A 57,671-nucleotide genomic window follows, 5' to 3' on the forward strand; every position below is an offset into this window, starting at 1 on the left:
GGGGGAATATCCGGGTCTCTTGTTCATAGGCTAATTCTCTCAAGAAAGTTAGCCTCCGACAAAACCGGTACGATTCATATAGTCATCTTGATTTATCGTTCTAACTTTTCTCATTGCTCTTCCGTGTTGCATAACGCCCGCATTTGCGGCTGGTTTGGAGCGCAGCGAAAAACCAGTCCGATAACATGCGCTTGTTAGCACTAGAATGGCACATCACTATCAAGACCTTTTGGAGGTTCAGGAGGTTTTGGTTGGAGAGCATCCTCGTTCTGCAACAGAATATCTATTCCCATCTCAGTAATTGAATAAGCGTAAAAGTCATAACCATCATGTTCGTTGGTTTCTACGGTTTTGCTCAAATACCCCATTCTTTCTAGTTTTATTAGTGATATTTGTAATGCTGCTTCATTCGTGCCGCGGAAATTGTTTGAAATTCTATGAAACGGTAAACCCACAGGGTCTGCTGTATGGCTTTGTAGGCAAGCCGCTAAAAATTTGTAGTCTTGTTCTTTGAGTTCATAGCTCGTTGGGTTTGCGATAATCTTTTTAGATTCAGAGAGGCTTTCGTGATTTATTAGGCCTAGCCTTTCAACCTCTGATTTAATCAATGAACATGCTCGATTAGTCGCTGACACCAAATCTCCGTCAGATCGATTTGGATCGTAATCAGCAGGGGTTACGCCTAGCAAATCAGTTGGAAGGTGCATTTCTACATCGCGGGGCTTCAATATGAATGAACGAGATTTACCAATTGCACCGACAAATAACCCCATCTCAAAGATTACGTTATCTCTGACTATATGCTCACTTCTGCTTCGGATAGTAGATATATCGTCTGGAGCAAAAATAAAGAGCGCAAAATCTACAAAGGATGATTTCTCTACAAGATCATCAATTGCTGATGATGAAAGCTTGAAAGTACCATCTTTCCAAAGAGTAACTTCAAATTCATGGTCCAAATTAACATTCACAGCTTCGGCAATAGCTAGGCTCTCAACAGATGAAGCTATAAACAATCTTGGTTTTCTCAACTTATTATCTCCATGCTCGATTGAGTGCTAACAGTTTATTAATAGGAATTTTCCTTTTACCCACCACCAACTCTACCCTAATGTTTTGATTATTCCAATAAAAACAAACACTTAGCCCCAGCATCTATTATATACGCAGCATATACACTTTACGTTTTCCTCCTACCCCACCAAACAAAACAAAAAACCATATAAAACAAATAGATAGAGACATTGATTTGAAGTTAAGCGAAATTAACTCTTAGTAAAATCTAGTGAAGCAGATTCCAAACTTTAAACAGCTACTCTGAGTCAGAGGCGCCAAGCAATCAGGCCCCAACTTTACCAATTGCCGCACTCTGTTGAATCCTCCACCTATGAAGGTGTTCTTGTAATTGTTTGCCTATAAATTGCTGAGGCAAAGAATGGTTGTCGATATCGTTGTCGAGCTCCATTTTTTTAACATCCTGTTGTATCTCTGCAAACGCATCAAAAAACAAAACGCCTCGTGTCATTGCGGATGAGAGGGTCCGGCCGAAGTAGGTCATATCTGCATTGTAACTACAGCCAAACGAAGCTTTATCTTGCCTTGCCGAAGTAAGCACCATGGTGTATTCATCTTGTAGATTTTTTATATGGCCGCCCGAATAACATGAGGATATCAGTGCAGCTTTCCATTTAATACCAGATTCAGCCAGGGCCTGTTTTAACTCATCTGCTGTTAAGCTCTGTAAATTTACGCGCACGTCGTTTAAATAAAAACTGTGATCTTCACCGCCGTGACTGGTCATATACAAGATCAGCACATCGTTTTCGACATCCATCTTTTGTTTTATGCTATTTAAAGCCATTGCCAAGCTTTTTTTGGTGGCGAGCGCGTAGTTATTCTCAGTGTCGACATGGTTGATCAGCAGAACGGATTTACCCTCGGTTTGATATTGTTCGGCAAACTGCTTGTTTAGGCTAAGAATCTCGTTTTTAAATACGTTCTGGCTTCCATCGCCGGCCAGGCCAAGAAAGTAGAAGTCTATTTTTTCTGGGTCGTTGTTAATCAAGGCCTGCTCTGATTTCGATAACAAGTCGCGCTGCTGATAAATCAGTTCGTCGGCGTAGTGCGGCTGATACGGCTGTTCACCGGAAGATTCCGTGAAAAAATCGTACTCCCAGAGGCCTTCTTGAACTTCTTCTTCGCCGTCGCTGTTAATCTGTACCAGCTTGCCCTGGCCATGCATCATGCCGTACTCAAAGGCGCCCTCGTAATAGCTGTTATCAACATAATTTAGCTTACCCTGGCCATGAAATGCGTTGTGCTCAAATTCACCTTCGTAACTGCGCCCGTCTGCACCACTTAGTTTGCCGTGGCCGCTTAATACACCATCGACAAACTGGCCTTCGTATATATCACCGCTTTCATAACTTAGCTTGCCCTGGCCGTGGTAAACAAAGGCTTTAAAGTCACCTTGGTAGTGATTATTTTCACCGTCTTGGTATTCACCATAAACAATGTTGCCTTTTTCAAAACGACCGCTATATCGTTCACCGCCCGGATAACTGAGCGTACCCTCGCCGTGAAAATAGTTGTGTTTAAATTCGCCTTTGTATTCAGCGCCGTCGTCAAATGTGTAAAAGCCAGGCCCCGAGGCATAGCCCCTTTCAAACCGGGCTTTGAGCACATCCCCATTAATATAAGTCGCCAGCGCCTGGCCGTGCACATAACCATCAACAAATTCACCGCTTAGCGTATCGCCCGAGGCATAGACAAGTTTACCCTGGCCGTGAAACTTAGCATCGACAATATCACCGCTGTAAACAGAGCCGTCCGGCAGCGTTGCATCGGGCCCAAAGATAAGAAGGTCGGCGCTATGTTTATTTGCTGCGTAAAGCGCAATAAGCACGATAAAAATAAGATTCAACAAATAAGATAATGTGTGCATTCTTCCCTCAGATTCGGCACTCAAGTTAGGCATACAGGCGTATTGTTCACACGCTATAAAAGCGTCTGAAGCAGCCTACTGACACAGGCTGACAAAAAACTGGCCCGCGCCGCAAAACGCCTTTAAAAGCAATACAGATTTTTGCAACAGACCTTTGCAAAAACGCGCTACGGGCTTTTACAACAGGCGAGTTTTTACAGTTCAAGGCCTAGCATGCCACATGATGATAGGCGGCGACAATATAAAGCTAAGGGTGCCAGGCTTATGTAAACCGCAGCTGCTTATAGCACTAACACAAGAATAAACAGAACAAATAACTATAAAAATGATTCAGCAATAAACGAATAAAAATCGGTGCAATCGTTTATTCATATTGCCGACGTATGGTCGTAAATCCTGCAAACATGTTTATCAACGTTAATTATAAGGATGGAATCGAATGCAGATTTACTTGTTTTGTCGTTCAGCTCTTAAACAAGCTGGCAAACTGGCCCTTCACAGCCCGCTAAAGCTAAGCCCAAACCTTAAAAACCTAAAACCAGGAAAAAATAAGGCCTTTTACGCCACTGCGGCCACCCTGGCTTCGCTGGCATTTCAGCACGCAGCGGCTGAGCCCTTTATTAAAAACATTAATCAAAGTGCCAACCAGGTTGAAATCATTGTTGAAGACCCCGAAGGTTTTTATGTTGGCGCGCAACCCTACTTATTAAGCATTGGTGACACCGTACTGACAAAAAGTTACCCACCGGAATCTGGCGACCCCAATGTATTGATTTTTCCACTTAGCCCAGAGGCCTTTGCCAAGCTCGATAAAAATGCCATTACCACGATGAGCTACGGAAAGCCCAAAAAAGAAATAAGCAATAAACAGATATCAGCAACAAAAAGAGCAGCCGTTAGTACAGCCACAGCTCAAGGCTCGGTGCAAACGCTTAGCGATGACAACAAAGCCGAGTTTTCTCAACAGAAAACCCAGTGGTCAATGAAACGAATTCAAGATGTGAACTAATTAAGGACAGTGGAGTGTTATCAATGAAAAGCATCATAAAAAATAGCTACTTGTTGCTTGCTGCCGTCAGTATATTTTTATTCAACTCAGCGGTTTCAGCACAGCCCCACCTCGATGGCCCCTACGCTGTCAGCACAACACAGTACAACCTCGGCGATCAGGCTTTTCGGCCGTCGCAATTTAACTCCAGTGTTGAAGTGGTCGGCGAAGTTTATCACCCAACAGATCTCAGCGATGGCCCCTACCCGCTTGTTTTATTTATGCACGGCAATCACAGCCCCTGTTACGATTCCAGGAATCGTTCCGCGAGCACCTGGCCCTGCCCCAGCGGTTACAACACCGTAGAGAGCTACCGCGGTTACGCTTATATGGGCCGCTTTCTCGCCAGCCACGGTTTTATTGTTGTTTCAATCGGCGCAAACGGCGTCAACATGATAGGCGCCAGAGAAAGTGATGATCTTGGCATGGTGGCCCGCGCTGAATTAATTGATCACCACCTTGAGCTGTGGCAAAACTACAGCAAGAGCTCCTCGGCGCAGTTTGGAACAAAGTTTGTCGGCGCTATTGATATGAACCGCGTTGGCACCATGGGTCACAGCCGCGGCGGCGAAGGTGTTGCCGAGCACTTTTTATTTGCCGAAGACAACAGCACAAATTACGACGTAAAAGCGGTATTGATGCTGGCGCCAACAAACTTTAAACGCAACCTTGTCGACGATGTTAACGCACAAACCATCTTGCCCTATTGTGACGGCGATGTTTCCGATCTGCAGGGTGTGCACTATTACGACGACGCCCGCTATGAACTCGCACCGAGCTCACCGGATCACTACTACACCATCTTAAGGGGTGCCAACCACAACTTCTTTAACACCTATTGGACACCGGCCCAGTTTGAGTGGGTTTCTTCCGATGACGCGGCGCGGCTCTGGAGCAACAACGACGTTGAATGTGGTTTAAATCGTTCGGTCAGAATGCCGTATTCCGAGCAGCAAGATGCAGCAAAGACGCTGGTCGCTACGTTTTTCCGCAGCTATTTAAACGAAGAGCTCGGTTTGCGCCCCTATTTAAAAGGCGACCTGTTTGCCGCCCCCGGTACCAGCGCCAGTATACGTCACGCCTATCACGCTCCACTTGAGCGCCGCCTGACGATTAACAGTACCGAGCAAGAAGGCAGTGAGACACAAAACGATCTCGGCGGTTCGGTATCGCGCAGCAATACCAATATTTACGATGTCTGCGGCGATGACTCAAGTGAGCATTTCTGCTTAAGCACCGCGCAAAACCGCCAGCCGCACAATGTACGCAGCGCTTTTGCAAACACTAAGCTGGGCCTTGCACAATTAAAGATACGCTGGAATGGTGTTGGCAGCTGGGTAAATAACATCCCAGCGCAATACGACGATTTCAGTCAGTACGACACACTGAGTGTGCGTGCAGCCATTGATCAAAGCGCCGATACATTCTCGCCAAGTATGTATATAGAACTTGAAGATGCCAATGGCGTAAAACAAAGCCTGCAATTATCACCGTTTGGCGATGGCCTGGATATTTTTCACGACAGCAACTTCAAGACCCTGCTTTCGGACTACCGCGTACCACTGAGCAAGTTTAACCAGCTGCAGTTAACGCAAATACGAAAAGTTACTTTAAAACAAAACGACAGCGCCAGCTCGCTGGCGCGCAGGGGCATGTTTATCAGCGACCTGGCTCTCATACGCGAGCGGCCCTTTGATTTAAACAACCCTGTGGCCCTGCCATTTAGTCAAAGTTTTGAAAGTGGCCTGGCAAACTGGCGCAACAGCGGTGAATACAACATGCTGCGCCGAAGCGGCTCAACTCCATCGTCAAATACCGGCCCAAGTACTGCACAAAACGGCACGTACTACATGTTTCTTGAAACATCGTCAGGCAGTGCGTTTGATGCCGGCGACACCGCTTTATTGGAAAGCCCGGTATTTGATGCATCGTCGGCCTCGGTGAGTTTTGCCTACAGTATGTACGGCTCTGACACAGGCAAACTCGCCGTAGACGTGCTCGCCGCAGGCCAGTGGCAGGAGCTTTGGTCGCGCGAAGGCCAGCAACACAGCTCTGGCAGTTGGTCTAGCGCAACCGTGCCAATTAATGTCGCCGGCAATGTAAAAATTCGCTTCCGTGCAAGCGGTGCTGGTGGTTACCGGGGTGACATCGCAATCGACAACGTACGTGTCGAAAACGCAGAGCCCCAGGGCCCGTTAATTGGCTCAATGGCTATTTTCCACGACGGCGATCACCAGGGTGATATGTTGCTGGCGCTGGCGCAAAACGCTGGTCAAGCCCAGTTGCGTATGAACCTCGACGACGGTCACCGCGCCACTTTAAGCTGGAGCGAACCCCAAAACGTACAAGTTCGCATTGAATACCAGCACCCGGGTACATCGTCGGCTTGGCGCGCCTTTAAAGTTGTGCCCAGTGGCGTTTTATCTACAAGTATTTGTCTTGAAGGCTCGTCGTCGGGCGAATGTGCAGCACTACCTGATCGCGTGCGCGGCAACTTGTTTTACCGCTTCCGGGTAGAGAGCGGTGGTAACACCAGCCCGTGGCAATATTCCCGGCCACTTAACCTGTATTTTTCCAGCTAAAGCATCAACAAGGCTGGAGCGATATAAAATCGATTGAAAATCAATTTAAGCTTACGTTAAATTGAAGCAATATACGGGGCCACTGTGGCCCCGTTTTACTATTGAGGGCCAACACTTGCAAAGCAAACACGAATGGCGAAAGCACGAAAAACACCTTTACCTGCCAAAAACCAAGGCAGAACAAATAGAGATAGATAGTTTTAACTTCATCAGTATCGACGGGCAAGGCCACCCTCAAAATGCCGAATTTGTTGCTTGTGTCGAGGCACTTTATTCACTCGCTTACACCATAAAAATGGGCCTAAAAAAACGCCAAGACAGCCCGCCAGGCTATACAGACTTTACCGTCTACCCTTTAGAGGGCCTGTGGGACATTAACGATGAAGCCAAAAAACACTTTGACGGCACAGTAAACAAAAACGACTTTGTTTACACTCTGATGATACGCCAACCAGATTTTGTTAGCGCTGAGCTTTTCAATGAATTTGTAGAAATAGCCCAGAATAAAACACACAACACCGCACTTGAGAAAATACGTTTTGATCAGCTTAGAGAAGGCCCATGTGTGCAAATGCTACATATTGGCCCCTACGACAATGAAGCCGCCAGCTTTGAAAAGATGGAGCAGTTCTGCCAAGAACATAATCTGCGGCGCCTATCGAAGCGGCACCGGGAAATTTATTTATCAGATGCAAGAAAAGTAAGTGCAGACAAACTCAAAACGGTGTTGCGCTTTCAGGTTGAAAAACAAGGATTATAACAAATAAGATAACGGCACTTTTGTGTGCCGCATATCCTTTTTTATGTAAGCTCTTGCATTCTACAGATTTTGCTTTCTACAATCCCTTGTTTACCTTAAGTCTAAAAAGCTGTTAGAGGCCTTCAACAAACTGTTTTATCGCCTTGTGCAGCTCATCTACCACCTTGGCATCAAGATTGTTGTCGCTGTAGTGCTCGTAAAAACTTCCCAGGCTATAGCTGCCTTTAATATCCGCGCCCCAATACGGCATAATTTCCAGCAGGTGCTTGAGGTTAGAAGAGCCTCCACGCTTACCCGGCGAGGTAGACACCAAAAACACGGCTTTATTTGCAAAGACGGTGCTGTCGTTCGGCACACGTGAAAGCCAGTCTATAAAGTTCTTAAAAACTGCAGGCATAGAGCTATTGTGCTCGGGGCAGGCGATAATAAAAGCGTCTTGCTCGGCAAATATCGCGGCGATTTGCTCAACCGTATGTGGCAGGCCTAAGTTTTTCTCAATGTCCTCACTGAAAATAGGCAGCGCGTAATCGCCAACGCCAAGCTCCGTCAGCTGCTGCTCGCCAATATTTTCACAGGCGTGCTTTAACAGAATGCCATTAATAGAGGTGCTGCTATTACTAGCTAAAAGTGCAAGTATTTTTTTCATAGTCGTAGCTCGGTAGTTAGAGTGTTATAGATAAAAATAAACTCAGTTTACTGCATAGAGGTTAACAGTAAATAAAGGCTGTCGCTTGTTACCTTAAGATGCAAATCCCACCTGTGAAGTTGAAGCCGTTGTTGAAGCCATTGTTGACGCCAACGTACTGGGCCCGTCAGTAAAACCGAGATCTACCAACAACTCCAGCGCCGCGAACTAGTGCCCATACTCGAAGATTAGCAACTCGACCCTGTCGGCATCTATGCGGTGTATCCCCACCGAAAAAACCTGGCGGCAAAAGTCAAAGTCTTTATTGATTTGCTCGAGCAGCGCTGCCAGCAGGCTGTCTGGGCCGAGCACTAAGCTTCTTTGCAAGAAACATATGTCAGTAGCTTTAAGCGCAGAACTTATGTAGGTCGCCTATATATTTGGCCTACTTCCTTTTTGTCATAAGTATTTAGCAGCAACAGGTCGGCCTTGCCAACTAAAAGACTCAATTCATCTCTGTCAGCAGTGTTACGCCCACAACAATAAAATCGTAAAATAAACGGGACAATAAACAAAAATCTAAGATAAGCTGTTGCCTCCCGTTTGATTGATTGTCTGCGCATCGTGAAAAACACGGCGCCGCATTTAGATAAAAGTGCTAAGCAGCATTGCAGGAAAAGAAATGAACACTACATTCGGAAGCTGCGCATGTAAAAATATCGAATACTGTTTTACCGGCGCGCCTATTAATTCTGCCTATTGTTATTGTACTCAGTGTCAGCTCTATACAAACTCTGATAAATGGTATGGGCTTTGGGTGCCCCAAGAAAATTTCAGTTTTACCAAAGGCCAAACTAAAACCTTTATACGCAAAGGTGATTCGGGCATGGATATGTGCCACCATTTTTGTGACAACTGCGGTGTCAATTTAGCAGTGAAGGTTGAGATCGGTGGTTTTTTCAGTGTCGCAGCCAATACCGTTACCAAAGGCGAGGTGCCGGCACCGAATATGCTTATCTATACTAAAAATGCGGCTCGCTGGGCACACTTCCCCAGCGGCGTGCCCAAGTTTGATATTCTGCCGGCAGAAATGATGGGCGAGTGACGCTTCTGGCGCCTAACGCTTTTAGTCAACAACAAGCTTGTTCACAAACGGATCCGCCATGCATAAGTTGGGCAAACTGATCATCAGCCAGGAACAAATTCGTCGCGGAGTTGAAAGTGTTGCGCGCGAACTAGAGCAAGATTTTGCAGGCCTGCAGCCGGTGTTTATCAGCGTGGTACCGGGGGGGATTTTTTTCACCGCCGATTTGCTGCGCCAACTAAACTTTGCGTTGGCCATGGATACGATTTCTTGCCCCCACGTTCCTGGCAGCCAAAACAACACGTCCACCATTGTTTATCAGCAGAATATAAATATAAAACAACGCCACGTTATTCTGCTGGATGATGCCATTGAATCAGGTGGCACTATGTCTCGCCTTTGCAGTCATATAAGTGAAACATTTCAGCCCGCGTCACTTTCAATCGCAACCTTATTTGTTAAACAACGCCGCAAAGCTATCGCATTTAAGCAGTATTTTGCCTATGAAATCGATAACAACGAGATCTTAGTTGGCTATGGCTTGCCGTGGCAAGATCACTGGCGCAACTTGCCAACGATCGCCGAGCTAAAGCGCTGAACAAATAAAAGAAGCAATTTTAGCCAAAGCTTGATCTGCCTGCTTATTAAACACGACAAATACTTGACAGCTAAAGCCTCGCCACGAAATAATTCGCCTGGGCTTGATTGGGCGCCCCTCTCGCAAAAGCGTTGGCACCATGTTTTCTCAATACTCTTCGCAAGTCTTTACTTGTATATCATCTCTGGTTCGCAGCGAGGCGTCCCAACCCCAGGAGGCGATATGCACAGCAGTAATACTGACAACCCTGTTTGCACACAAGAGGCTGCGCTTGATTTATTCTCTCGCGAAGCTAAAAAACTTCACAAGGCCAGCCAGTCAAAGCTTTCATCAAAAGCGCTACCGGTTTTGCGCCGCTTAATTAAAAGCCAAACGTTTCGCGAAATATCACTGGTTCAACTATTTCAGCGCCAGGCCATTGTTCAGCGCAAGCATATCTTTCAGATGCTGGCACTTGAAGCGGGTTATAAAAATTGGGCGGAGTTTAAATATGCTCTTAGTGCGCTGCCGGCACATGAGCTTACGCACTACTGCCATTATTTGCTAAATGCAGGCTACCCCAACCACTGGTTTTCGTCGCTACCGGAAGCACAAGCCTTTGCTTCTGAGCACGGTGGCAGCGCCCTGAGCTTTGGCACACAAGCGCTTGTTATTCCTGCAGATTACGCTGTGGGCAATCTATCAAGCTGCTAAAAAACGGGGCCGGTTTCAACAGGGCCCGGCCCTCGCCTTATGCAAAACACTGACGCATATAAACGATAAAGCGCCCCAAGTTTTATACAACACCAGAACCAGCATCTGCACCAAGCACACAACACCAGAACCAACAACAGGCACACAATAACAGGGGCTTAGTTTTTTAAGAGCACAAACTATGATTGGCTATGTATGTTTAGGTACAAATGATTACGATCGCGCGCTTGAGTTTTACGATCAGTTGGCCCCGGCCCTGGGCGCCCGTAAACTCTGGAGCACAGAGACCATGACGGCCTGGGGCCAATCGCGTGAACAGGCCGCACTTTGTGTGGTTAAACCCTGGAACAAAGAGCCGGCCAGCGCCGGCAACGGTACAATGTTTGCGCTCAAGCTGGACAGCAAAAATCGCGTCGACGCCGCCCACAAAAAGGCGCTGCTGCTTGGCGCTTGCGACGAAGGCGGCCCGGGCCCAAGAGGCGGGCACGGATTCTACGGCGCCTATGTGCGCGATCTTGATGGCAATAAGCTCTGTTTTTACCTTGCCGCGCCATCGTCTTAGAGCCAAAGCTCAAGCGCACTTACCGGCAAGCACAAACACCATTTATCTAAACCTTGGCCAAATCAACTAAAGCAAACTAATCCATGACAAGCCAAGCCAAGCCCGCAACAGTTAAAGGCGGCGCCGTTTAAAACAGCAACAACAAATAAAAACTAAGCACACTCTAGAGAAAGGAAGCCATTATGAGAGCCAGCATTGCGATCGATATGGACGATACGGTCGCCGATACACTAAGCCGCCATATAAGCTGGTATAAACAGCGCTTTGGCATAGTGCTAGCTAAAGAACAACTCGCCGGTAAAAGTTTTTACGACGCAGTACAAAAAGAACATCGCAGCGCCGTTCAACAGCACCCCCATGAAGCGGATTTTTTTGATCAGCTTGACGTGATCGACAACGCTGTTGAAGTGATACAGCACTTAAGCCAAAGCTACGATATTTTTTTCGCCAGCGCGGCGATGGAATACCCAAGTTCATTTCCAGCTAAGTACCGCTGGTTGCGCCAGCATTTTCCTTTTATCAGCCCAATGAACTATATCTTCTGTGGGTATAAAGGCATGCTTAACTGTGACTACCTGATTGACGATAGCCCGCGACATTTAGACAATTTTAAGCAAACAGGCTTATTGTTTTCTGCCCCGCACAACAGCCAATATTCAAATTATCAACGAGTGCAGAACTGGCAAGCAGTGAAAAGCTATTTTGCTAAACTCAGCACCTAGCACCCGCACCCAGCCGGCGCCATCAGCGGCAACAGAAAAAAGCTGCAGGCTACCGTTTTCAGCCGGCCTGCAGCGCGCTTACTGTGATTTAACGATGCAGATAAACGAGCCCCTAGCTGTGCATGCTCAGCTTGTTTTCACCAAGCTTGACGCTCAGCCGCTTGGTACTTGCCTCTTTTAACTGGTAGTTTGCCTCTTCAATGGTGTCGACAAACAACCATTCACACTGAGCCTGCTCTTTGCTAAAGCTGAGCACGGCCAAACCGCGATCGTGCAAATTGGCCCACTGCAGATCGTCAATTAATAAGCTCAAACCCTGGGCAAGGCTGGCTGCACCGGGCTCGTCCAGATCCAAATACTGCTCCATACCGGGCGAGCTGACGGCGGCAACCGCAAACTCAACACCGACGGCATCGCCGTGTCGATCAACTAAGTTATTGGCCCAGGCATTGTGGGTATCGCCGGCCAGCACAACCAGGTTTTTACCGAGTTGCTTGGCGCTTGCGTACAGCACTTCGCGCTCGTATTGATAGCCGTCCCAGGCATCGAGGTTATAAGGCGCAACACTGTTCACCCGCGCCAGCTCCTGTTCGCTCAGGCTTGTATCTCCCTGCAGCTGACGCTGCTTAATCTGCGCCAGCTCAGCCAGGCTCGCCGCAGGGTCTGCAGCCGCACCAAGCTGAACCAATACCTCGAGCGGAATATTCATTTTGCCCATTAGCACCTGCTGGCCAAGCAACTGCCAAGTTGCATTGGAAGCACTCAGTTGCTGCTGCAGCCACTGCAGTTGCCCGCTGCCCAACAGCGCGCGCTGCTCGTCGCTAACGGCGGCAACAAAAGCCGCGGCGTTAAAGCTGCCATCGCTGTTGTAAAAACGCGCATCACTTAGGCTCAAAGCCTCCGTTCGTGCAATTAAACGCGTATCGAGCATCATCAGGTTCACCAGCTCGCCCCACTGAAAGCGCCGGTACAAGGTATCTAAGTCACCTTCGCTGGCCGGGCGTATTGGCAGCCACTCAAAATACGCTTTAAGCGCATTGTATTTGCGGCGAGTAAAATCGCCTTCGCTGGCCTCAGTGTGATTTTCTGCGCCACCAATATGGGCATCGTTGGCGACTTCGTGATCGTCGGGTACAACAATCATCGGCACCACGGCATGCAAGGCGGCAAGGCCTAAGTCACTGCGATATAGCGCGTAGCGCTTGCGGTAGTCGTCGAGCTCTATCAATTCAACGTCGTTGTCCGCCGGCAGCTCGCGGCCGATCATCTCGGCTTTTTCGGTGGCGTACTCACCCATGCGGTACTCGTAGATATAGTCGCCAAGGTGCAGCGCCGCATCGAGATCGGTCATTTTTGCAGCCTCGCTATAGGCGTTAAAAAAACCGCGCGGATAATTAGAGCACGAGAACATCGCCAGTTTTACCTGGCTGACATCGGCGCCCTCGGCCGGCAGGGTTTTGGTGCGGCCAACCGCAGATTTTTTACCGTTTGAAAGGAAGCGATAGTAGTACTCCGTGGCCGGGCTGAGCTCAATGGCATCAACTTTTATGGTGTAGTCATTTTCCGCCAGCGCTTCGGCTTCACCGCGGCGCAAGACCTTATTAAAGTCCGGGTCACTGGCCAGTTCGTAAACAACCGTAAGGCTTGAATGGCTGTCGACATCCTCTGGCAGCGCCCTTGTCCATAAAATAACCCTATCCGCCTGCGGGTCACCACTGGCAACACCGTGGCTAAACGACATCGCTATGCTTGCGCCGGGCTCTGTTGGGCCAGCGCCATCATCGTCGCCACCACAGGCAACTAGACCGCTGGATACCACTACAGAGCCTAATCCCATGGCTGAAAACTTAATTAAATCGCGACGCTGAATACTACTCACTGCTTACTCCAAGAAAAATCAAACATAAGTTTGAAAGCTTAAAGCCGGCATATGAAAAGTAAGTGACTAAAAGGCGACAAAAATATAATTTTTACACAGCAGTTATACGTGGCGTACAATATTTAAACTCATCAAAACAAGTTAGTGCACCCGGTCAAGGCTCACCAGCCCCAGCCCAATTTAGCCCCCAAGGAAGATATGCGACTCTTATTTGTGCTACTCATCTACAGCGCTTTTTTTAGTTTGAGCGCGTGCGGAACCTATACCAGCCTATCGAATAGTGACAACAGCATTGAGCGCAAGCTCAGCCGCAGCGGTACCTACTGCAACAGTACCTCTCGCGTATACGGAGGCCTGTCTTACAACTTTTGCAAGCTCAACGCCAACCCCCAAAAAAGTGCCTATTTTGCGCCGATGCTGCCTCTGTATCTGATTGACAGCGCCGTGTGTTTAGTTAGCGACACTCTAGTCCTGCCGTACACAATTGCCGAACAGGCTCAACACGGTAATATAGAGCTTTAATGCTCAAGTACCCCGCTGCCCATGCACATTAGACCAGCCAGAATCAGCGACAAAGACGCCATTGAACAACTGTACCTCGCCGCGTTTGACCAGAGCGAGGCCGCTGCGGTGGCAGAGCTTGCGCTTGAGTTTCTCGGTGAAAACAGCCAACCGGCCTGCCTTAATTTGGTCGCGCTTGTTAACGACAATAACAACGACAATAACCACAACAGCGAAGCTGGCGAGCCCGGAGGCCCATCGATTGTCGGCCATATCAGCCTCAGCCCGTGCTTTGAGCCTGGCAGCAACAAGCTTGTGGCCTATATACTCGCGCCTTTGGCCGTCGCCCCGGGCGAGCAAAAACAAGGGCTCGGCTCGGCACTTGTTAAGCAAGCTCTAGTGCAAATAAAGCAACACTGTGACTACATTTTGGTCTACGGCGACCCGGCTTATTATGGCCGCTTCGGTTTTAATACTGAGCTAGGCCAAAGTTTTATCCCGCCCTACCCGCTACAATTTGCCGAGGGCTGGCAGGCCTTAGCGCTCAAGCCACACGCAAGCAGCCCAGAGCAAGCGCGTAAATTTCACTGCCTTGGCCCCCTAAGTCACGCTGCACTGTGGTAGTCTCGCGCGGCGCAGCAAAGGCCGGCAATGTACCGGGGCACTTTTTATTAACAGCCTTTTAGGTGAACGGTGCTTTTTGTGGCGTATTTTTGGTGGCATATTTTTGATGGCAGAGAAACCGCCAATCTAACAATCGCGCTTATATCCGCGCAGCTCAAAAACAATTAAGCGGCAAAAACACCCGCTAGCAAGCAATAGCAATAGCAATAGCAATAGCAATAAGTATTAAGCAACAAACAAGGCCCCAGACATGACTTCCCCAAAGCCTTCCGTGCTCGCCCTCTCGGCTTTATTTATCAGTGCAAGCCTGCTTGGCGCCTGCAGCGAAGATAAAAGCAGCAAGCAAAGTTTTATTCTTGCCCCCGCCGACCCGGTAACGATTAACACCCAAGTTCAAACTTCGACCTTACAGCGCCTGAATGTAGACTTAGATAACCCCCAGAGCTATGCCAGCCTCAGCGTTTATGCAGGCGATCGCCTGCTTGCCGAAAGCCTGGATATCGCCGTGCACGGGCGCCAACAACTTAACACCTTGTTGCAATTTAACAGCCTTGGGGAAAAACAACTGCGCTTTGTCAGTAACAACGCCAAGCTGACGATTTACAGTTACGAACTCGAGCCCGTCGCAGGCCTTGAGCAACCACAGTTTAAAGATATCAGTGAGCGGGCCGGCATCGACAAGGCCAATTCCTTAAAATATGCCGGCCCAACCATCGCCGATATCGATATGGACGGCGACTACGATTTTATCGTCAACAACCACAACGACGTCAGCAGCAAGCTTTACTGGAACAACGGCGACGGCACGGTTAGCAAACACAGTGTCGATCTGGCGCGCTGGTACATGCACGACCTGCACGGCACCGCAGCTGGCGACTACGATAACGACGGCGACCTCGACCTGGTTGTCACCCAGGGCGGTGGCAACGGCATGAACCCATCAGAAAATAATTTTTACCTAAACCAGAACAATAACTTTGTGCTGTACACCGGGGATGTTGGCATCGATCGGGGCGGTCGCGGCCGCGGCGCGCGCTGGTCAGATATGGATCTCGACGGCGACCTGGATCTTTTACTGTTTAATGAAGCCAGCCTCTACGGTTACAAACCACAGCACTTTTTTTACGAAAATTTGGGCAATGGCAAGTTGGCATTTAAACACGTGCCAGGCCTTGAAGATTTGCACCAGAGCCGCGTATTGCTGACCGACTTCAACAGCGATGGTATCGACGACCTTATTTTTTACGGGCCGGTTTCACTGTGGCAGAGCAACGGTGACTTCAGTTTTAGCGATGTCAGCCACAAACTGCCCGAGGCCATTAAAAAACTGCCCCAGGTCATGGCGATGAGCGATATTGATATCGACAACGACGGTGATCTAGACCTTTTTCTTGCGCGCGGTAAATTATTTGAAGGCGGCCAGGGTGAAACGCCGTCGATGGACTTTGACCCGCAAACAAAGCTGTTTTCTATCAAACCTCGCGGTTTTAAAGGTGTTGATCGTTTTCGTTTTAGCGCCGACGGCGATGTGTTATTTCACAACTACTACTACCTCGCCCAGGGCGGACTAATCGGCAAAGACTACCCGGTATTTCTCGGTGCCGACAAAAACAAACTTAAAATAGCCAACGGCGAGCAATTTACTTTAAGCGCCGATCAAGCCCAGGGCTGGCCCGAAGAGCACAGCGAAAACGGCATGTATTTTGGTTATCTCGGCGATAAACAGTGGCAGGCTGCACTGGTTCGCAACGGCAATATCTTCTGGGGTTTTCAATTTAGCTTAAGCGGCGTCAGCAGTGTCACACCTGATTTTGTGCCGCAAAATCGCAACGAGGCGGACTACCTGCTGCGAAATGATGGCGACACCTTTGTCGACGTCAGCCGCGCCTGGAATATCCCGGCGGGCACCAACGCCCTGGGCGTAACCAACGGTGACTTTAACAACGACGGTTTGCAGGATTTATTTGTCTACCGCTGGGGCAAGGTTGGCGCAAAGAGCTCAGACTATTTATTGCTAAATCGCGACGCCAGGCAATTTGAAACCGTTACCATGCACGGTGCCAATGATATCGGCGGCCCCGGCAACGGCGATATGGGCCAGGCCTTTGACTTTGATCTAGACGGCGACCTGGATTTGTTAAACGGCAGCGAAAACGGCCAGTGGTATCTGTATGAAAATAGCCAGCCGGGCAGCGGCAACTACGCCCTTGTGCGTGTTGCTTATGCGCCTAAATCGGGTATTGATGCGTTATCTGCGCAAGTTAGCCTTAAGACAGCCAATAACAGCTACACAAAACGTGTCGGTTCGGCCGGTGAAGTCTTCTCCCAGAGCCTGCTGAACACTGTGCACTTTGGCCTTGGCAATGAAACGAAGATTGAACAGATCAAGATACGCTGGCGCAACGGTGAAGAAGTTGAATTTAATAACAAACAGGCCAACCAGCTGTTTGACAGCAACAAACTCGACCCACAAAAGCTGCAATTAAACGCAAGCCGTCTGCGCGAAGGCGCAACAGCCAAGGTCACAGCTAGTTTTGAGCCCGCTGCGGCTAATAGCGATTTGCACTGGCATTCGAGCCAGCCAAATATTATTCACGTTGATCAAAACGGTGAGCTGCGCGCACTTGGTAAAGCCGGGCAGTCGGCACAAATTAGCGCGCAGAGTTCAGCCAACGGCTTGCAACAAAAAATAGACGTGCTTATCGAGCCGTGGACAAAAATCGAACTGCAAGATATTTATTTCGACAGTAAAAAAATCAAGCTCTACAGCGGTGAAAGCATGCAGTTAAATGCGCTGCTGGCACCTACCAATGCAGATGTAAACGAACTGCAGTGGACAAGCAGCAATGAACAGGTCGCCAGCGTAAACAGTACAGGAACAATTAGCGCACTGAGCCCGGGCCAAACTTCGATCGCGGTTTTCAGCCCCGAGTACCCGCAGCTAAAGGCACAGCTAGAGTTGACGGTTGAAAACTACCAAGAGCCTTATATTAAAATCCGCCAGCGTTCGAGCTTTGAAGATAACAAGCTAAAAAACAGCGGTGAATTGCATGTTGTTGTCGACTACCACGCGGGTTCCGGCAACAAAGTTATTTTCTCTGATGAAGGCGGCGTTCGCTTTTGGCTGCGCCATTTCCGCTCAAAGTGGTTCCCGGTTAAAGATGTGGTACTGGTGGATGCCAGTGCTCTGGGCAACGAATCCGGCGTTGCCGAAATTCGTATTCCACTTGAGCAATTAACACCAACAGCCGAGCTGCCTGAAGGCCACTTCTACCAACTGCGCGCATCGTTTATTAACAGCGAAGGCCAGGCCTTAGACGATGTTATCTACCCGTTGGAATTTGTTAAATAGATAACATTAGGGCCAGCTAACACCAAGTAAAGCAGGGCTCTGCCCCGCTTTACTTTCGCATTTTTGGTTTATACTACCCTGGCGTAGATCTTGTCATTGCTGTTGATATCGCTGTTAGTGCTGTTGACCTTATTGTCAATGCCGCTATCGTAGGCACAGCGGTAACCATCGGGATTTTTTGACTGCCAGCGCCAGCTGTGGCGAAGCATATCTTCAATGCCGTAACAGGCTTTCCAGGCCAGCGATTTTTCAGCGTAATCCGGGCTCGAATAACAGGCGGCAACATCGCCCTCGCGCCGCGCACAAATACTAAACGGAATTGCCCGCTGACTGACTTTTTCGTAAGTCGCTATTAACTCCATCACCGAATAGCCCTTGCCAGTACCTAAGTTATAGGTTTTTAAACCGCTGTGTTTGATATGCTCAATCGCCTTTACATGCCCCCTGGCAAGATCGACAACGTGAATATAATCTCTCACACCCGTGCCGTCTTCAGTATCGTAATCGCCGCCAAATACCTTAACTTCATCAAACTTACCAATCGCAACCTGCGCGATATACGGAAGGATATTACTCGGTACGCCTTTTGGGTCCTCGCCAATTTCGCCGCTGGGGTGAGCACCGACCGGGTTAAAATATCTAAGAATCGTGATATTCCAATCCTCATCGCAGCGGGCGAGATCTTTAAGTAAAAACTCAACGCTGAGTTTGGATTGGCCATAGGGGTTATTCACCGATGTTGGGAAACTCTCGTCTATAGGCAGCTGCCTTGGCGTACCATAGACCGTTGCAGATGAACTAAAAACTAAATTTTTAACACCAAATTCTGCCATTAATTCACACAATACAAGTGTGCCACTGATATTTGTCGTGAAGTAGTTAAGTGGCTGCTCAAAGGATTCTCCAACTGCTTTTAGCCCGGCAAAGTGAATCACCGCATCAAACTTGTGGCGGATAAAAACTTTGCTCATCTGAGCTTTATCAAGCACATCACAAGCGTAATAACGAACAGACTTGCCCGTTAATTTCTCTACTCGCCGCAAGGGCTCCTCGCTGGAATTACTAAAGTTATCGACCACAACAACATTGTGATTTTCATTTAGAAGTTCAACCAGGGTATGACTGCCGATATAACCTGCGCCACCCGTTACTAAAATATTCATATTGCCACCTATAATGCAATTGACCAGTCGCTGCCCATTGAGCGCTGCCATGAAGTTGTTGCCAGTTGAATGGCGCCCGACCCGTAAAAGACCGTTGCCGTTAATTCTTGATAACTATTGATTAGGGTAAATCGACGACTAAAATCTCGCGGTGTGACGCGCCCTCGAAATAAGCAGCTAGCTGCGCCGTCGCCGGCCACACAAATCGATAAAAATACTGTGCTGTGTTCATCGATAAGGCCTAAACGATGCAAATCAAAGCGGACATGCAAATCTGAGCTGGATTGAAACAAAAAGTCTTTATCTGCCTTTAAGCTTTGGGTTAAGGGCGCCGCATCGTTTTCAGCGCGGCTAGCGCCGTTTGCTTCAGACACATCGAGCGGCTGAGCAGAATCACTCGGCTCTGGGCTTGGGCTTGGACTCGCCAAGGCTGCAGCCGTCTCAATTTGGCGACTTTCCGAAGCGCTATCTTGTGAACCTGACGAGCCACCACACGCAGACAGCACACAAATAAAAACCGAACTTGTTAACAGTGCATATTTCATTTTATGGCTCCCAACGGTTGTTAATTAACTGACGTGAGTTGGCATCAAACTGCTGATACCAGAGCTGTTTTTCGCTGCCGTCGCTGCGTACAAAACTTGCAAATTCCGGGTAGACAAGGCTGAGATCGACACGCTCTGCCGGGTGCTGCCACAAGCCCGGAACTTCGAGCGCCCAGGGCAAGTTATTGTCGCTGACAAAAAACGAGCTAAGCCCATCGGAATTATCGTCATACAAACCCCACAGCTTGGGATTAAAACGCTCACTGACCGGCTTGTTTTTTAGGTGAATTTCCAACGAGCGCCCAGGCGCCTGGGCAAATGCGGGGCCGTGGTAGTGGCCGGGGCTGGCAAAGATAAACGGGTTGAGCACACCACTGGGCGCGAGCGACTCGTGCACCGTGCGCTTAAGCGCAACACTTAGCAAAAAATCAAACTCGTCATTTTGTTCAAAGGTGGCGCAGTGTGTATCGGTGCGATAGAACTCGCAGCCGGGGGCAACACTTACTTCGTTTTTTAAGTCATTGGAAATAATAAAAACGGCATCGGCGTGCTCGCTGTTTATTTCCATGGGGCTATTTTCAACAAGCAAGCCATTAATAAAGAGCAGGCTTTTTTCCACATCAATATCAGCTTGCGAAATACCATCAAGCTGAATGGCATAACCGTTGTGATAACCGGCACCAAGAGCCAACAGGCGCCCGCGTACATCGTAGCGAAAGACCTCATTGTCAGCATTGAAATAACGCGTAACCCGGCTGGCAACAACAACATCATTCATATCGTAATCGCCGAGCAAAGGCCAGTTGTCTTCAAAAGCCAGCGTGACAAAGTCGCTGTCGGAAGGGTAAGACTCAACACTCACCCCGGCTTCGACAAGCTCGATCCGGTAATCTTCAACTTCGCCGTCGGCGACACCGCCATTGGGGCCAATATCAGCGGTCGAGCTGTAGCGAAAGCGAGTCCAGGTGGCGCCAGCTTGAGCGTGCTCGGGTACTGAGACCTGTAAATAATTGTCGCCGCTTTTTAGCGCCTGATTTTTTATAATCTGTTCTTGGTCGTCAAAACTTCCATTTTGGTCCCAGTCGGCCCAAGCGTTTGCAATGCCCTCACCTTTGGTTTTGGCAATTAAAATACTGTTGGAGCCAAGCTCAAAGTTTGTTATTGCTTGAACACCATCGTCATCACCGCCCCAGCTTGAGCCTAAATACAGGTTTTCGCTTCGTTCATGGCGGGCGCCGTTGTCTTCAATTTTGCTGCCGTAACTCTCCGGCGCATCGCCAAAATCGACACTGCTTGAATCGGAAAGAATATTCGCGACTGCACAGCGAGCGCCGTCGTTATTACTCGATGACGGACCAAAAGCAAAAAACTCTGCGCGAATATCAGCGGCATTAATATCGATGCGAAAAATAAAACCGTCGCTGTTTCGGCTGATATAGAGTTTTTCATCCGCATCAAAATATACCGCACCAAAGGTGCCGCGCTCACCAACATTAGATATCAGCTGTGCGCGCCCCAGCTCAGGATCGATAACAAACAAATTGCCAGAGCTGTCGACACTATAAAGGTGTTGGTTGTGCGGGTGAAAAGCAAAGTCGTAGATACGAAGGTTTAGGTCGGCGCCATCTACTACTTTTTGCCAACTGCGTGTGCTTGCTGAAACAGCCGTTTCTAGCTGCTCTGGGGTAGAGGCCTCAACACCGCCGAGATCGACATAATACAAACCAAAGCCCGCACCGGGCCGGTACGCGTAATAGCGGTTGTGTTGCAGCGACACATCGCCAACATAGAAGTTGGCGCCGGGGTAGCCGGCAAGGGCAACGGGCCGGGCTTGATAGTCGGCACCGATCTGCACAAGTGTCTGCCACTCGGAACTAAAGCCGTAGATGTAACGATCAAAATTATTAAAACCGATGGCGTTGATCTTGCCCGAGGTGCCCATGGCATCACTGTGGCGAAGATAAAAACCCGTTGCCAGGTTTACCCCAAACAGCTCGGCTTTGGATTTCTGAACCAAGAAGGCCTGCTCAGGACAATCTAAAAACGCAGATGAAGCCAAACTGTTGAAAGAGAAAAGTAACGCGAACGCCGAACTTAGTGTTTGTAGGCAAACAGATAGGCGTCGCGGATTTGTAAAGTGCAGTGGCGCTGCTCGATACCGAATTGATATAGGCATGGTGCTCCTCTTGAAATCAAATACGATTGATAAAATGAGTTCAGCACCAACAAAGCGAACAGCCTGCCAATCCAGCACACCTTTGTTTTTATTGGTTTTTTTAACAAAACCTAAAAACAACTTCGCAATATGCAAAGCAATTTCATGAAGTTTTCTAAAAATATTTTGCAAAACGCAAATTTAATAGACCATTTTTTAATAAACGATTCGAGTTTATGCAGCCTACGGATTAAACCAAGCAGAAAGACCCAGACATAAACCCCACAATTTGATTAAAATTAACTTAGGCCCAAGTTTTGCTTTACCGATAAAACCACAAAATTATCTACGGTTACTGGTAATGACCTTACAACAACAAGAACTCAACGCAGATCGACAAGCGACTGTGCTTTTTATTGACGATGAAGAAGCCATACTTAGGGCGATGCTCAGGCTCACCCGCGGCCACAACTGGAAAACAATGACAGCCACATCCGCTCAACAAGCATTTGCTATTGCTGAACGAGAAGACATCGACGTTGTTATTTCAGATATGCGTATGCCGGATATTAACGGTGCAGAGCTACTCGCGCATTTTTATAAAAACTCACCAACAACCAGGCGAATTTTGCTAACCGGCTACAGCGATATCGGTGAATTTAGTGAAGCGGTAAATAAAGCTCATATCTACAACTACTTAAGCAAACCCTGGCAAGACAAAGAGCTCACTGAAATCATCAGCGCCGCACTTCAAAGCCGGCAAGATGAACTGAAGCAGCAACAACAGGCGAGCTGTGAAAAAGCAAAAAACATTAAACTCAGCAAAATTGCGCTGCTGTTAGATAAGCAAGTTAAGGAGCGCAGCATTGAGGTTGATCAAGCTCTGCAGCTACTCGATAACAACCACAAGCACAACCAGGGCAATATTCTCGATTCCGTCTTAGTGATCAACCGTATCATCGAGTGGAAAGAAGGCGGCGCCCACGGCCAAAGTGACTTTGTCAGTTATTATGCAATTGAAATGGCGCAGCAGCTTAATTTTTCTGACAGCGATATTGAAGCCATTCGGCTGGCCTCACTGCTTCACCGCGTCGGGCTCTTAGCTTTGCCCGACGATATTCGCCACAAGCCTATTTACGCCTTAAGCGCCGAACAATTAAAGCTCTACAAGCAGTACCCAATTTGGGGAGAGAAATGCATTCGCCATTCCAAAACTTTGGTAGGTGTTGCCAATATTGTTCGCCACCACAGAGAAGCGATTAATGGCAACGGTTTTCCCGATGGCCTGAGCCAAAAACAGATCCCCATAGCCGCCCAAATTGTGGGCCTGGTGAGCGACTTCTACGACGCCTATTCCGGGCAGATAAGTCGAGAGATCCGCGGCGTGGAATCCGCAAAGGTCTATATTAACGAGTGGGCCGGGCGCCGCCACGACGTCAAGCTAGTACAGCTATTTTGGCAGGTGCTTGCCGATTATTGTGATACGTCGTTGCAAAGCTGTGTTTTGCCAAGCTGTGAGCTTAAGAGCGGCATGCTGTTAAACAAAGACGTTGTTTCGAGCTCGGGTTGTTTTTTACTTGCCAAAGGAACGGTGCTGAGCCCAAAAACAATCAAAAAACTTATTGAGTACGAAACAACTCACCGGGAGCTTTTTGAAGTGCATATACGTATTGTCCCCGAAAACGAACAGAGCTCAACACAAGAGCTAGTCTAAGCGCCTTAAGAGTTACAAAATGCAAAACAAACAAGGAGTCAAACAAGAGAGCCAAACACTATGACGGGCCCCGATTACAAAGCCGCATACTTCAGACAGAAAAAAGCTCGCGAATTGGCTGAACAACTACTTGAGGATAAGTCGCGCGAGCTCTATAACTCCAATCAAGCGGTGCTTAAAGCTTATCAAGAACTAAAAGAGCAGAAATCGCAGTTGCTGCACAAAGAAAAGCTGGCGTCGATAGGCCAGCTTAGTGCCGGTGTTGCCCACGAGATAAATAACCCCTCTGGTTATGTGCGCAGCAACCTAAACACATTAAAGCGCTACTTAAATAAAATTTACACCTACATCGAAGCGCTTGAGGCCAGCAATTCAGATCTAGCCATACAAAAGCTGCGTGAGCAACTGGATATTGCCTATGTGTTGCACGATTTAACCGAGCTTGTTTCCGATAGCTTAGAGGGCATGGAGCGCGTAGCAAGCATCGTACAGTCACTGAAGGATTTTGCCCGCCCAGATCCTGAAGAAGCCGTTAGCTACAACCTCAATGACTGTATTAGAAATACTCTTAAGCTCGTCAACAGTGAAATCAAATACCAAGCTCAGGTCGATACTGAACTTGCCGAGCTACCGCCGCTCTGCGGACAACCGGGCAGTATGAGCCAGGTATTTCTCAATCTCATTATCAATGCTGCACAGGCCATTCCCACCCAGGGTAATATTCATATAAGTACCCGCCTTGCCACAAGCGGCGAGCGCCCCGATCATCAGCAGTGGATAATCGCCTGTGTCAGCGATACTGGGACGGGTATCCCCGAAGATATTATCGACAAAATTTTTGACCCGTTTTACAGCACCAAAAAAATCGGTGAGGGAACGGGTTTGGGCCTGGCGATCGTGCACAGCCTGCTCAAAAAACAAGGCGGCCTTATCCGAGTCGAAAAAAACCACCCTGTGGGAACACGCTTCAAACTGCTACTACCTGTTCGTCCACCAGCCGGGGCAGAGGCTGGCGTGACAAACGAGCCTCAATAACGTCGCCCCTTACGGCCTGGCGGATAAACCTAAAGCACCAAACCTTCAGCGCTAAAACTAGCAGCTTAAATCTAGCCGCTAAATCCTAAGCCTTAGGCCTAAACCAAGCTCCTAAAACAAGCCCTAAAGCAGGCCCTTAAAGCTGGGCCAGCAGCTTTAGCTGTGCGCAAATAGGCTTGGGCCCAGATTTTTGCAACATGCAAAAACGGCGCTTCGCATTTTGCAACTCGTACAGCTACGGGCCCATCTCAGCCGCAGCCAAGACTGATCCCCCAGCAAAAAGCACAAAAAATACGCTTTATTATCAACAACTTAAAACAAGGCAACGTTTTATATTGCTTTCGGCATCGCGCTTGCAAACTCAAAGCTAATTCACAGCCATGCCCTGCATACTTATGAAAAACACCTTAAATATTTGTTTGTTAGTTGATAGCTCCTCATTTGGCGGCATTGAAAGTCATGTGCTTGAGCTCGCCCAAGCTCTGGCCGCAACTCAACACAAGGTCACTGTATGCCTACTGCGGCAATACGCACACAGCCCGCTTGCCACAGCCCTGGCCGACAAAAATTTAGACCTTCTTTTTGTCAACGGCGGGCTAGTTAAGCTTATCGCTTTGTTAAAACAACACGCCTTTAGCACCGTTCACACGCACGGTTACAAAGCGGGGATACTTGGCCGCCTGGCTGTTAACATACTCAACAGTAAACTGTGGCGGGCACTGAATAAAAAATCTGCCGCGCCAATTACCTGTGTATCAAGTTTTCACGCAGGTGAACATTCAACGGGCAAGCTTGCCGTATATGATTTCTTAGATCGCAGCAGCGCTGGCCTGGCCGATGCGCAAATCGCCGTCAGCAAAAAAATACAACAGCGTGTTTATGCAAGCAGCGAGCTTCTTCCCAACTTCGTAAACTGCGACAACAGCGAGCTAAGTAGCGGCAAGCAAGTCGCATATGTCGGGCGATTTTCGTCAGAGAAAAACCCACAGGCATTTGTCGCACTAGCGAAAAGCTTTCCCGGCCACAGCTTTCACGCCTACGGCTCGGGCCCGCTATTGCATAGCTGTAAACAAGCTGCTGCCAACAACACCATTTTCCACGGTCATGTCAATATGGATAAGCACTGGGGAAATATCGGCGTGTTAATTATCAGCTCTAAATTTGAAGGTATGCCGCTGTGTATGCTCGAAGCAATGGCCCGGGGCATAGTCGTCATTACCGCCGATGTCGGCGATATTAACTGCGTGATACGCGACGGGATAAATGGCTACCTGGTTTCAAGCGGAAACGTAAGCCTGATTCGCTCGGCGTTAAACGACTACCTGAGTTTAAATGAACAGGACCAAAATAAAATAAAAAACCGCGCTCGCGAGACAATAGTCAAACATTATTCAAGTCGCGCTATAGCACCACAGTTTATCGAGCTATATCAAAACCACAGCAAGCGCTGCCCCAACTTAAACTCGCGGCAGCACACAGATAAAGTGCAGCAAGATAGAGCACTCAGACACTGCAGCACAGGCCTTGCAAAAAAAACCAATATTCTGATTACCCACATGGGCGATGATTGGATTCGAGGTAGCGAGGTATGCCTGCTAAACCTGATCTCTGGCCTGGATAAAAACACCTTCACCATAACCCTTTGGTGCAACAGCCCCAAATTAGCACAACAGGCCAAAAATGTGGCCGACAACATAATTGTCGATGATTTTAGTTTGCTATTTGGCTGGGCATCGCCGCGCTTCGACTTTATCAACTATTTCAGGCTGAGCAATAAAGCCCACAACATCATCAGCCAATATAATATCGATATCATCCACAGCAACAACGCCGGCCCAGTTCAGTGGCTGGCGCCTGCAAGCAAGCGTTCGCTCACACCGCTTCTGACGCAACTGCATTCACCTTATCATGAGCGCGACTGGATTACTCTTCGTATCAACGCCAGCGACATGATAGTCGGCGTAAGCAAAGCCGTACTCGCTACAAAAATAAAAACGCGTATTCACACACCTAGCTGCGTTATTTACAACGGCGTAAAAAATCCGCCGTTGCAGCAGCTACATACAGCAGCGCCTAACTCCAAAAAACTTCGCATCGTTAGCGTTGGTTCGCTGATTCATCGCAAGGGTTTTGACCTAATTATTCAGTCCATCGCCGATTTAAGAGACAACCATATCGATGTACAGCTGAGCATTATCGGTTCTGGCCCGGAGGAGAAAAACCTAAAGCAACTGTGCGCTGCACGAAAGCTTGAACAAAATGTATTTTTTCTCGGAGAACAAACAAACGCAGCTGCGGTGCTCGCAGGGAATTTTGATGTGTTTGTTTCCGGTGCTCGCGAAGAGGCTTTTGGTTTGGTTCTGGTTGAAGCGGCACTGGCCGGCTTGGCCATTGTTGCACCCAAGGTCGGTGGCATACCTGAAGTTGTACACGATGGACACAACGGCCTGCTGTACCAAGCCGAAGACTGCCAAGACCTCACGCAAAAGATACTAAATCTGCACCGAAGCTGTGAACTTAAACAAACGCTGAGTAAAAACGCCCGTACTTATGCACAGCTTAATTTTAGTCTCGATAAAAACATCGAAAAACTTAGCCAACTGTACCTTCAGGTGGTGAACAAGCATTCATCTCACCCAAAAGATAATTCACTGGCACAACGCAGCTTTGCCAGTGCGCGTTATCTGTGTGAGCTTGCTCAATATGCACTGGCCAGCATCATCAAAAAAGTAAGCAAGGTGGCAGTATGAACCGACAACACATTGTTGCCCTGGACAGCATCCCTTATTACGGCGGGTCTAAAGCCTCTAGCGCGACGTTTCTAAACGAGTTAAATAAAACAGGTGTTGATATTTCTGTTTACAGCTGTAACCGGGCGTCGTGGACATCGGCTAAGTTTTCCAGCCGCATAGGCCAGGTTAAGGCCTGCCGGGCTTATAGTTTTTCAGAGTTCGGTTTTTTAAGCCGAGCTGAACAGGGCCTTGCCTACTATCTGAGGCATCTTCTTATCTCGCTAAAGCTGCTTTTGCTTATTATTAAAATGCGCCTAATAAACAACACCCGCACCAGTGCCCTGGTCGGCACATCGGGTCCGGGTGTCGACATAGCTATTTATGCGGTGAGTTATATTACCGGCATACCGGTTATTCAACTTGTTCACGGCCCCGTTGCCCACAGCCGCTTGATCAATCTCGCCCTGGCGCGCGCGCAGTTAGTTATAGCCCTTGAAAGTGAAATTGATCAGCTCAGGTTAAGGTCTAAAGAGCTGACTATTGTCGAACTTAAAAATGGCTTGGCTGAACACTGCTGGCCCAGCCAGCGCCAGGTGAGTTTTGAAAAACTAAGACTGTACTGGTGTGCATCGCTGTTAAAGTGGAAGGGGCTTGATGTCTTTATCGAAGCGGTAAAATTAGCAGAGCACACTGCCTGCGCAGAAATTCATTACATCAAACCGAAAAACACGGAGCTATCAACAAGCCGAGCTCCAGTATCGCACGGCAATATCACCGCCCGAGAGCAACCACATAACCTTGACTTATTGCGCAGCCAACAAAATATCTTTGTATCCACAAGCGACAACGAACCTTTTGGTTTGTCTATTCTCGAGGCGCTTGCCGCCGGCCTTTTGGTTGTCATCCCCAAAGATGGCGCGTATTGGGATCAGCGGCTAAGTGATAAGCAAAACTGCATCAAATATCCAGCGGGTGTAACCGGGCTTAGCCGCACCATTTCATGGATGGAAAACAACAAATCCGAGCTTGAAGGCATCGCCAATGCCGGGCGGCAGCAAGCCGATTACTACCGTGCAGAATACTGCTTTAGCGACGCTGTGTGTGCCGCCACCAAAGTGCTTGAGCAAGTAAAAAACAGTGAGCTCAGCCGTGCCTAACAAAACGATAACTGCGAATCACAAAAGCATCGAGCCATATATGAAGACAGCACTAGTACATAATTATCTAGCAAGCAGCACGGTGCCTACAAAAAATAGCCCTGGCTATACCCGGCATGAACTACTCTGTTTGCTAAGGCGCATTAAAAGCTGCGATAAAGTTATTGTGCGCACTGCCATGTATGCGCTAGCCACCATTGTTATGAAAGCTAGCTCTCTGTTAATGCTGCCCTATATTGCAGGGAGTTTAAGCCCGGAGCAATTTGGCCAACTTGAGTTACTGGCTACGTTCGCAACACTGATCAGTGTTATTGCAGGTTTTGCCCTGGAGGACAGCCTGTTTAGGTTTTGCGGCATTGAATCAAGCCACAGCAAACAAAAGATGATAGCCCGCGCTATCTATCGCCTGGCACTAAAAGTTTCACTGGCTTTTTTTGCCATAGGCATAACCGTAAGCCCATGGATCACAGCGCTGGCACCGAGCTTATTTAGCGCCTACCTGCTCAAACTGATTATTTTGATGCTTGCCTGTGAAGCACTGATTGCCGTACCGCTGGCCTGGTTGCGCATGAACGAGCATGTTCTGTTGTACTGCTTTATTTGCATTGCGAAAACCGTAATTCAGGCCTTACTTGTATGGCAGCTGCTCGAGCGCGGGCGAGCCCTAGACGGTATTTTTGAAGCGACAGCACTTAGCACTGTGCTGGCGGCGACGGCGCTTTTTTTTATTCACATTAACAGTACAGGATTTATCGCAACCGACAACAATACCGTAAACGATGGCTACAAGTTAGATAAAAGTGTTTTGCTCTACGCCCTACCCATAGTCGGCAGCGGCCTGCTAGCATTTTTCACCAATGGTTTTGACCGCTGGGTACTGCTTGGCAACACCAATCTTGAACAGATTGCCTGCTACGCCATCGCCGCCAAGTTTGCGCTGGCGCTCAGCATCGCTCTACAGCCCTATGGCATGTGGTGGTCGCCGATTCGTTTTTCAATTTTTGAAAAAGAGCGAAAAGAAATAAACAACAAAGTACACAGTACTGATTCACCAAGGCGCTACAAAAACACCGACAAATACTCTAACTGCGGCTGCATTCAAGCCCTGCTGTTTATGCTTGCGCTGTCATTGTTTGCACCGATTGCGATACAACTTCTGTTTGACTCCAGCTACCACGGTGCAATTTATTTTGTGCCGATGATGCTTTGCATCGCAGCGCTAAAAGAGCTGTGTGAATACAGCAATATTGGCTGCTTAATTAATAAATCCAGCACAACTCAATTTCATATCAGCCTGCTGACCACAGCCTTGGCCATAGTCGCCATGTTGTTTTTATCTCGTCACTATCAAGTACATGGCGTTTTAGCTGCGCTGGCGATGGCGCAAGCCCTGCGTATGTTTCTGCTCAACCACTTTACTCAGCGCTACACCGGTTTTAGCTTGCCTGTCGCTCGTTTAACAACAGCGTTAGGCATTTGCCTTGCACTGGCGATATACAACGCTCAAAGCCTGGCTCAAAAGGAATTGGCAAGCTTAATGCTTATAAGCCAGAACTCGATATTTATTTTGAAGTTACTTTGCATAAACGTCGCCGCAGTACTATTTATTATCGCGCTGTACTTTGTTAAGCGCCGCGACGGCATCAATGAATTTGAACAAACACGGCAGCCCTAGTATATGTTAGCGAATACTCAGCCACGCGCTCCCGAAACCAACGACAAAGCTTTAGCTGCCGGGCTAGTCGCTGTGGTCGCCATCATCTGGACAATGCTTCCGCTTAGCTACCTGATCGTAATTGTTGGTTTTATTCCTTTAGGTTTAGCTTTTGTTATTCGTCAGCCATTCTTTCTGGTAATAATGTTTGTCATATTTTCTTTTTTCCGAATTCACGAAGCGTTTCCCTTTCTGTATTCACTAAAAATACCACTGCTACTGTCGCTATGCTCTATTACCACTTTGTTTTGGCACGTTGCTATCAGCCAGAAAATCAAAATTTACTGGCGGCCTGAGCTCAGCGTCGCCGCGATTTTTTTTGCCTTGACGTCGATAGGCGTTGTACTGGCCAGTAACCGGGGTATCGCCATCGCTTACTTTAGCTCTGTGTACTGGAAGATTATCTTAATGATGTTTGCGATTACCTGGTTGACACGCAGCCATGCGAGTTTCATTGTGTGTGCGCGTTTAGTTGTACTGTTTGGATCGCTGGTCGGCCTTGTTGCTTTGTACAACAAAAGCGCAGGCATAGGCTTGGTTGAGGGCACCCGAGTAACCATAGGCCGACAGATTGGTTCGGTACTCGGCGATCCCAACGATTTGGCGCTCGTGCTGATGTTTCCGATGGCATTTGCCCTGGGCATGGCACTGACGGCCAATCTCGGCCGCTTAACGCGCAGCCTTGGTTTTATCGCGGTACCGATTCTTTTTTTTGCCGTGCTTGCGACCCAAAGTCGCGGCGGACTGCTTGGCATCCTCGCGGTTATGGGCGTTTTTGCCTACCGCAAAATACATTCAAAAACCCTGTTGTTTAGCCTTGCAGGGCTGTTTTCCGTTGTATTGTTTGTCGCAGCAGGAATCTCTGGCCGCTCCTCCGGTGGCGCGGCAGAAGAAGGTTTAGATGCATCGGCGCAAGGGCGCCTTTACGCCTGGGAAGCGGCATTTAAAATGGCCGTCGACAACCCTTTATTTGGCGTCGGTATCGATAATTTTTACTCCAATTATTTTTATTACAGTAATCATTGGGACGGCCTGAATCACGCGGTTCACAGCACCTGGTTTGGCGTGCTTGCCGAAACCGGTTTTCTCGGCTTAGCCGTTTTTATCTGGCTGATCGTCAAGCTGTTCTTAAGTGCAAAAAAAAGCTTGCTTAGTATTGGCGCCTATCAGGGCTGGAGCTGTGTCCGGGCCAAGGCCATTATGTTTTCAAGTTCGGAGTCTCTATTGGCCGGCTTAGCGGGCACGGTTGTCTCAGGAACCTTTCTCACCCAGGGTTTTACCTGGCCAATTTACATACTCACGGGCCTTATTGTTGCCCTCGCGCGCTGGGTTGATGTGCACTGCAACAAAAGTGCTTAGCGGCCGCGGGCCTTTTAAATAGCCACGCCCGGCTTGCTGGCGCAGATTCTCTTTTTTGTTCGTTTTGGTCTTTTTGTTCTTTTGCTCTTCTCACTCTTTGTTGCTTATTTTGCTTTTCGCATTTTGCAAACGCTGTGCGCAGAATCATTTGCATTAAGCAAAAAAAACCCATAGACAACCAAGAGAAAGCCATAAGCGATTGATTTTAAAGTGTTTTATTTATTGGCATTGAAGCTGCAATTTTCCCCACATATCTCTTTTACATCGATTGGAGTTTCTTATGTGTGGTATTTTTGCAGCCGTAAACAACAAAACTGTCACTGCCGAACTGCTTAGCGGCCTCTCTTCCCTGTCGTATCGAGGCTATGACTCCGCAGGCATCGCCGTCGTCAAAGACGGTCAACTTAGCCGCGCTCGCTGCGAGGGCAAGCTTCAGAATCTAACCGCGCAGCTCAGCGCCGCCCCCATTGACGGCAGCATAGGCATCGCCCATACACGCTGGGCCACCCACGGTTTGCCGACGGAAAAAAATGCCCACCCGCATATGACTCAACGGGTTGCCGTTGTACACAACGGCATTGTCGAAAACGCCAATGAGCTGCGCCACTTCCTCGAGCAGCACGGCCACCGTTTTGAATCTGAAACCGATAGCGAAAACATCGCACAGTTAATCACATACTATTTAGAGCGCGGCAGTAATTTTGAACAGGCGATACATAAATGCTTAAAGCGCGTTGAAGGCAGTTACAGCATCGTAGTGCTGTTTCGCGATGACAGTGAACACCTTTACGCCGCCAAGCACGCCAGCCCCCTTGTTGTTGGCCAGGGTAAAAGTGGTTATTACGTATCTTCCGATGAAAACGCCCTGGGCGATCTGGCCGATCAGTTTATGCACCTCGAAGACAGTGACATTATCAAAATAAACCACAGCGGCATTGATATTCGCAGCTTAAGCGGTGCTGATGTAGAGCGTATCTTTCACAAAACAACACAAGCAAAAGATTCGGGCAATAAAGGCAGCTATCAACACTATATGCTCAAAGAAATTAACGAGCAGCCTGCCGTATACGAGCGTGCAAAAAAACACAACTTTGATCGCCTTCAACACGATGAAGATAATTTAAAGCTCGCCATTCCGCTCGCTCAAGTTAGCCGTTTGACCATCGTCGCCTGCGGCACCTCTTATTTTGCAGGCATGGTTGCCAAGCAGTGGTTCGAACAAACTGCGGGCGTACCGGTAGATCTTGAAATAGCTTCGGAATACCGCTACCGCGGCGCACCGGTAGTGGGGAACAGCGTCGCCATTTTTATTTCCCAGTCTGGTGAAACTGCTGACACACTGGCGGCTCTTCGCCACGCGCGCTCACTTGGTCAAGCGAGCATTGCACTTGTCAACGTTATAAACAGCAGCATGGCTCACGAAGCGGATGTGGTGATTCCTACGCTGGCCGGCCCGGAAATTGGTGTCGCATCAACTAAAGCCTTTACTGCGCAACTGACCAGCCTATTGAGCATCGCTGTTGCATTTGCCAAAGCAAATTTACGCATAAATCGGCAACAGCAGCGCGAGCTCGCCAAGGCCATGCAAGGTTTTTCCAAGCTTCTTAGCGCCGCCACAGAAATCGACGCCAACCTGACAGAAATCGCCGAATATTTAGCTAAGCACAAAAGTTGTTTATTTCTCGGCCGAGCTGCAGCGTGCGCGCTGGCAGAGGAAGGTGCCCTTAAGCTCAAAGAAATTAGCTACATTCACGCCGAGGCCTACGCCGCTGGGGAATTAAAGCACGGGCCGCTGGCGCTGGTGGATGAGAACATGCCGGTCATCATGATCGCACCACCCGATGCGCTGTTCGCAAAAACGCTGTCGAATCTACGCGAAGTCGCCTCGCGCGGCGGCAAAGTCATTTTAATTAGCAATAAAGAGGGCATGCAACAAGCCGGTGACTATGCCTATAAAAGCATTGTTATGGCGGAAACTCACCCACTGCTACAACCCTTACTTTACACCCTGCCGCTGCAACTTATTGCTTATCAAACGGCTGTTATCAAAGGTAACGATGTCGATCAGCCGCGCAACCTTGCCAAATCCGTCACCGTTGAATAACACGTAAAACGAGAGACAAGATGAACAGTTCCGTAAACTACCAACAAGCAGGCAAGCAAAAGCTTGCGCCTGCTCATCGCTTTAAAAACTGGTTAAAACAAAGTGACAGCGCCGCGGCAATAAAACTCAAATCCATGTACTACGGTGTGCGCTTTTTTTCGCTGCCTTTACCTCGCGCGCTGTCGCGAGCCTTATTTTATTGCCACCAAAGCGTCGTTAATTGCTATCACTGGTTGAGCCGATCGTTTTATTACACACCGCTATTTAAATCTCAAACTCAGCGATGTGGCCAAAAGCTATATCTCTACGGCGGCATGCCATATATCTGTGGCCCTCTGGCTTTAGAACTGGGCAGTCACTGTCGAATTTCTGGAGCCAGCACGTTTAGCGCACGCTCCTGCGCCGGTGTGCGGCCGCACTTGAGCATCGGCGATAACGTTGATGTCGGCTGGCAGACAACTATTGCTGTCGGCACCAGCGTCACACTTGGCAACAACGTAAGAATCGCCGGCCAATGTTTTTTAGCCGGTTACGCCGGCCACCCAATTGACGCTCGAGAGCGCGCACTGGGTTTACCCGAACACGAGCATCAAGCTCGGGAGATAGCGCTCGAACAAGACGTATGGCTCGGTACCGGCGTCACCGTGCTCGCCGGTGTTCGCATCGGCGCGGGCAGCATCGTTGCAGCGGGAAGTGTCGTTCACAAAAGCCTGCCCGCAGGTGTCATTGCCGCAGGTAACCCTGCAACGATTATAAAAAAGATTGGAGAGCGCGATGAGCAGTAAGCGAGATATTATTGTTTTTGGTGAAGACTGGGCCGCCCACCCGAGCAGCTCCCAGCATTTGATCAAAAAACTTGTTGAGCACGACAGCAAGCGAAAGATAATTTGGGTCAACTCGATAGGGCTGAGGCGCCCCAAATTCAACCTCTCGGATATCAAACGCCTGGCCGTTAAATTATTTCGCGGCGTATCTAGTGTTTTTTTTAGTGGTTTATTTAGTAAATCACTTAGTTCAACAGGCGAGACACAAACAAACGACACAGACAAACACAGCCGTGTCAATGCGGCCGAGAATTTAATAGTACGCTCACTGCTAACCTTGCCTGCTCCCCAGAGCCGCCTGGGCAAAAAAATCGCGGCCGCACTACTACGACAGCAATTTTATTTTATTTTAAAGAAATACAAGCTGCAGCGCCCCATCGTTTGGACATCTCTACCAACTGCATCCGAGTTCTTCAACAGGGATCTGGGCCTGCCAATCGTATACTACTGCGGCGATGACTTTTCCGCGCTCGCGGGTGTCGATCACAAAACCGCTCAGCTGCATGAGAAAAATATCGCTAAGCATTCAAGCCTGATTATCACTGCCAGCGATAAACTGAAACATAAATTTTGCTCCGACAAAACAAAATTACTGACCCATGGCGTAGATTACGAATTATTCGCCAAGCAAAAAAGCCGATCACCACTGCTTCCCAATAACGGCAAGCCAACCATTGGTTTTTACGGGAGCTTATCTGAATGGATAGATACAGAGCTAATTAGCAAAACTGCCAAACTAAGGCCGGATTGGAATTTTTTATTAATAGGCAACAGTGATATCGAGCTAAAAGAACTGCATAAGATCGACAATATCTTTGTATTAGGCGCGCAAGATCACCACACCCTGTGCCACTTCAGTCAGCACTGGCAGGCCTCTTTGTTGCCATTTAAAGACAACAAGCAAATTCGCAGCTGTAACCCGTTAAAACTCAAGGAATATTTGGCCGCGGGACAACCGGTGATCAGCACACCGTTCCCGGCCTTAAACGAATACAAAAGCCATGTTTTTGAGGTTAACAACGCCGAGCAGCTTTCTTGCCTGTTAGAGGCGATGCAACAGGCTCAACAGCAAAAACAAAAAAAGGCACTTGAAATAAAACAAGCGCGCCAACAAAGCGTTCAACACGAATCCTGGTCCAGCAAAGCTTTTGCCCTGGACCAGTGGTTATTGCAGCTTTGATTTCCACCGCAACGGGCAACAACAATGAACTATCTACCCATCCGTTTTTTTCAAATATTGTGTGCCGCATGGCGACGACGCTACGCCATTGTGTTGCCTATCGTCTTTTTGCCGGTGGTCGGCCTATTTATTTCAGTAAGCAGCGAAAAACGCTACTCGTCTCACACCAGCATGCTTATTCAAGAAACGGCAAAGATGAACCCGTTTTTGGAAGACCTTGCCGTCTCGGCGATGTTAAAAGAGCGCATCAGCGCACTTAAAACGCTTCTACACAGCCGCCATATTCTGTCAACGGTGGCGCTGGATCTGGGCATGATCGACGCGCAATCGAGCTCCTATGATAAGGACCGGGCCATCGCCTCGTTGTCGAATAGCCTGTCTATGTCGGTGGCCGGCAAGGATCTGATCCGCATTGACTATGTCGCCGACTCCCCGGCTTTGATGAAAGAAACGCTAGAGACTGTTTCCTCTCACTTTATTGAGCAGCTACTTGCACCCGAGCGCTCGTCGATCAATGACTCCGCACGCTTTCTAGAAGAACACCTCGAGCTGCGGCGCAAAGAGCTCGACAAAACTGAGCTGGCTCTGGCCAACTTCAAAGCCAAGCATCAGGCGGCGCTGCCGGAGCTAAACAGCATGAACATCGCCAGGCTCAGCGCATTAAAACAGCAACTGGCGGAAAAACAGGCGCTGTTAGCGGGTGCCAAACGCAATGTCGGCGGCTTAAGCCAGCTGCTCACCAGCTCCAACCCCGTCATTGGCAGAATCGAAGAGCAGATTGTCGAGGCGCGCAGCAAGCTGGTCCTATTGCGCGCCCGCTACACCGACAAACACAGCAAAGTCCAGGCAACGGTGCGCAGGCTCAAGCGCCTGGAAAAAGAGAGGCAAGCCGCACTGGCACAAAGCAGCGACTTAATTGATGAAAACAAGCTGTGGGATATCGCTTCAAACTCAACAGGCGCTAGTCGCGATTCGCAACCGGTTCTTATTTCGCAACTGGAGAATTTGCAAAGTGCAAAAAACAGGGCTGAGGGGCTGGATGAGCAGGTTGCCCAGATCCAAAAAATGATCGCCGAGATTCAAGGCAACCTGGATAACTACCGCGAACATGAAAGTGAACTTCTAAGCCTTAAACGCAACTTAAAAGTCAAACGAGAGCTCTATGAAGACCTGCTGCAACGCCGCGAGATGGCAGAGGTCATGGGCTCTTTGGGCCAATTTGAAGAAAAAAAACGCATCAAGATTATCGACCGCCCGTTCACGCCGAGCCGGCCGATAAACCTGCCTGTTTTGGTTCACGTGATTGCAGGTTTGTTCGCAGGTATAGGTTTGGGCATCGGTCTTGCAATAACGCTTGAGTTTGCGGATTCCAGCATCCGCTACCGCAAACAAGTAGAAAAATTAACGGGCCTTAAGGTGCTAAGTCGCATCCCCGCGCAGACGGCGCAAATGGCGATGACGACTGCAAAGGTTCAAAGACCCACGCTGATTGAAGGTAGCTTATGAAAACCATTGTTCACGTTGTACAAAATTTAAGGCCCGGAGGTATTGAGGTGATGGCCCTGGAGCTACTGCGCCTGCAAAGCCGATGCAACAAAGCCTATGTCATCAGCCTCGAAGGCCAAAAGGCGCAGGCACTAGCATCGTGGCCACGCTTACAAGCCTGCCAGAATCAGCTTATTTTTTTAGATAAACAGGCGGGCCTGCAGGCAGGCCTGCCGGCCAAGCTAGCCAAGCAGCTAAAAAAAATACACGCGGATGTTGTACACAGCCACCATATTGGCCCGCTGTTATACACCGGCCTGGCACTTAGCCAACTGCAGTTCCAGCAATTCAAAGCGACTCATATTCACACCGAGCACGACGCCTGGCATTTGCAAAACAGTAAAAGACGCCTGCTTGAGCGCGCTTGTATTGCGCTGTTTAAACCTCGCATCAGCGCCGACAGCGTTGCCGTTCAGAAGGCCTTGAAGCAGTATTTCCCCAACACCAAAAGCCACTTGATACTCAATGGTGTCGATACGGATATGTTTAAACCCGGCTGCAAAACATCTGCACGCGCACAGCTTAAGCTAAACCAAGCCAATATTATTATTGGCTGCGCCGCCCGCCTTGAAAAAGAGAAAGGCCAGGATGTCTTGATTAAAGCTCTGGCTCAATTGCCTGAGAATATTCACCTGGCGCTTGCCGGAACCGGCAGCGAGCACGCGCGCTTACTTAGCTTAGTGGCGCAGCTTGGCCTCGAACAGCGAGTGCACTTTCTCGGCCAGCTAGACAATATGCTGACATTTTATCAGTCGCTCGATGTGTTCTGCCTCGCTTCTTTTCACGAGGGCATGCCGCTGGCGCCGCTTGAAGCTCAAGCTTGCTCGGTGCCTTGTGTGCTGACTGACGTCGGCGGCAGCAGTGAAACCCTGTGTAAAAAAACCGGGCTACTCGTTGAGCAAGGTAAACCAAAGGCTTTAGCCAAAGCCCTATTGCAGCGCATCGAAAATCGTTTGCAAAATAGCCCACGCAGTTTTGTTCAACAAAACGCAAGCGCAAAAAAAATGCTCTTGTCTTATCAGCGCCTCGCCAGCTAAGGAGAATAATCGTGATTTACAATGCATTTAATCTAAGCGTGCTGAGCATAACTGTTTTGGCTCTTTTTTTAATCGCCTATCACCACGCCATTTACCCTATGCTTCTGAAGCTCTACGCAAGCAGGCAAAAAAAATCATTACGTTCAGTTGAGCCAACGATAGACGGGGGCGACGATAAGCTGCCGAGCATCAGCGTGATTATTCCGGCCTACAATGAAGAAAGGTTTATAGTAGATAAGCTGAAAAACCTTGCCAGTTTAGATTACCCAAGTAGCAAGCTGGAACTTGTTGTTGCCTGCGATGGCTGCACAGACAACACCGTTAGTCTGATTAAACAAACCCTGCTTGAGCCAGAGTTTGACAAGCTAAATTTTTTTGTTCACGACTTTAAACACAATCGTGGCAAATGTGCCGTTATCAATGATCTTATGCGCCGCTGTAATAGCGATATAACCGCACTCAGCGATGTTTCATCAATCATATCGATTGATGCTCTAAAGCTCGCTGCCCAGTGCTTTAATGATGAAAGGGTTGGCGCGGTCAACGGCAACTATCGTTTCCTGAACCCGCAAACCGCGGGCGAACAGCATTACTGGAAATTCCAGCGCAATATTAAGCTCGGCGAACAGCAACTCGGCTCGCTGCTTGGCGCGCACGGAGCACTTTATTTTATTCGCACCGAGCTATTCGAAAAACTTCCGGAAAACACTGTCAACGACGACTTTATTATTCCCAGCAGAGTAATAAAACACGGTAAGCGCATTGCTTACGTTGAACAAATCAACGCCGTAGAACTTGAAGATAACAGCCAACAGGCCAACTGGAAACGCCGTATTCGTATAGGTTTTGGCAACGCCCAACAAATATGTATCTTGCGCAACTTGTTTCACCCTAAACACGCGGGTATCGCCCTGGCTTTTTTCTCAGGCAAAGGCCTTCGTGTGTTTATGCCATTTTTGATGATTATCGCGCTTTTCGGGTCATTGACACTGGCATTTAAGTCCATTTTGTTTCTACTGATCTTTTGCGCTCAAATCAGTTTCTACACAATCGCGCTGCTCGCATCAGTATTTAATTCATTGAACAAAAATAAATACATTCAAACCATTTTTTACATCGTCAGTGGTCACGCCGCCAATATGATTGGCTGCATACAATTTTTCTCTCAAACTAAGGCCAAGTGGTAAGGCACCTGGAGCAACTATGAATACTTATCAAAGCAATATCAGCAGCCTACAAGCTCGCGAAGATAAAATTAGGAATAGCGCAACTTTCCGCATTAAGCGCCTGGCAGATATCGTTTTTGCCTCGCTAGCTTTAGCATGCAGCCTGCCGCTTTGGCCGCTTATTGCGCTGGCAATCAAACTGGAGTCATCCGGCCCTGTATTTTTTAAGCAGATGAGAATCGGGTTGTGCATGCCAACCAAAACTTTGTTATTTAATATGATTAAATTCAGAACAATGGCCGTAGACGCCGAGACAAAAAGCGGTGCTGTTTGGGCCAAAAAAAACGATGCACGTGTAACACGAGTTGGCAAGTTTCTCAGAAAAACCCGGCTCGACGAACTGCCTCAATTAATTAACGTTATCAAAGGTGATATGTCCCTTATTGGCCCCAGGCCAGAGCGACCAGGTTTTTATATAAAGCTCGAGCGCAAGATTCCGTTCTTTTGTGAGCGCACCTACGGAGTGATGCCCGGCATCACAGGGCTTGCGCAGGTCAATCAAGGTTACGATACCTGCATTGATGACGTGCGCAACAAGCTCAGCTACGACCTGAGTTACAGCTTGTGCCTTAATTCACCTGCGAATATGCTCAAAGCTGATTTTTCTATAGCCTGGAAGACCGTAGTCGTGATGATCTGTGGCCGCGGCCAGTAACGCTAGTTTATCGCTTGTAACACCGCAACTAGTCGTATCGCCCACCCAAACGGCCTTGAGCCAAGTTGGCCGGACTATTGGGGGTATATAAGCACTGAATTATTCAGCGCTGCTATACCCCCAATATCAGTACAACACAGATAAGCATTGCCAATGCTTATCCTTACTAACCAGCCCTAGACCTAACGAACCCAGACTTAACCAACCCAGACCTCAAGCCCGGCCCGCCCTTTTTTGTAGACCGCTGCCTGTCGCTAGCTCCAATACCACGTGGTAGCTATTTGTATTTTGCAAAACACGAATCCAGCTCTGCAGTTAAAGCAAGTTGCATTGCATATTGCAAAAATAGCCTAGCCGCTCGCTAATCCGCGAGAAAAACACCGCCAAGCCATTGATTTTAAAGGGTTTAAATAATTGGCCCAATAATCGCTATTCCTCTAATAACAACCGTTATCACAACAGCTTTCACTTCGGTATTAATGAGGAAAAAAATGAACGTTGAAACTCACATTGCACAGCAACACAACAGTAAGCACTTGGTTCAAATCGCCCTGGCCGGGGAATTTGATGCGCTCGCTTGCTCCGAAATTCGCGTTACCTTTGAACAGTGTGTTGTTGAGCACCCCGGCAGCACAGTTCACATCAATATGCACGACGTATCGTTTATCGATTCATCCGGAATCGGCGCGCTTGTATTTTTGTTCAAGCGCATGTCTGAAACCGGCGGCAGTATCAGCCTAAACAATGTTGCCGGACAACCTGAAGAGCTGCTGCGCCTGCTGCGTGTAGATCAAGCTTTCGATGTGCAATACGTTTAAGTGGAACACGCCATGAAAGCTTTATTCATTAAATCGACCCGGCTCGCTGTGGCTTCGGCTATTAGCTTAAGTGTTTGCGCATGCAGCTCGTGGCCGAAGCACGGCAGCGGTGGCCAGGCCGAGCTAGATGGCTCAAGCATGATCAGCGTTGGGCAGCAACAGGCTTTGACAGCTGCGCACGGCCTGCGTTTTGACTACGAAATATCTAAGAACCGGCTCGATATTTTACTGGATCAAGGTGCAGCTTATTGCCTGCCGGCATCCATCAAGCAGGCTCAACTTCAAGAATATCGAATTGCCCGCGAGCTGGCCTCAGGTTTATTTGACGACGCCGAAACCAGCATAGTCAAACAGCGCATCGGCCTTAATAAGATTGAGTTTCAATTAAATCGCATCCTGGCGAGTGAACAGTGCCAACCACCGATTGCAGGGAATACAGCCGCCCTCACTGCTAACAACACAAGTAGCGGCGCTAATGCCATTAAAGAATTGCAGCGCCTGTTAAATAGCGACAACCAGTTTGTCAGCGCATCGGCCAAGCTTAACCCTAAGTACCAACACAACCTCGAAATCGCCGCAAAAATTCTAATTGAGCAGCCCGGGTTACTTGTGAAACTGATTGGCCACACAGACAGACACGGCGCCGACGTGAATAATTTATCACTCTCTGCCGAGCGCGCAGAGGCGGTGAAAGAACAATTAGTTTCAACAGGGGTGCAGGCTGATCGCATTCACAGTTTTGCAGCAGGTGAAACGTCGCCACCACACCACGGTGAAGGAGCCGCTGTTGATTTAGTCAATCGCAGCGTGAGCGCTTTTGTGATTGCGCCTTGAGAATACAACAATGTCTAAACTAATTCGTACTCTGCTAGTTACTTTTTCCATTTTTGCTTTGCTAAAAATTGTATTTATTCAGCAGGCTTTTGCGCTTGATGATGCATACCGTGTTCAGGTTGGCGACGTGCTGCGCCTTTCGCTACCCGGAGAAGAATCGCTCGACAAAACCTTTGATGTAAATAGCCAAGGTAAAATCTATTTACCTGAGGTTGGCGCTTTGAAAGTAAGTGAGCTTTTGGAAAGTGAACTGGAACAAACAACACGCGAAGCCCTCAGTGCAGCATTTCAAGACCTGGAAAACCTCAGAGTTTATGTACTTGAAAGACGTATCTTAGTGACCGTACTCGGTTACGTCGAAGCCCCCGGAGAAGTTTTAAGCCGCGCCGGTGCAAACGTACAAAGCATTATTGCCCAAGCCGGCGGTTTGCGTGCCGGTGCACAGCTCGACAGAATGCAGTTGCGCCGCAATGGCCAGAGCCAAGTGTTTAACTACAAAGCTTATCTCGACAGTGGCGATAACGATATGCTTCCCAAACTTCGCTCTCTCGATACTATCTTTGTACCGGCATCACCCAAGACCGGCAATATTGAAGCGGAATTTGACCCATCAAAAGTCGCCGACTCAGGTGATGCATCCAACGCCGAAGATGCCATTAAAGTATTTGGCGAAGTAAATAGCCCGGGAAGTTTTGCCTATCGCCCCGGCATAGGGGTACTCGATTTACTCATGCGCGCAGGTGGCGTAACCCGATACGCGGGCGTTGAGCGCATTCGTATCATCTCTCGCGAAGAGCCCACATTATTTGACCTAAAACACTATCTCGATACCGGTAACGCGGCGGCGCTACCTGAGATTGCCCCCGGAACAACCTTGTTTGTGCCCAAACAGGAAGAAGCGGTGAAATCCAATGCAAGTACGGTTTATGTGATGGGCGAAGTTTTTCACCCCGGCGCTTACGAAAGCAGCGACGGAGTCAGCTTCCTCGACATACTGGCCAATGCCGGCGGCCCGACTCGCTACGCCGAAAGTCGACAGATTCGCGTACTAAAAATTGACGGCACAGTTGAGCGTTTTGACTTAACTAGCTTTACCGAGGGCAGCAGTACAGCAGCCCTGCCAAGAATCACACCTGGCGATGCGATTTTTGTCCCGGAGAAAACCGATATGAACGAAAAGTCCTGGCTGAAAGTAGCGCCCGATCGAGCCGTTCGTGTTATCGGTGAAGTTGTTCGGCCCGGCCGGGTTGAATGGTCAAGTGAAATGAATTTGCTCGACTTACTCGCTCACGTCGGCGGGCCGGTTTCACGCGCCGACACCAGCAATATCGAAGTACTGCGCCAACTCCCGGATGGCAGTACACAGGCGGAGTTATTCAATTTAGATGAGTTTATCAAGCAGGGAAAAAGTGATAGCGAACTGCCTAAAATATATGCCGGCAGCACGATACGTGTGCACGACCTGCCGCAAGACCCGTCAGACAACAAAGCTCAGTGGGTTAGGCAGTCCTCGGACAAATCTATTTATATTTTTGGCCAAGTTGGTGCCCCCGGGCGCTATATGTTCACCGATGAAATGAACTTTCTCGATATTCTTGCAGCGGCTGATGGGCCAACGATGGATGCCGATATTCACAATATTCGCATTACCCACCGGGACAAACGCTACGCCGAAGTCAGCGAATTAAACTTATCTTTATACTTTGAAACAGGTGATGAAAGCTTGTTACCCAAGGTTAAAACTGGTGACAGTATTTATATCCCAGAGAAAAACAGAGAGTGGACAGATAAAGCCAAAGAAAAGACCGTCAGGGTAATGGGTGAAGTCAACAAGCCCGGGCGTTACAGCTTTAACGATTCAATGACTATTCTCGACATACTCGCGGAAGCTGGTGGCCCCACAGGTGAAGCTCACGTTAAAAAAATATTGGTCGTCAATCTCAGCTGCTGCAAAAACGAAGCGCGCAGTTTTAACTTACTTAAGTTCGGTAAAACCGGAGATTTTAGCAAGCTGCCAATTTTACGTGTCGGCGATACTATTTATGTTCCCAACCGGGAGGATAGCACCGGCCATAAAGCCCGAACCATTATAGGCGATACCTTCCGTATCGTATCACTCGCTGTTTTACTGGGGCTTTAGACGACTGATGATTATTCCCGCGTACAACCAAGAAATAGATCAAATCTTGCAACAAATTGAGTCTTCCGCTTGTCGCTCGATTGTGATTACCAGCATTAACCCAGGCGAAGGCGTCAGTAGCCTTAGCGCTTCACTGGTGAACCGGCTGATGCTAAATGGTAAAAAAACGCTGTTAGTCGATTTAAACCCGCAGTCGCCAAGCTTAGATGTTGCTATCGAGCAAATACCGCCTACCCCCGACAGTAACAGCGACGCCGCGGCTCTATTTCACTCGGAACTAATGATGACCAAAGAGGGGCAAGCGCTGCTACATGCAAGCCAGCTAAACAGCGGCTTGAATTCTTCAGCCAAGTTGCGCCAACCAGGTGTTTTTAAGCGCCACTTACAACAGTGGTGTGAGTGCTTTGACTACATCATTATCGATAGCCCCTGTGTGCAAAACGATACAACAACGACGCTGCCATGCACGCAAATTATTCAGCAGTGCGACGGTGCGGTATTGGTGACACTTGCCGGTGTCACAACTGAAAGCATGCTCGTTCAGGCACTTGACAAGCTGACACTGCAGCGGCAAAAAATCATCGGCATTGTTGTGAACGACAGGTTTAACCCGGGCTTAAAAAGCGAATTGCTGCGCGAGATCGACAAGCTGTCTGCGTTACTGCCAAGCCTGTTCTCCGGCGCCCTGACTTACTGTCGCAAGCTTATTCGAAACAACCGTTTGCTGGCGTTAGATTTATAACGCTTGCCCAGACTAGACTATCCTTAATGGCAGCTAAGATGACAGTGAAAAACAACATGCTCTCAAGTAACGAAGTTCCTTCAAAACTAGGTCTACTGCTGGTAGACGATGAAGAGTTCAATCTAAAGGCATTAAAACGCATACTCAGAGACCAAGGTTTTAACATCTTCTGCGCTCGCGATGGCCTGGCCGCCCTGGAACTGATGGAGCGCGAGCAGATCGCCATTATTATTTCAGATATGCGCATGCCGAATATGTCAGGTGACGACTTACTAATTAAAATAGATGAGCGCTGGCCGGAAACACTAAAGATAGTTCTTACCGGCTACACCGATATAAGTAACACCTTAAACCTTCTCAATGCTTCAAGCATCTACCGCTATATCAGTAAACCGTGGGATGACGACTTCCTGCTTTCTACGGTGCACGAAGCCGCCGCAATATACTGGGGCAAGGTGATGGATTATTGCGTTGAGAAAAACACCCTGGCTCAGAATGAAAAGCTGCAAGAATCCAACACCCACCTTCGCCACTCGGTCGAACAGAGCCAAGCTCGATTAAAGAAAGTCAACGAAAAACTAAAAAGTGCCTACGATGGAGAAAGACGTTTACGTCGAGCCCGCCAGGAAGCAGAAAAAGAGAGCAGCGCCAAAAGCCGTTTCCTGGCAACGATGAGTCACGAAATACGAACCCCTCTCAACGCGATTATCGCCACCAACTCCCTGTTACTTGAATCAACACTTAGCGACGAGCAAAAAGAACTGGTTCAACTTAGCCTAAACGGTGGCAAGACCTTATTGTCGCTTATCAACGACATTCTCGATTTCAGTAAAATTAATGCCGACAAACTCGAACTTCAAAACAGCTGGTTTGATTTATTGAAGTTGGTCGACGACAGCTGCGAACTGATGAGTGGCCAGGTAATCAATAAACCCGTAGAAATTATTACCCTTACCGACGACAAGGTACCGCGCGAATGTTTTGGTGATGAAGGTCGCATCAAACAGATTTTGAACAATCTCATATCCAATGCACTTAAGTTTACTGAGTTTGGCTGTGTCGCTGTCGAGGTGAGCATGCACGATACGCTGACAATCAAGGTGCGCGATACCGGTATCGGTATGTCTGCTGAGAACTTAAAGCATATATTTGACGAGTTCACTCAAGTTGATGACAGCACAACCAGGCGAACCGGCGGTACCGGTTTAGGTTTAACCATTTGCAAACAACTGACCGAACTTATGGGGGGGAATATCAGCGTGCAGTCGAGCTTGAACGAAGGCAGCTGTTTTAGCGTCGAACTACCGATTAAAAGTAGAAGTTTGCTGCATTTACCCAGAGTCAAACAAACAAAACCCGAGTGTATTTTATTAAGCCAAAACCCATCGTTATTTACTTACTTAAAGCGCCAATTAGAACTATTTAACATTCAGCTAAATTACTCCGATAGCAATCATTTTGAGATAGATAAATCCGGGCACTATGCCGCTATATTTTACGATTTAGATACGGTTTGCCCTCTGCCAAACGATAACAGCAGCAACAAAAATAGCAACAAAAATAACAACAAAGCGTCAAACAATATGGATAACGGCAGTCAAAACCAGCGGCAAGCACTTAATATTGCCCTGATATCAAACGATGGTTTTGGCCGGGAGAAAACACTTAAACAGCAGTTTTTCGACTTGGTACTTCGCAAGCCCCTTGGGCTCAGGTCTTTGCTTACCAATTTTTTACAAAGCTTTGTCAAACACCACCACTACAGCACCGACGACTTTCAATTCGAAGGCGAAAACTGGCAAAAACAAGCAGACGAACATAATTATCAATACAGCTTATATATACCTGCAAAGATTTTAGTTGCCGAAGACAGTCCATCTAATCAAGCCGTTATAAAAAGCATATTAAAAAACCTAGGCGTTGAGGTTGATATTGCCAATAATGGCCAGGAAGCTGTCGAGAAGGCGCAACAAAATAGCTACGACCTTATTCTTATGGATATGGCAATGCCGATCAAAGATGGCATTAGTGCCAGTAAAGAAATTATTAAACAAGCGGGATCTACACACCGCTGCCCGATCCTTGCTCTGACCGCAAACGCCTACAAAGAAGACAGACAGCGCTGCAGCGAAGCAGGCATGAGTGACTTTATCAGCAAACCGATAGATGTTGCATTATTCAGAGAAAAAATTAGTTACTGGTGTGGGCAACACCGGCCGCAGCTTGATGTAGAAACGCCTATAGATATATCGCTCTCGACGACAACCGAAACCAAGTCTGATCCAGGTTCTGAGCCAATGCCTGAATCAGAACCTGAGACCGGGCCAAATTCTTACGAGCACGGTCAATCACAACAGCATTGTGAGCTGCTTGACTTTTCAATACTAAAACAACTTGAAAGAGACACATCTTCGGAAGTTTTACCCGACATCATTTCGATTTTCATCGACGAGACCGAACAGCGTATACCGCTGATGATGAACTTATTTGATCAAGAACAGTGGCAAGCCTTAGGCTCTGAAGCTCACACCTTAAAAAGTAGCAGCGGAAGTTTTGGCGCAGCGAAACTACAAAAGCTTGCAGAGAAGATAGAACAGCATGCACTGCAAAATGATAAAGCGCGCAGCGTGCCTCTCAGGGCCGAACTACATAAGCTGGCCCAACTAAGCTTAGCTGCAATAAAAGATGTGCAAAAAAACGGGCTGAATTAACACCGGTGAAGCACCGTTATAGCAACACCATAACTAGCAACAACACCAGAACTAACAACAACAGCATAACCAACCACAATATAGCTAACCACAACCAAATTAAGAGCATCCGGGCTGAGCAATGCCAAGGCCCGCTGCGCGGCCTTTATTATGCCCAGTGATTTTACTTTCAAGCTCATTGAGCTACAGATCAGCGCAAACTACGAATCAATACGATCCGCGCGCGCTCAGCTTAAATCCGCACTCGACACGCTCTTTATATCCGTTAACAACAAACAAAACCAAAAAATAGTTGATAACATTCAGCTTGTATTTTCCGAATGTGCAACAAACTTTGTTGAACATGAACAAGGCATCAATCGCATCGATGTTTTGTGCAGCCAGGAACAGAACCACCTGCTGTTGACGATCGGCAGCCTATCACCGTCAAACAGTGAAAAAAACTTAAAAGCCTGGCTTGAAAACTCAGCAGCTATTGAGCCCGATGCCTTCGATAAGCTCGCTAGTATCGACAAGCTCGAACTCTTTCGCTCCGGTGGTCGCGGCGCTGCCATTGTCAAAAGTAGCTGCGATCATATTGAAATACTCAAAAGCAGCTGTAAAAAAACGCCGTCGGCCTGTGCTTTATCGGCAACAACACCACCGGCAACAGCCGGCGCCAGCATGTGGCAGAATCGGATACAGGCACAGTGGCAACTTCAGCAAGGCTCGCAGTTAAAGCTGTTGCTAATAGAAGACGACCCTGCGCAAAACGCGCTGTATTCAGCCTACCTAGCCCTTAATTATCAACTGTGCTCTTGTACAAATTTAAACGACGCGCGGCAACAACTTAAAGACAATGACTTTGATTTAATACTGTCGGACATTCATCTCAGCGACGGCAGTGGTTTTGAGTTAAAAAAGGATTTGCTCAAAACTAACAGCACCAGCGAAACCCCCTTTGTGCTGATGAGCGCAGACAGCAACGACAAGCTCTCAACCCGCGCGGCAGAACTCGGCGCCGATAGTTTTATTTTAAAACCGTTTACCAAGCACCAGTTACTCACCACCATTCAACGTGTATTGATACGCAGCAAACAACTTCGACGCCTGCACGACAAGCAGCTGTTAAGCCGTATTAGCCAAACACTGTGCGCCCGCCCGCCGCAAACGAGCGGTCGCTGGCGCTTAGCGCTGCACAGTGACGGCCCCGGCGAAGGCGGGGGCGACCTGATCGCATTTGAAAATGACGGTGCCACATCGTTTATTATTGTCGCCGACATTATGGGGCACGATGTCGCCGCAAAATTCTTCAGCCACGCCTACCTCGGTTATATCCGCGGTTTATTGAGCGCTTATAAACACATGCGCCGCAATAAAACAGACCTCTACCCCGACCCGGCCACCTTTCTTAGCGGTTTATCGCAAGCCCTGCACAGCGACAAACTGCTCTCGGCAAGCATGTGTACCTGCTGTGTTATTAAACTGTTTGATCAAGGAGAGCTACATATTGCCAGCGCTGGCCACCCCCCGGCCTGGAAAGTCACCCATGCAGATACACGGCCGCTCAACTCAGGGGGCATGTTACCCGGCCTCTTGGCCGACATAAGCTATTCTACAACTAAACACCAAATTAACAGCGCTGAGCGCATCGCCGTTGTGACCGATGGCTTGTTAGACACAGTACCGGGTAAAGCCAGCTGCGCCGAACAAAAACTAAAACAAAGCATGCAGGCCAGCCTGTCTCAGGATATTAACACTGCCTGTGAACGCAGCTTTTACAGTGTGATTCAGCAAAATACTGTGCTAACCGACGACGCCGCGCTGTTAATGATAGAAACCATCTAAGAAAGATAAACACAAAGACAAGCTTTGCCGGCTTAAGCACTGAAGTAAAAGGGAACAAGACTGTGAGCCATATACCTAAACTACTACTTGTCGAAGATTCACCGTCACTGTCAGAAGTTTACAAACAGTACTTAAAAAAAGAACGCATTCACCTTTTTAGCGCCAGCAACGGCAGTGACGCTATCAGCCTGGCCAAAGCGCAGAGCCCAGATTTGGTTTTACTCGATCTAAAACTGCCCGATATCCCCGGCGAGCAGGTACTCACAGAAATAAAAAAGGCGCTGCCACAGTGCTGTGTGATTGTGATTACCGCCCACGGTAATGTCGATATCGCCGTTGAACTTATGCGCCTTGGCGCCCATGACTTCCTGCAAAAACCCATCGACGCTACTCGCCTGCTAACCACGGTGCGCAACAATATAGAAAACTTAACTCTAAGGGCGCTCGTGTCCAACCTCAGCGGCTCTTATCAGCGCAAAGGCTTCCACGGCTTTGTTGGTAACTGTGCCCCGATGCAGGCGGTGTATCGTATTATCGAGTCGGCAGCGGCAAGTAAAGCGACAATATTTATTACCGGGGAAAGCGGCACCGGCAAAGAAGTGTGCGCCGAAGCCATACACAAACAAAGCCCGAGAAATTCCGGCGCTTTTATTGCGCTAAACTGCGGTGCCATCCCCAAAGACCTGATGGAAAGTGAAATTTTTGGCCATGTCAAAGGCGCATTTACCGGGGCTGCAAGTGAGCGTAAAGGCGCGGCAACTCTCGCGGATGGGGGCACCTTGTTCCTCGATGAAATCGGCGAAATGGACCTGGAGCTGCAGACCAAGCTTTTGCGTTTTATCCAGTCAGGCTCGGTAAAAAAGGTCGGCAGCAGCAAAGAAGAGCGCGTTGACGTACGTTTTATATGCGCAACAAATCGCGACCCTCTAGAGCAAATAGTCAGAGGAGAATTCAGAGAAGATCTTTATTATCGCCTAAACGTTGTACCGATTCACCTACCGGCTTTAAGAGAGCGCGACGACGATATCAACTTGCTATCTGAGCATTTTCTTCGTCTGTATGCCAAAGAAGACGGCAAGCAATTTGAAAGCCTATCAAGCGAAGTAAAAACCCGCTTTAATAACTACGACTGGCCTGGCAACGTGCGCCAGCTGCAAAATATTATTCGCAATATTGTGGTACTCAACGACGCCCAAAGTGTCGAATTACAGCACTTGCCCATGCCCTTTAAGCAAAGCCAAAACGAGCCCCCTGCCGAGCCCCAAGGCCTTACAGCAAATGAACAAGCTGAAGCCGTTCAGCGCTCAGCCGTTAACGGCGCTCAAACAAACCCGCAGACAAGCGGCGTGCGGCCGCTGGCAATTGTAGAGCGCGAAATTATCGAACACGCCATTTTGCACTGCCACGGCAATATTCCGCAGGCAGCGGCGCTGCTAAAAGTCAGCCCGTCGACCATCTACCGCAAAAAACAAAACTGGCACTGAGCTAGCTAATCTCTCTGTCGCGAAAGCCCATCAAATACAAAATCGCATCGAGACCGAGATTGGAGATTGCATTTTTTGCCTCCGCCCTTACCAGGGGTTTGGCTCGGAAGGCGATGCCGAGGCCGGCAATGCTGAGCATCGGCAAATCATTGGCACCATCGCCGACGGCAACCACCTGCTTTAGACTGATCTGCTCTTTGGCAGCGAGCTCGCGCAACAAATCGGCTTTGCGCTGACCGTCGACAATCTGAGTGTGCACTTCACCGCTAACCTTGCCATCGACGATGTCGAGGTCGTTGGCGTAGACATAGTCAATGCCAAGCTTTTGCTGTAAATAGTTGCCAAAATAATTAAAACCGCCGCTCAGGATCGCCGTTTTATAGCCGAGCTTGCGCAAGGTTGATATCAAGCGTTCGGCCCCTTCTGTCACCGGCAGTTTTTCGGCAATGCCCTGCAAGACACTTTCATCCAGGCCCTTTAATAAGGCAACGCGCTCGCGAAAGCTCTGCTGGAAATCAAGCTCGCCGCGCATCGCCGCTTCAGTAATCGCGATCACTTTCTCGCCGACACCGGCCGCCTTGGCAAGCTCGTCGATGACTTCGGTTTCGATTAAGGTGCTGTCCATATCAAAACACACAAGCCTGCGTGTGCGCCGGAACATGTTGTCTTCCTGGAAGGCGATATCGACATCCAGTTCAGAGGCGAGCTCGGCAAAGCGCGCGCGCAGCTCTGTAGTATCGTCGACGTGACCGCGCGCGCTGAACTCAACACAGGCACTCGCGCCATTGCCTTCGAGCGGCACACGGCCACTCAAACGACTAATATTGTCGATATTCAGACTGTGCTCAGCCATAATTCGGGTCAGCTTACTAATTTGCTCGGCGCTGATTTGCCGCGCCAGTAGTGTCACGATATGGCGGGGTTTACCCTGCAGCGCAACCCAATCTTCATATTCTGCTTCATCGATGGGTTGAAAGCGCACTTGCATGTCGAGCTCGTGCGCGGCAAATAGAATTTTTTTAACAACGTTGCCGCTGTGTTCGGCATCGGCAAGCTCAACTAACATGCCTAAGTTGAGGTTCTCGTGAATAACGGCCTGGCCGAGATCGAGAATATTGGCCTCGGCCTCGGCGAGCAGGGCTGAGATTTTGGAGGTAACAGCGGGCTTGTCTCGCCCAAAAAGCGTGATGAGTAACAGTTCGCGCACAGTCGTGACTTCTAATTAATTAGCAACTAGGCCATTATAACGGATATCGTGACAGCACAGTGAAGCGCTGCCCCAGGCTTGATAATTTGGTCGCGAGATCAAACAAAATTGCCTTTTTTAGCCCAGAGAGTGAGCAAGCTCAGCTTTAACCGGTACTGAGTAAACACAACAATAACCAATGACGCACCGCTCCCTTAGAGAATACGGATAAATCTTGATCAGCTTAGAACAACCAGTTAAACGCCTCGCTATATTTGCTTTGGGCCTGAGCTTCGGCTTAATCGCCGTGCTCGCGTCGGTGCACAGCAGTTGGCAGCAACAACAACTCGCGCAGCAAAACCACTACGGTCAGGCGCTGACTAAAGCCACCGCAAGAGAAGCCGTCGCCGCCGCGTTTGCCCGCGACCTTGTCAGCCTCGGCGCCATCGTTCAAGCTGCCGCCGGCAGCGAGGATGTGCTGCGTGTTGCCGTGTACAACGCGGAAAATCAGATATGGGTTCAAGCCGGGCCCGCTATCCGGGTTTTACCTGAGCAGGCTTTGCGCTTTGAACAGCCGATTACCCTGGAAAACAGCATTGCCGGCGCCGTCGAGCTCTACCTCAAGCCCCGCCCCTACCAACTGCCGCTGCAAGGCTTGTACAACTTACTCATTCTCGGCGGGCTGGGCTACGCCGCCTTCAGTCTGCTCTACCACAGCAAACTGCGTATTCGCCTGCCTCAGCGCCGCCGGCCCAGCCCGCAAGCGCAAGACAATGCAGCCGAGCTAAATACAAGCGAGCCATCGGCAAAATCAACAACAGCCACTGACAGCGACGTACACGAACGCTTTATTTGCTATGAGCCGCAAAGTGCCTGTGTGGCCCTGCGCATTAAAAATGTCTCTGTGCTGCAAAATCAGCTTAGCGGCGCGATGTTTCGCTCCACTTTTAAAACTTTTGAAGTCAAACTGAACAATATTGGCGCCTTGTATGGCGCTGACAGTTGGCGCTGGCACAACGATAGGTATTTAATTGAAGTGCAGGCTGAAAGCCAGGAGCAGGCGCTGTTTAACGCCGCCTGCTGTGCCAAACTGATGCTCGATCTGTGTGGCATTATCGACCGCGTACCACTGGATCTGAGTGCCCAGGTCGGCCTTGATGAAAACACGCTCGAAAGCGCCAGCATGCCGTTTGTTGGGCTCGCTATTGAAGACTGTGCCGACAGCCTTTTACTGCTCCAGGACAGAGTCAGTTTGCTCGAATACGGCGATACCAGCGCCAACTGCCAGCTTATTGCAGAGTTTCACTCGCCCTACGCGGAACTGTTACACAAACAAATGCAGAGTTTGAAACAGGCAAGTAAAACCCCGGCTCAAAAACAAGTCAGCTGAGCACAAAAACAGTCACCAAAGTGTCACCGCCGCTTCATGCAAGCGTCATACTAGCCATCTAGCCTGCTGCGCAAGGCGCACAGCTTAAGCTGTGCTTTGCACAAGTAGGTGAATTATGATCAATATCGAAGCGGCCGTGAACAACAAGTTCCCGACCTTTGCCAATCAAAGCCCCATTATTCGCCGGCCGACGCTGGCGTTTTTACGCAAGCTGATTCGCGAAAGAGAAATTAATCAGTTCCTGCTCGACCGGCCCGGTGTCACTGGCCTCGATTTTATTGACGAGATTTTTGAGTACTTCAATTTCAGCTACAGCGTCAATTTTGATCAGCGCCGCAATATTCCCGCACTCGGCCGTGTTGTGATTATCGCCAACCACCCTATCGGCTCGCTCGACGGTCTCGCCCTGCTGCGTCTGATCAGCGAAATTCGCCCCGATGTGCGCATACTCGCCAACGACATGCTCAGCAACTTCAGCGCGCTGAACGAGTTAATTATTCCGCTCGACAATATGGGTGGCAGCTCGGCGCGCAAAGCTTACAAAGAAACGCTGAAGGCACTGAACAACGAAGAGGCCATTATTGTTTTCCCCGCCGGTGAAGTCAGCCGCGCTCACCCCAAGGGGGTTCGCGATGGCAAATGGCTACCCGGCTTTTTGAATTTTGCCCGCCGCGCCGATGCTCCGCTTTTGCCGATACGCGTGCACGCCCACAATTCCATGTTGTTCTACGGCGCTTCTATGCTGTTTAAACCGCTCGGCACCGCCTTGCTTGCGCGCGAAATGTTTAACAAGCAAAGTAATAGCATTCATTTTTCCGTCGGCGCACCGATACCCCGCAAAGCACTCGACAGCAAAGCGCTGAACGATCGCACCTTAGTTAAGCGCCTGCGCGCCCACTTATACCGCCTGGGTAAAAAACGCCACAATCCGGTTTTTGAAACCGAAACAACCATCGCTCACCCCCAAGATAGAAAAGCCCTGCAGGCCGAACTCAAACAAAATGAGCTGATCGGTGAAACCCGCGACGGCAACCGTATCTATCTTGCACGCTGCAACAAAGACAGCACCTTGTTAAAAGAGATAGGCCGCCTGCGCGAACTCGCCTTTCGCAAAGTTGGCGAAGGCACCGGCCGCAGCGCCGATACCGATAGCTTTGATGAGCACTACTTGCACCTTGTACTCTGGGATCACGAAAACCTGGAAATAGCCGGCGCCTACCGGCTCGGCGAAGGTAAAAAAATACTTGAAGAAAAAGGCCTGGAGGGTTTTTACACGGCCTCGCTCTACCACTATGCCGATGAGTTTTCGGCCTACATCGAGCAGGGCATAGAACTGGGCCGCAGTTTTGTAAACCCCAAATACTGGGGCAAAGCCAGCCTCGACTACCTGTGGCAAGGCATCGGTGCTTATCTCGCGCGCAGCCCAAATGTGCGCTACTTAGTCGGCCCGGTCAGCATGAGCGCAGACTACCCCAAAGCGCTTATGGATACCCTGGCCTTTTTTTACCAGCGCTACCACGCTGCGAACTTGCCCCTCGCCAAAGCTCAGCAGCCGTATAACATAGACAGCCAGACTCGAGTAAAACTTGAAGCCGAATTTGCCGCTCTCGATAGAGAGCAGGCTTTTGAATTTATGCAAAGTCGCTTCAGCGAATTTGAACTAAAACTGCCGGTGCTGTTTAAACAGTACAGCGCTCTATTTGAGGAGGGCGGTTTTCAGGCCTTGGTATTTAGTGTCGACCCTGATTTTGGCGATTGCCTGGACGGCTTGTGTATGTGCGATATAAGTAAGTTAAAAGCCAATAAAGCCAAGCGCTATCTCGGTACTCATTAAAACCTGACAAACAACAGGCGCTCACAAAACACTGGCGCTTGTTGTTTGTCTAAATATTTACGAGCGTTTATTTGCAAAGGCCCCAAAAAAGCATTCGCCAGCTAAAAAATCGACTTTCAGTAGGCCCCACTAATTTAAATAGCGAGTTTAAAACCAAGCCGCAGGGCAACACTGCGAGGCACGTTTGTATCTTCAATCTCAACCGTTTCCATGGCACTGCTCAGGTCCAGGCTGACAACGTCAAAGAACAGCGCACCAAGGCTGACAGCATTTAACTCACTGCCGGCAAAATTCTGGCGATAACCCAAGCTAAACGACGGGATCCAGCGGCTGGGCGCATTGTACATAGCACTGACATGCAGCCACTGGTTCTCTTGATACATAGGGTCGACCGTTTCATTCAGATCCATCGATAAGTTGGCAACCCAGCGCTTATTGGCGGTAAATACTGACGCGTCGGCGCGAAACTGGCGATCGAGTTGAAATTCAAGTTCGCGCTGCAGGCGTCGCTGTACACTTGCGTTACTGATATCTCCGGTGCTGCGCTCGGCAAAATCAAAACTCGCTTCGTGTAAATTTTTGATTTCACCACCTACTTGGTAGTGCTTGGTCGCCCAGATAATTCCTAGATCCGCCGTAACACCGCTTTTGTATTCAAACTCGGCGTTGCGAATATCTTCAAACAGACTTTCGGCATCGGTAATATCGCCGATGCGTGTCGCAAAACTCGAGCGCCCGACATAAAGCAGCGCCGGTTCAACACCGAAATATAAATTACCGCTGTCAAAATCACCGAGTTCGCGTGAATAAGCGAAGCGAAACTCGGTTAAATTCATACTTTTGGTTAACAGCGTGCTGTCATTGCTAAAACTTGTTGATAGCAGTTGCTCGCCCTGAGGGTCGACCGATAACAATAAACCACTGCTTAACTGAAATGTCTGCGCTGGTGAGTCTTCATTGAGCGCCAACAACGAATCCAGTGCCGCGCGCGCCTGCTCTTTATCGAAGTTCAAGGCCTCGGGAATGCCAACCGCTGACGACTGGCTTTGAGAGCTCAGCTTAAACGCCAAGGTGCCGCCGAAAACATCGCGATTTATTAACAGTGGAATATCAAAACCGTAATCGGCGGTAGCGTAAGCCTGTGCGCCGACAAGGCCAATCAAACCGCCTACAATCGCCGCTTCGCGAGCGACATAATCTAAGGTTGCCTCTAGGTCGGGATTGTTGATATCAAATTCCGGAGGCAGATTAATATCGCCGGGAAAGCCGCCGCCACCGTTGCCGCCATTACCTCCGTCACCACCATTGCCGCCATCGCCACCACTGCCGCCGCCATCACCACTGTCACCGTTTAAACGATTGGCCAGGCCGTCGATATATTCAAACAGTTTATCGATGTTTCCATACTCCAGCCCCGCTTCCATATTAAAGGCGGTATGTACATATGCAGAGGAACGAGTGCTATCGCGATGGTAGGCGCCACTGGCAGGGTTATACAAACTGCTAACCCCGGCCTGCTTGTTGTAGACAGGCCCAACGGTCGAGCGCAATCCGGTTTCGAGTGGAGCGGCATAAAGTGATGCAGAACTTAAGGTAACAGCGCCGATAACTGCGGCGGATAAGAGTTTACGCATGGGTGACTCGTTAATTGTTATATTCAGAGTGCGACTAAAATAGCGGGCTAAATAATGTAACTACAATTATGCAGCTACAATAATTCAACTACGATAGCGCAACTACGATAGTGCAACTACAAAAAGCAGTGCGAAATAAGGCTGTAACTCAAATAACTGTTGCTATTGTAGTCAGTCCACTTTGCTAAATAAATATACAGAAAAAATTATTCTGTTTTTTTGGCCAGCGCCAGCAGCGCCTGTACATGCGCTTGTTGCTGTTCGCCACAGCGAAAGCCCAGATAAATATTTTTATCGATACCGTACTGCCCCAGGCTCAGCGCTTTAATGTTCAAGCTCTGCGAAAATTCATCCGCCAGCCAGCGCGGCAACGCGGCAACACCGCGACCGGCAGCAACCAGTTGCATCATAATCTCTGTCGCTTCGACATGCTTGTGCTGGCGCGGACTAATACCCGCCGGCACCAATAAGCGAGAGAAGATATCCAGACGGCTGCTTTCAACGGGGTAAGAAAATAAACACTGATCGGCCAGCTGCTCGGCTTCAACAAAGTCGCACTCTGCCAGTTCGTGCTCTTTGGCGACAACCAGTACCTGCTCATATGCAAATACAGGTTCGTAAACAATGCCTTCTTTGCGCAGGGGGTCGGGCGTTACCAACATATCAATTTCATAATTAAACAGCGCCGCCAAGCCGCCAAACTGAAAGCGCTGGCGCACATCAACGTCGACCTCAGCCCACGACTGTAAATACACTTCGAGCACCCGCAGCAACCAGCGGTAACAGGGGTGACATTCCATGCCGATGCGCAGCAGCGCTTTTTGCCCAGCCGCATAGCGCAACAGACTTGCATCGAGCTGTTCAAGCTGGGGCAACAGGCGTTTTGCTGAGCGCAACACGTGTTCGCCGGCCTGAGTAAAGCGCAGGCTTCGCCCCTGTTTTTGCCAGAGCG

Annotated in this window: 44 protein-coding genes (1 of these 44 running past the window's edge); 33 read left to right on the top strand and 11 right to left on the bottom strand. The window is 48.8% G+C overall.

What is annotated here, in order from left to right:
- Positions 1 to 200: 200 nt before the first annotated feature.
- Together CFK45_RS08230 and CFK45_RS08235 are read right to left on the bottom strand one after the other, a co-directional pair.
- Entirely contained in the window at positions 201 to 1,031 is an 831-nt protein-coding gene (locus CFK45_RS08230) for a TIR domain-containing protein (protein WP_096085971.1), read from the bottom strand.
- Between the two features lie 308 nt (positions 1,032 to 1,339).
- A complete protein-coding gene (locus CFK45_RS08235; RefSeq protein WP_158224641.1) occupies positions 1,340 to 2,944 on the bottom strand; it encodes a C13 family peptidase in 1,605 nt (534 codons plus the stop codon).
- 439 nt (positions 2,945 to 3,383) lie between these two features.
- Here CFK45_RS08235 and CFK45_RS08240 point away from each other — a divergent pair, with 439 nt between their 5' ends.
- The 3 genes from CFK45_RS08240 (at position 3,384) to CFK45_RS08250 (ending at position 7,334) form a co-directional block, all read left to right on the top strand.
- Positions 3,384 to 3,953 (top strand): hypothetical protein, encoded by a 570-nt coding sequence (locus CFK45_RS08240; RefSeq protein ID WP_096085973.1) that lies wholly within the window; start codon positions 3,384 to 3,386, stop codon positions 3,951 to 3,953.
- A 23-nt stretch (positions 3,954 to 3,976) separates the two neighbouring features.
- Entirely contained in the window at positions 3,977 to 6,574 is a 2,598-nt protein-coding gene (locus CFK45_RS08245; protein WP_096085974.1) for a poly(ethylene terephthalate) hydrolase family protein, read from the top strand.
- A gap of 115 nt (positions 6,575 to 6,689) precedes the next feature.
- Positions 6,690 to 7,334 (top strand): GyrI-like domain-containing protein, encoded by a 645-nt coding sequence (locus tag CFK45_RS08250; RefSeq protein WP_096086159.1) that lies wholly within the window; start codon positions 6,690 to 6,692, stop codon positions 7,332 to 7,334.
- A 112-nt stretch (positions 7,335 to 7,446) separates the two neighbouring features.
- Here the strand turns inward: CFK45_RS08250 and CFK45_RS08255 are convergent, their stop codons facing one another.
- Positions 7,447 to 7,980, bottom strand: a complete 534-nt coding sequence (locus tag CFK45_RS08255) for an NADPH-dependent FMN reductase (protein WP_096085975.1) — start codon at positions 7,978 to 7,980, stop codon at positions 7,447 to 7,449.
- Between the two features lie 207 nt (positions 7,981 to 8,187).
- Positions 8,188 to 8,331 (bottom strand): hypothetical protein, encoded by a 144-nt coding sequence (locus tag CFK45_RS18455; RefSeq protein WP_158224642.1) that lies wholly within the window; start codon positions 8,329 to 8,331, stop codon positions 8,188 to 8,190.
- A gap of 310 nt (positions 8,332 to 8,641) precedes the next feature.
- On the opposite strand from CFK45_RS18455, the gene CFK45_RS08260 reads away from it, so the two are divergent.
- From CFK45_RS08260 to CFK45_RS08280, 5 genes are all read left to right on the top strand, one after another.
- Positions 8,642 to 9,064 carry a GFA family protein gene (locus CFK45_RS08260; protein ID WP_096086160.1) on the top strand — a complete coding sequence of 141 codons (423 nt, stop codon included), beginning with the start codon at positions 8,642 to 8,644 and terminating at the stop codon, positions 9,062 to 9,064.
- Between the two features lie 58 nt (positions 9,065 to 9,122).
- On the top strand, positions 9,123 to 9,641 hold the full coding sequence (locus CFK45_RS08265; RefSeq protein ID WP_096085976.1) for a phosphoribosyltransferase: 519 nt from the start codon (positions 9,123 to 9,125) through the stop codon (positions 9,639 to 9,641).
- Between the two features lie 222 nt (positions 9,642 to 9,863).
- Entirely contained in the window at positions 9,864 to 10,334 is a 471-nt protein-coding gene (locus CFK45_RS08270) for a hypothetical protein (protein WP_096085977.1), read from the top strand.
- 181 nt (positions 10,335 to 10,515) lie between these two features.
- Positions 10,516 to 10,896, top strand: coding sequence for a VOC family protein (locus tag CFK45_RS08275; RefSeq protein ID WP_096085978.1), 381 nt, complete (start codon positions 10,516 to 10,518; stop codon positions 10,894 to 10,896).
- Positions 10,897 to 11,078: 182 nt separating this feature from the next.
- On the top strand, positions 11,079 to 11,618 hold the full coding sequence (locus tag CFK45_RS08280) for a 5' nucleotidase, NT5C type (RefSeq protein WP_096085979.1): 540 nt from the start codon (positions 11,079 to 11,081) through the stop codon (positions 11,616 to 11,618).
- Positions 11,619 to 11,730: 112 nt separating this feature from the next.
- Here the strand turns inward: CFK45_RS08280 and CFK45_RS08285 are convergent, their stop codons facing one another.
- The gene (locus CFK45_RS08285) at positions 11,731 to 13,497 is read right to left on the bottom strand and encodes an alkaline phosphatase D family protein (protein ID WP_096085980.1); all 1,767 of its coding nucleotides are present in this window, start codon (positions 13,495 to 13,497) and stop codon (positions 11,731 to 11,733) included.
- Positions 13,498 to 13,695: 198 nt separating this feature from the next.
- Here CFK45_RS08285 and CFK45_RS08290 point away from each other — a divergent pair, with 198 nt between their 5' ends.
- The 3 genes from CFK45_RS08290 (at position 13,696) to CFK45_RS08300 (ending at position 17,974) form a co-directional block, all read left to right on the top strand.
- Positions 13,696 to 14,019: a YceK/YidQ family lipoprotein gene (locus tag CFK45_RS08290; protein WP_143247523.1), complete on the top strand. Its 324-nt coding sequence runs from the start codon at positions 13,696 to 13,698 to the stop codon at positions 14,017 to 14,019.
- A 21-nt stretch (positions 14,020 to 14,040) separates the two neighbouring features.
- Positions 14,041 to 14,622 (top strand): GNAT family N-acetyltransferase, encoded by a 582-nt coding sequence (locus CFK45_RS08295; RefSeq protein ID WP_096085982.1) that lies wholly within the window; start codon positions 14,041 to 14,043, stop codon positions 14,620 to 14,622.
- 250 nt (positions 14,623 to 14,872) lie between these two features.
- Positions 14,873 to 17,974: an FG-GAP-like repeat-containing protein gene (locus CFK45_RS08300; protein WP_096085983.1), complete on the top strand. Its 3,102-nt coding sequence runs from the start codon at positions 14,873 to 14,875 to the stop codon at positions 17,972 to 17,974.
- 68 nt (positions 17,975 to 18,042) lie between these two features.
- Here the strand turns inward: CFK45_RS08300 and galE are convergent, their stop codons facing one another.
- Genes galE through CFK45_RS08315 form a run of 3 tightly spaced genes read right to left on the bottom strand, consistent with a single transcriptional unit; the run spans position 18,043 to position 21,699 of the window.
- On the bottom strand, positions 18,043 to 19,137 hold the full coding sequence (galE, locus tag CFK45_RS08305; RefSeq protein WP_096085984.1) for a UDP-glucose 4-epimerase GalE: 1,095 nt from the start codon (positions 19,135 to 19,137) through the stop codon (positions 18,043 to 18,045).
- Positions 19,138 to 19,145: 8 nt separating this feature from the next.
- Positions 19,146 to 19,682, bottom strand: a complete 537-nt coding sequence (locus CFK45_RS08310) for a hypothetical protein (protein WP_096085985.1) — start codon at positions 19,680 to 19,682, stop codon at positions 19,146 to 19,148.
- Between the two features lies 1 nt (position 19,683).
- Positions 19,684 to 21,699 (bottom strand): LruC domain-containing protein, encoded by a 2,016-nt coding sequence (locus CFK45_RS08315; RefSeq protein ID WP_158224643.1) that lies wholly within the window; start codon positions 21,697 to 21,699, stop codon positions 19,684 to 19,686.
- A 499-nt stretch (positions 21,700 to 22,198) separates the two neighbouring features.
- Between CFK45_RS08315 and CFK45_RS08320 the strand changes: the two genes are divergently transcribed.
- From CFK45_RS08320 to CFK45_RS08415, 20 genes are all read left to right on the top strand, one after another.
- The gene (locus CFK45_RS08320; protein WP_143247525.1) at positions 22,199 to 23,551 is read left to right on the top strand and encodes an HD domain-containing phosphohydrolase; all 1,353 of its coding nucleotides are present in this window, start codon (positions 22,199 to 22,201) and stop codon (positions 23,549 to 23,551) included.
- A gap of 60 nt (positions 23,552 to 23,611) precedes the next feature.
- Positions 23,612 to 24,586 (top strand): sensor histidine kinase, encoded by a 975-nt coding sequence (locus CFK45_RS08325; RefSeq protein ID WP_096085988.1) that lies wholly within the window; start codon positions 23,612 to 23,614, stop codon positions 24,584 to 24,586.
- A 395-nt stretch (positions 24,587 to 24,981) separates the two neighbouring features.
- Entirely contained in the window at positions 24,982 to 27,336 is a 2,355-nt protein-coding gene (locus CFK45_RS08330) for a glycosyltransferase family 4 protein (protein ID WP_204378435.1), read from the top strand.
- Positions 27,333 to 28,475 carry a glycosyltransferase gene (locus CFK45_RS08335; RefSeq protein WP_096085990.1) on the top strand — a complete coding sequence of 381 codons (1,143 nt, stop codon included), beginning with the start codon at positions 27,333 to 27,335 and terminating at the stop codon, positions 28,473 to 28,475. Before CFK45_RS08330 ends, CFK45_RS08335 begins: the two co-directional genes overlap by 4 nt.
- Positions 28,476 to 28,653: 178 nt before the next feature.
- Positions 28,654 to 30,150 (top strand): lipopolysaccharide biosynthesis protein, encoded by a 1,497-nt coding sequence (locus CFK45_RS08340; RefSeq protein ID WP_275655692.1) that lies wholly within the window; start codon positions 28,654 to 28,656, stop codon positions 30,148 to 30,150.
- A gap of 3 nt (positions 30,151 to 30,153) precedes the next feature.
- Positions 30,154 to 31,548, top strand: a complete 1,395-nt coding sequence (locus CFK45_RS08345) for an O-antigen ligase family protein (RefSeq protein WP_096085992.1) — start codon at positions 30,154 to 30,156, stop codon at positions 31,546 to 31,548.
- A 280-nt stretch (positions 31,549 to 31,828) separates the two neighbouring features.
- Positions 31,829 to 33,652, top strand: a complete 1,824-nt coding sequence (glmS, locus tag CFK45_RS08350; protein WP_096086161.1) for a glutamine--fructose-6-phosphate transaminase (isomerizing) — start codon at positions 31,829 to 31,831, stop codon at positions 33,650 to 33,652.
- A 20-nt stretch (positions 33,653 to 33,672) separates the two neighbouring features.
- A complete protein-coding gene (locus CFK45_RS08355) occupies positions 33,673 to 34,437 on the top strand; it encodes an acyltransferase (protein ID WP_158224645.1) in 765 nt (254 codons plus the stop codon).
- A complete protein-coding gene (locus tag CFK45_RS08360; protein ID WP_096085993.1) occupies positions 34,427 to 35,656 on the top strand; it encodes a glycosyltransferase in 1,230 nt (409 codons plus the stop codon). Before CFK45_RS08355 ends, CFK45_RS08360 begins: the two co-directional genes overlap by 11 nt.
- A 24-nt stretch (positions 35,657 to 35,680) precedes the next feature.
- Positions 35,681 to 37,162: a GumC family protein gene (locus CFK45_RS08365; RefSeq protein ID WP_096085994.1), complete on the top strand. Its 1,482-nt coding sequence runs from the start codon at positions 35,681 to 35,683 to the stop codon at positions 37,160 to 37,162.
- Complete coding sequence (locus tag CFK45_RS08370) at positions 37,159 to 38,238, top strand: glycosyltransferase (protein WP_096085995.1); 1,080 nt, start codon at positions 37,159 to 37,161, stop codon at positions 38,236 to 38,238. Before CFK45_RS08365 ends, CFK45_RS08370 begins: the two co-directional genes overlap by 4 nt.
- Before the next feature lie 11 nt (positions 38,239 to 38,249).
- The gene (locus tag CFK45_RS08375; protein ID WP_096085996.1) at positions 38,250 to 39,425 is read left to right on the top strand and encodes a glycosyltransferase family 2 protein; all 1,176 of its coding nucleotides are present in this window, start codon (positions 38,250 to 38,252) and stop codon (positions 39,423 to 39,425) included.
- 16 nt (positions 39,426 to 39,441) lie between these two features.
- Positions 39,442 to 40,119 (top strand): sugar transferase, encoded by a 678-nt coding sequence (locus tag CFK45_RS08380; protein WP_096085997.1) that lies wholly within the window; start codon positions 39,442 to 39,444, stop codon positions 40,117 to 40,119.
- Positions 40,120 to 40,610: 491 nt separating this feature from the next.
- Positions 40,611 to 40,937, top strand: coding sequence for an STAS domain-containing protein (locus CFK45_RS08385; RefSeq protein ID WP_158224646.1), 327 nt, complete (start codon positions 40,611 to 40,613; stop codon positions 40,935 to 40,937).
- Between the two features lie 12 nt (positions 40,938 to 40,949).
- Positions 40,950 to 41,771 (top strand): OmpA family protein, encoded by an 822-nt coding sequence (locus CFK45_RS08390; RefSeq protein ID WP_143247527.1) that lies wholly within the window; start codon positions 40,950 to 40,952, stop codon positions 41,769 to 41,771.
- Positions 41,772 to 41,781: 10 nt separating this feature from the next.
- Positions 41,782 to 43,911 carry an SLBB domain-containing protein gene (locus CFK45_RS08395; RefSeq protein ID WP_096086000.1) on the top strand — a complete coding sequence of 710 codons (2,130 nt, stop codon included), beginning with the start codon at positions 41,782 to 41,784 and terminating at the stop codon, positions 43,909 to 43,911.
- 7 nt (positions 43,912 to 43,918) lie between these two features.
- Positions 43,919 to 44,653 (top strand): cellulose synthase operon protein YhjQ/BcsQ, encoded by a 735-nt coding sequence (locus CFK45_RS08400; RefSeq protein ID WP_096086001.1) that lies wholly within the window; start codon positions 43,919 to 43,921, stop codon positions 44,651 to 44,653.
- Positions 44,654 to 44,691: 38 nt separating this feature from the next.
- A complete protein-coding gene (locus tag CFK45_RS08405; protein ID WP_158224647.1) occupies positions 44,692 to 47,364 on the top strand; it encodes a response regulator in 2,673 nt (890 codons plus the stop codon).
- A 150-nt stretch (positions 47,365 to 47,514) separates the two neighbouring features.
- Complete coding sequence (locus tag CFK45_RS08410; RefSeq protein ID WP_096086003.1) at positions 47,515 to 49,191, top strand: SpoIIE family protein phosphatase; 1,677 nt, start codon at positions 47,515 to 47,517, stop codon at positions 49,189 to 49,191.
- A gap of 62 nt (positions 49,192 to 49,253) precedes the next feature.
- Complete coding sequence (locus CFK45_RS08415; protein WP_096086004.1) at positions 49,254 to 50,675, top strand: sigma-54-dependent transcriptional regulator; 1,422 nt, start codon at positions 49,254 to 49,256, stop codon at positions 50,673 to 50,675.
- Position 50,676: 1 nt separating this feature from the next.
- On the opposite strand, the gene serB is transcribed toward CFK45_RS08415, so the two are convergent.
- The gene (gene serB, locus CFK45_RS08420) at positions 50,677 to 51,882 is read right to left on the bottom strand and encodes a phosphoserine phosphatase SerB (protein WP_096086005.1); all 1,206 of its coding nucleotides are present in this window, start codon (positions 51,880 to 51,882) and stop codon (positions 50,677 to 50,679) included.
- 214 nt (positions 51,883 to 52,096) lie between these two features.
- Between serB and CFK45_RS08425 the strand changes: the two genes are divergently transcribed.
- Together CFK45_RS08425 and olsF are read left to right on the top strand one after the other, a co-directional pair.
- Entirely contained in the window at positions 52,097 to 53,251 is a 1,155-nt protein-coding gene (locus CFK45_RS08425; RefSeq protein ID WP_096086006.1) for a hypothetical protein, read from the top strand.
- Positions 53,252 to 53,366: 115 nt separating this feature from the next.
- Positions 53,367 to 55,085, top strand: a complete 1,719-nt coding sequence (gene olsF, locus CFK45_RS08430; protein WP_096086007.1) for a bifunctional ornithine lipid synthase OlsF — start codon at positions 53,367 to 53,369, stop codon at positions 55,083 to 55,085.
- Between the two features lie 134 nt (positions 55,086 to 55,219).
- Here olsF and traF read toward each other — a convergent pair whose 3' ends face one another.
- Together traF and CFK45_RS08440 are read right to left on the bottom strand one after the other, a co-directional pair.
- Positions 55,220 to 56,719, bottom strand: coding sequence for a conjugal transfer protein TraF (gene traF, locus CFK45_RS08435; RefSeq protein ID WP_096086008.1), 1,500 nt, complete (start codon positions 56,717 to 56,719; stop codon positions 55,220 to 55,222).
- A gap of 206 nt (positions 56,720 to 56,925) precedes the next feature.
- Positions 56,926 to 57,671, bottom strand: partial view of a LysR family transcriptional regulator gene (locus CFK45_RS08440; RefSeq protein WP_096086009.1) — the 3' portion only. Its footprint extends 139 nt past the window's final position; only the last 746 of its 885 coding nucleotides appear in the window; its start codon lies off the right edge, out of view — the gene reads right to left on this strand; it ends in the stop codon at positions 56,926 to 56,928.

Origin of the sequence: Agaribacterium haliotis (genome assembly GCF_002312815.1) — a bacterium.
GTDB classification, from domain to species: Bacteria; Pseudomonadota; Gammaproteobacteria; order Pseudomonadales; family Cellvibrionaceae; genus Agaribacterium; species Agaribacterium haliotis.

Excerpts from the sequence above, each read along its gene's own strand:
- CFK45_RS08370 (WP_096085995.1), top strand. The coding sequence starts at position 37,159 with ATGAAAACCATTGTTCACGTTGTACAAAATTTAAGGCCCGGAGGTATT.
- CFK45_RS08280 (WP_096085979.1), top strand. The coding sequence starts at position 11,079 with ATGAGAGCCAGCATTGCGATCGATATGGACGATACGGTCGCCGATACA.
- CFK45_RS08395 (WP_096086000.1), top strand. The coding sequence starts at position 41,782 with ATGTCTAAACTAATTCGTACTCTGCTAGTTACTTTTTCCATTTTTGCT.
- galE (WP_096085984.1), bottom strand. The coding sequence starts at position 19,137 with ATGAATATTTTAGTAACGGGTGGCGCAGGTTATATCGGCAGTCATACC.
- CFK45_RS08400 (WP_096086001.1), top strand. The coding sequence starts at position 43,919 with ATGATTATTCCCGCGTACAACCAAGAAATAGATCAAATCTTGCAACAA.
- CFK45_RS08290 (WP_143247523.1), top strand. The coding sequence starts at position 13,696 with ATGCGACTCTTATTTGTGCTACTCATCTACAGCGCTTTTTTTAGTTTG.
- CFK45_RS08300 (WP_096085983.1), top strand. The coding sequence starts at position 14,873 with ATGACTTCCCCAAAGCCTTCCGTGCTCGCCCTCTCGGCTTTATTTATC.
- CFK45_RS08360 (WP_096085993.1), top strand. The coding sequence starts at position 34,427 with ATGAGCAGTAAGCGAGATATTATTGTTTTTGGTGAAGACTGGGCCGCC.
- CFK45_RS08245 (WP_096085974.1), top strand. The coding sequence starts at position 3,977 with ATGAAAAGCATCATAAAAAATAGCTACTTGTTGCTTGCTGCCGTCAGT.
- CFK45_RS08385 (WP_158224646.1), top strand. The coding sequence starts at position 40,611 with ATGAACGTTGAAACTCACATTGCACAGCAACACAACAGTAAGCACTTG.
- CFK45_RS08270 (WP_096085977.1), top strand. The coding sequence starts at position 9,864 with ATGCACAGCAGTAATACTGACAACCCTGTTTGCACACAAGAGGCTGCG.
- CFK45_RS08260 (WP_096086160.1), top strand. The coding sequence starts at position 8,642 with ATGAACACTACATTCGGAAGCTGCGCATGTAAAAATATCGAATACTGT.
- CFK45_RS08335 (WP_096085990.1), top strand. The coding sequence starts at position 27,333 with ATGAACCGACAACACATTGTTGCCCTGGACAGCATCCCTTATTACGGC.
- CFK45_RS08240 (WP_096085973.1), top strand. The coding sequence starts at position 3,384 with ATGCAGATTTACTTGTTTTGTCGTTCAGCTCTTAAACAAGCTGGCAAA.
- olsF (WP_096086007.1), top strand. The coding sequence starts at position 53,367 with ATGATCAATATCGAAGCGGCCGTGAACAACAAGTTCCCGACCTTTGCC.
- CFK45_RS08410 (WP_096086003.1), top strand. The coding sequence starts at position 47,515 with ATGCCCAGTGATTTTACTTTCAAGCTCATTGAGCTACAGATCAGCGCA.
- CFK45_RS08355 (WP_158224645.1), top strand. The coding sequence starts at position 33,673 with ATGAACAGTTCCGTAAACTACCAACAAGCAGGCAAGCAAAAGCTTGCG.
- CFK45_RS08345 (WP_096085992.1), top strand. The coding sequence starts at position 30,154 with ATGTTAGCGAATACTCAGCCACGCGCTCCCGAAACCAACGACAAAGCT.
- traF (WP_096086008.1), bottom strand. The coding sequence starts at position 56,719 with ATGCGTAAACTCTTATCCGCCGCAGTTATCGGCGCTGTTACCTTAAGT.
- CFK45_RS08275 (WP_096085978.1), top strand. The coding sequence starts at position 10,516 with ATGATTGGCTATGTATGTTTAGGTACAAATGATTACGATCGCGCGCTT.
- CFK45_RS08235 (WP_158224641.1), bottom strand. The coding sequence starts at position 2,944 with ATGCACACATTATCTTATTTGTTGAATCTTATTTTTATCGTGCTTATT.
- CFK45_RS08405 (WP_158224647.1), top strand. The coding sequence starts at position 44,692 with ATGACAGTGAAAAACAACATGCTCTCAAGTAACGAAGTTCCTTCAAAA.
- glmS (WP_096086161.1), top strand. The coding sequence starts at position 31,829 with ATGTGTGGTATTTTTGCAGCCGTAAACAACAAAACTGTCACTGCCGAA.
- CFK45_RS08365 (WP_096085994.1), top strand. The coding sequence starts at position 35,681 with ATGAACTATCTACCCATCCGTTTTTTTCAAATATTGTGTGCCGCATGG.
- CFK45_RS08330 (WP_204378435.1), top strand. The coding sequence starts at position 24,982 with ATGAAAAACACCTTAAATATTTGTTTGTTAGTTGATAGCTCCTCATTT.
- CFK45_RS08340 (WP_275655692.1), top strand. The coding sequence starts at position 28,654 with ATGTATGCGCTAGCCACCATTGTTATGAAAGCTAGCTCTCTGTTAATG.
- CFK45_RS08255 (WP_096085975.1), bottom strand. The coding sequence starts at position 7,980 with ATGAAAAAAATACTTGCACTTTTAGCTAGTAATAGCAGCACCTCTATT.
- CFK45_RS08310 (WP_096085985.1), bottom strand. The coding sequence starts at position 19,682 with ATGAAATATGCACTGTTAACAAGTTCGGTTTTTATTTGTGTGCTGTCT.
- CFK45_RS08380 (WP_096085997.1), top strand. The coding sequence starts at position 39,442 with ATGAATACTTATCAAAGCAATATCAGCAGCCTACAAGCTCGCGAAGAT.
- CFK45_RS08295 (WP_096085982.1), top strand. The coding sequence starts at position 14,041 with ATGCACATTAGACCAGCCAGAATCAGCGACAAAGACGCCATTGAACAA.
- CFK45_RS08265 (WP_096085976.1), top strand. The coding sequence starts at position 9,123 with ATGCATAAGTTGGGCAAACTGATCATCAGCCAGGAACAAATTCGTCGC.
- CFK45_RS08390 (WP_143247527.1), top strand. The coding sequence starts at position 40,950 with ATGAAAGCTTTATTCATTAAATCGACCCGGCTCGCTGTGGCTTCGGCT.
- CFK45_RS08320 (WP_143247525.1), top strand. The coding sequence starts at position 22,199 with ATGACCTTACAACAACAAGAACTCAACGCAGATCGACAAGCGACTGTG.
- CFK45_RS08325 (WP_096085988.1), top strand. The coding sequence starts at position 23,612 with ATGACGGGCCCCGATTACAAAGCCGCATACTTCAGACAGAAAAAAGCT.